We start from the raw sequence: 57,671 nt of genomic DNA, 5'->3' as shown, positions 1-57,671 counted from the left end.
GGTGATGTCACCGATCGAACCGTCGATGAGGTCGCCGGTCACGTCGCCGATGGCGCCGATGTCGGTGATGTCCCCGTCGACCAGGTCGCCGGTGAGGTTGCCGACGTTGGTGAAGTCGCCGCCGGTGATATCGCCGACTACACCGCCGATGTCACCTGTGTTGATGATGTCGCCGACCAAGCCACCGATATCGCCCGTGTTGGTGATGTCGCCGACCAAGCCACCGATATCGCCCGAATTGGTGACGTCACCGCTGAGGACGTCGCCGACCAGGTCGTTGTCGGTGATGTTGCTGAGGACGTCGCCGTCGACCAGGCTGCCCGCGACGCCGGTGATGTCGCCGGAGTTGTCGAACAGGTCGCTGGCGAGGCCGGCCAGGTCGAAGTTTCCGATGAGGTCGGCGTTACCGACATCGCCCGCGATGCCCGTGACCGCCGCGGCCAGGCCGGTGATCCCGATCAGGTTGGCCACGTCACCGTTGTTGGTCACGTTGCCGACATTGTCGACCAGGTCGCCGGTCACTTCGTTGTCGGTGATCCCACTGAGCACATCTCCGTTCACCACACCGCCGACGATGTCGTTGCCGGCGATGTCGCCGTTCACCACACTTCCTGCCGCACCGGTGATGTCGCTGAGCACGTCCCCGTTGACGATTCCGCCGGTGACCGCCGACAGATCATTGAGGAAGTCACCGGCGAGGACGTCGTTGTCGGTGACCTCACCCACGATGTCGCCGGTGAGAATTCCGCCCGCGACCCCGGTGAGGTCGTTGTCGACGAGGTCGCCGGTGATGTCGCCCGCGTCGACCAGATCGCCGGTGACGTCCCCGTTGACCAGCCCGCCCGCGACACCGGTGAGGTCGCTGATGTTGTTGACGATGTCGCCGTTGACCAGGCCACCGGTGATGTCACCGTCGACCAGGTCGCCCGTGACATCGCCGATGGAACCGACGTCGGTGATGTCCCCGACGGTGTCGCCGTTGAGGATCCCGCCGGTCACCCCGGCGAGGTCACCGTTGGTGATGTCGCCGACCATGTCACCATTGACCAGTCCACCCGCGACGCCGGTGATGTCGTTGTCGGTGATCGAACCGACCAGTCCGCCGATGTCGCCGGAGTTGTCGAGCAAGTCACCTGTGATGTCACCGTTCACCAGGCCCGCGGTGAGATCGCCTGCCACGCCGGTCAAGTCACCGTTGACGAGGCCGCCGGCCACGCCGGTCAGATCGCCGGAGTTGTCGAACAGGTCACCCGTGATACCACCGTTCACCAGGCCACCCGCGATGCCGGTCAGATCGCCATCGACCAGGTCACCCGTGATGTCGCCGTTGACCAGTCCTGCGGTGAGATCAGCTGCGACGCCGGTCAGGTCACCGGTGCCGGTGAGGTCACCGACCGAACCGGTCAAGCCGCCGATGTCACCGGTGTTGTCGATGAGATCGCTTGCCACACCAGTGAAGTCGCCATTTACCAGGTCGCCGGTGATGTCACCGTTGACGAGCCCGCCGGTCACGTCACCGTTGTTGGTGATGTCGCCGACCACGCCCCCGATCGCACCTGAGTTGTCGAGCAGGTCACCGGTGATGTCGCCGTTGTTGGTGACATCGCCGACCACGCCCCCAAGGTCGCCTGTGTTGTTCACCAAGCCGCCGGCAACGCCGGTCAGATCGCCTTCCACGCCGGTCACATCGCCCGCACCCGTGATGTCACCGACGGAACCGATCAGCCCGCCGACATCACCGGAGTTGTCGATGAGGTCACCGGTGAGATCGCCCGCCACACCGGTGAGATCGCCGTTGACCAGCCCCGCGGTGAGATCACCGCCGATACCGGTGAGATCGCCGTCAACCAAATTCGCAGTCAGGTCACCCGCGACACCGTTGAGGTCTCCATTGGCCAAATCACCTGCAATACCGTGGACGTCGCCGTTGTTGGTGATGTCGTTGAGGACACCGCCGACATCGCCCGAATTGTCGACCAGGTCGCCGGCGATACCGGTCAGGTCGCCGCTGTTGCCGGTGATATCGCCGACCACACCGCCGACGTCGCCCGAATTGTCGACCAGGTCGCCGACCACGGTTCCCGAATTGTCGACCAGATCGCCTGCGACGCCGGTGATATCGCCGTTCACCAAACCGCCTGCGATACCGGTCACGTCGCCACCGTTGCCGGTGACATCACTGACGAAGTCTCCGCTGTTGTTCACGAGTCCTCCTGCTACACCGGCGATGTCACCGTTGTTGGTGATGTCGCCTACCGAGCCGATCAGGCCGGCGATGTCGCCCGTGTTGGTGATGTCACCCACCACGCCACCGATATCGCCCGTGTTGTCCAGCAGGTCACCCGTCAGGTCGCCGCTGTTGCCGGTGATGTCACCGACCGAACCGATCAGGTCACCGATGTCACCGGTGTTGGTGACGTCGCCGAGCACGTCCCCGTTGACCACGCCACCGACCAGATCACCGTCGACGAGGTCGCCGTTGTTGGTGACGTCGCCGACGGAGCCGACCACGTCGCCGGCCACCCCGGTGATGTCGCCGGAGTTACCGGTGATGTCGCTGAGCAGGTCACCGTTGAGGAGCCCGCCCGCGACCCCGGTGACGTCGCCGGTCACGTCGATCAAGTCGCCGGTCACGTCGCCGACATTGCCGATGTTCGTGAGGTCACCGACTGTCCCGTCGACGAGGTCGCCCGTCACGTCACCGTTGACGAGCCCACCTGCCACGCCGGTCACGTCGCCTGCCACGCCGGTCACGTCACCTGCCACGCCGCTGACATCGCCGTTGAGCAGCCCGCCCGCGATGCCGGTGAGGTCGCCCGAATTCCCGGTCAGATCGCCTGCGACACCGGTGAGGTCGCCGACCATGCCGGTAATGCCACCGGAGTTGTCGATGAGATCACCCGCGACTCCCGTGAGGTCACCACTGTTACCGATGTCGCCCACCGAACCGACGAGGTCACCCGCGACACCAGTGATATCGCCGGAGTTGTTCACCAGACCGTCGGTGACACCGGTGATCGTGCCCGTGTTGTCGATCAAGTCGCCGGTCACGTCACTGTCGACCAGGTCGCCCGCCACCGCGGTGAGGTCACCGGCGACACCGCTGATGTCACCGCTGTTGCCGATGTCGCCGACCACGTCGCCTGCGACACCGGTGAGGTCGCCGGTGTTGCCGGTCAGGTCCCCCGCCACACCGCTGACATTGCTCAAGAGGTCACCGCCGACACCTGTGAGGTCACCGCCAACACCTGTGAGGTCGCCGTTCACCAATCCGCCTGCTACACCGGTGATGTCCCCGACGATGCTCTGGTCGCCAACGATCCCGGTCAGATCCCCGGCCACCCCGGTCACATCGCCCGCCATCCCGGTGAGATCACCCGTGTTACCGGTGACGTCGCCCACCGAACCAATGAGGTCGCCGGCGATGCCGGTGAAGTCGCCCGAATTGCTGAGCACGTCACCCGCCACACCACTGACATCACCAACCGAGTTGGCCAGGTCGCCCGAGTTGCCGGTCAGATCCCCGGTTACGCCCGTCACTTCGCCGATGAAGTCGCCGCCGACCCCGGTCACATCACCGATGCCGCTCAGGTCACCGGCCACACCGGTCAGGTCGCCCGCGACGCCCGTGAGATCGCCCGAATTGCTGAGCAGGTCACCCGCCACACCACTGACATCACCAACCGAGTTGGTCACATCGCCGGTGTTGTCGACGAGACTGCCGGCAATCCCGGTGAGATCGCCGGAGTTACCGGTCAGGTCGCTGAGCAGATCACCGCCGACCCCGGTCACATCACCGATCGAGCCGACGGTCCCGGTCAGATCCCCGGCCACCCCGGTCACATCGCCCGCCATCCCGGTGAGATCACCTGCATTGCCGGTCAGATCCCCCGCCACGCCGGTGAGGGCGCCTGTGTTGCCGGTGATGTCGCTGAGCAGATCGCCGCCGACCCCGGTCACGTCCCCGACGGAGCCGACGGTTTGGGTCACATCGCCTGCGACACCCGTCACGTCGCTGACCGAACCGACCGTGTTGGTCAAGTCCCCAGCCACACCCGTCACGTCGCTGACCGAACCGACCGTGTTGGTCAAGTCGCCCGCCACACCGGTCACTTCCCCGACGGTGTTGGTCACGTCGCCGACAGAGTTCGTCCAATCCCCCACGGAACCAACGGACCCGGTGACGTCGCCGACCGAACCGAGCACGTCCCCCGCTACACCGGTCACGTCACCGGCTCCGACCGTGTTGGACAGATCGCCGGCCACCCCGGTCAAGTCACCGACGGTGTTGGTCACGTCGCCGACAGAGCCGACGGTTTGGGTGAGATCACCAGCCACACCGCTGACATCCCCAGCCACACCGGTGAGATCACCGACGTTCTGCGTCAGATCACCCGCGACACCTACGACGTCACCGACCGAACCGACCGTATTCGTCAGGTCACCGGCCACACCCGACACATCTCCGACCGACTGCGTGAGATCGCCGACCGTGTTGGTGAAGTCGCCCGCAACCCCGGTCACATCGCCTACCGAGCCGACCGTGTTCGTCAAATCACCGCCCACGCTGCCGATATCGCCGACGTTGTTGGTGAGGTCGCCCGCCACGCCGCTCACGTCACCGATCGAGCCCACCAGGTCACCCGCGACGCCAGTTGTGTCACCGATAGTGTTGGTCGTGTCGCCGATCGAACCCACTGTGTTCGTGAGGTCACCTGTGTTGCCGGTCAGGTCACCAGCGAATCCCGTGACGTCGCCGACTGTGTTGGTCCAATCACCCACGGATCCCGCTGTGTTCGTCAGGTCTCCGGCGATTCCGGTTACATCACCCACCGAGTTGGTGAGGTCGCCCGCGACGCCCGACACGTCACCGGCTACACCGCTGACGTCGCCGACAGTCTGGGTGAGGTCGCCGGCCACACCACTAACGTCCCCAGCAACACCGCTGACATCGCCGACAGTCTGCGTGAGGTCGCCCGCAACACCACTGACATCGCCAACGGTCTGCGTGAGGTCGCCCGCCACACCACTGACGTCACCGATGGTCTGCGTGAGGTCGCCCGCGACGCCCGAGATATCGCCGATCGACTGCGTGAGGTCCCCTGCGACACCGGTCACGTCGCCGACAGAACCGACCGTTCCTGTCACGTCACCGACAAGATCGCCGCCGACACCGGTGACATCACCGAGGGTGCTGGTCCAATCCCCGACGGAGCCGACAGTATTGGTCAGGTCGCCCGCGACACCGGAGATATCGCCTGTCGTTCCGGTGAGGTCGCCGACCGTGTTGGTGACCTCGCTGATGGAGCCGACAGTGCCGAGGAGGTCACCGCCGACACCGGTGACATCGCCGGCTATACCGGCGATGTCACCCACGGACCCGACGGTATTGCTGAGATCACCTGCAACGCCGGTGATATCGCTGATCGTTCCGACATCGGTGATGTCACCGACTGAGCCCACGGTGTTGGTGAGATCGCCGGCTACCCCGGTCAGGTCGCCGATGGAGCCGACATCGGTGACGTCTCCGGCAATTCCGGTCACGTCACCGATGGTGCTCACGTCACCGATGGTGCTCACGGCGCCGAGTACGTCACCGGTGACTCCGGTGAAGTCGCCTGCCACACCGGTGAGGTCACCTACCGAGCCGACCGTATTCGTCAGATCGCCACCCACGCTGCCGATATCGCCGACATTGCCGGTGAGGTCGCCCGCCACGCCGGTCACGTCACCGGCGATGCCGGAAATGTCACCGACAGAACCGATCACATCGCCGGTGCCGGACACATCGCCTACCGAACCGAGCACGTCGCCGGCCACACCTGCCACGTCACCCGCAACACCCGACACGTCACCCGCGACACCTGTCACGTCACCCGTCACGTCACCCGCGACACCCGACACGTCGCCCGCGACACCCGACACGTCACCGACAGAACCGACCAGGTCGCCTGCCACACCGGTGACGTCGCCGACCGAGGCAATGGTGTTGTCGATGTCGCCGAAGGTGTTGGACAGGTCGCCTGCCACACCGGTCACTTCGCTGATCAAACCGAGGTCGCCGCCTACCGCGGTGAGGTCACCGATGGTGTTGTTGAGGTCGCCTGCCACTCCGCTCACGTCACCGATCGAGCCGAGATCACCGCCCACCGCAGTGAGATCACCGGCTACTCCGGTGAGGTCGCCCGCTACTCCGGTCACTTCACCGACCGGGCCGACCGACTGGGTCACGTCGCCTACGGTCCCGATTCCGCCGTCGAGCACATCGCCGACCGAACCGATGTCGCCGACCGAACCGAGCACATCGCCGCCGACCACATCGCCGGCGACGTTGCTGATGTCGCCGACCGAGCCGACATCCCCACCGACGCTGCCGATTCCGGAAAGCACATCGCCCACCGAGCCGCCGATTCCGGTCAGGTCGCCCACCGAGCCGACGTTCGTCACGTCGCCTACAGTCCCGATTCCGCCGTCGAACACGTCGCCGACCACATTGCTCATGTCGCCGATGGAGCCGACGTCGCCGACGATCGAGCCGACGGTGTTGTCTACATCCCCCGTGCTACCCGCACCGTTGAGCACGTCACCGACTGTGTTGCTCACATCGCCCACCGCGTCGGCCTCGTTGAGCACCCCGCCCACGTTCCCGACGACATTGTTCACATCGCCTACCGAACCCACATCGGTGATGTCGCCGACCGAACCGGTGCCGGAAAGTACGTCGCCGACGGTATTGGTCATGTCGCTGACCGACCCTGCGCCGTTGAGGACCTCGGTTACCGAGCCGATGTTCGTGACATCTCCGACGGAGCCCACGTCGCTCACCACATCGGTGAGGTTGCCGCTGTTGCTGAGCACGTCGCCGACGGTCGACCCGTTCAGCACATCGGTGACATCGCCGATCGAAGCGCCTTCGAGCACATCGCCGACGGAGCCGGCGCCGTTGAGCACACCGCCCACGACGTCGACATCGGTTATCTCACCGATGGAGCCGATGTTCGTGACCGCGCCGAGAACATCACCCACGGAACCGATTCCGTTGATGTCTCCGGCGGAACCGATCACGTCGCCCACCGTCCCCACGTTGTTGAGCGCGGTGAGAAAGTCGCCGAAGGCCAGCTCCTCGAGCACATGCCCGACATCGCCGATGTCGCTGAAGTCGTTGAGGACATTGCTGATCGGGCTGATCCCGTTGAGCACACCACTCACGCCACCGAGAGATCCGGACACCACCGAGACGGGGGCGTTGAGGTTGCCGAGCAGGACGTCGCCGGTTCGGACGGCGTCGGCGAAGGCGTTGGACATGTCGGCGGCGATCTGCGCGGCCTGGTTGAAGGCGTTGATGCCGGTGACGTCGCCGAGGGTGCTGCCGTTCGCGATGCCGCCGAGGTCGGCCCCGCTGATCAGGTTGGTCACGTCGCCGACCGTGGTGTCGCCGCCGAGCACGTCGCCGATGTTCGCGCCGCTCATCAGGTTGGTCACGTCGCCGACGGTGTTGGCGCCGCCGATGCCGGTGATGTCGCCCAGGGTGTTGGTCAGATTTCCGGTGTCGCCGACGACATCGGTCAGGTTGCCGACGTCTCCGAGGTTGCCGACCGTGTTGGTGACCTCGTTCAGGTTCGCCACGTCACCGAGCGAAGTGGTCACCTCGCCGACATTGCCCAGGGTGTTCGTCAGATTGGCGAAGTCACCGGTCCCGGTGATGTCACCGACCGTGTCGGTCAGGTTGCCGACGTTGTTCAGGGTGTCGCCGACGCTGCCGATATCGGTCAAGGTGTCGCCGACATTGCCGATGTCTACGAGGTCTTTCAAGGTGTCGCCGACATTGCCGGTTTCCACGAGATTGTTGAGGGTGTCGCCGACTGCGGTGACGTCACCGAGATCGCCGATGTCGCCGAGGTTCACGCCGCCGACGTCGGTGCCGTTGAGCAGGTTGCTGACGGGGCTGCCGTTCAGGAAGTCGCTGAGAGTGTCACCGGTGAGGATGTCGGGGCTGAAGTTGTCTCCGTTGCCCTGGTTGTTCGTGGTGTTACCACTGTTGGTGTTCGTGGTGTTGCCGCTGTTGTTGTTGGTGGTGTCACCGCCGCCGCCGGGTCCTCCCGGCCCCCCGGGTCCACCCGGCCCCCCGGGTCCACCCGGCCCGCCGGGCCCACCATTGCCGCCACCACCATTGCCGCCGCCACCGTTTCCGCCACCACCACCGGGCCCGCCATTGCCACCGCCACCACCGGGCCCACCACCCCCGCCGGGCCCACCGTGCCCACCACCACTCGAGCCACCGCTACCTCCGCCCCCACCGGGACCACCTGAGCCACCGGCACCACCTGGCCCGAACCTCCCGCCCGGCCCGAAGAACGTCGCAGGCCCCCCACCGAAGTACCCGCCCTCACCGCCGTGGAAAGCCGCCTGCCGTCCACCACCGGCACCCACGATCCCCCGCAACGGCGCGCCGGCGCCTTCACAGATCGACCGTGCCACCATCGGCGCACAAGCGGCCACGTATTCCGGTGTCACGCAGAGTTTCGCCTCCTCGATGACCTTTTCCGGCGCGTTGCAGTAGGCGGCCGCGGCTTTCGGGTCGCGCAGCAGATCGAGAATGAACTGCAGGATCGCGTTCTCCAAGGGTGTGGTCATCGAAATCAGCTCCTCCGGGAATCGGCAAGATGCTTCGAAGCTATGACTCGGGGGCGGCCGCTCGTAACGGGGCGAATCCCTATTCGTGGGGTGGGGCGCGCGTTAGGGGATCGGGGCGCGTTAGGGGATCAGCCCCGTCATCGGCGCGGGTGCCGTAACAGCACATCGTCAGCTACCGACAGTTGAGATAACTCGCTCGATGATGTCCGTAGCTCACGCATCTGCAAGAGGTTCCCCATGACAGACCGTCTCGCGCTCGGCGTCACCGTCGGAGCATCACGTTCGGTGGCCGTTGCGATGGCGGACGAGGGCGGTGAACCGGTGGCGGTGATCCAGCGTCCCACCGCCGTCGAGTTGTCGGACCAGGTGGTGGTCGAAGGATTCCTGGCTCGCGTGGGTGACCCGGTGGGGATGCTCGCCGAGGACGGTTCCAGCCATGACGCCGCCGACCTGGTCGCCGCGGCGATCACCCGGTTGATCACCGATACCGCGACCGAACCGCACACAGTGGTGACGTGTCATCCGGGTTGGTGGCCCGAGGATCGGGTGCGCGCCGTACGCACCGCCTTGGACGAGGTGGGCGCCGACGCGGTGGTGCTCGTGCCGGAACCGCTGGCAGCGGTACGCCGCTACGAAGTCGAGCACGGTGACCTCGACGACGGCGCGATCATCGTCTACGACCTGGGTGCGAGCGGGCTGACGGTGTCGGTGGTCCGCACCGGCGAGCCGTGCGGACTGCTCGGTGTCCCGGCACACGATCCGGGCGTCGCCGGCTCCGAATTCGATTTGCTGACGATGCGCTATGTGCTCGCACACGCGCTCGGTGACCGGGAATTCGACCCGTTCGATCCGGCCGTGGAAAACGAGCTGGCCGCGCTGCGCGAACGCTGCCGGACGGCGAAGGAGGAACTCTCCTTCGACACCGCGACGGTGGTGTCGGTGGGCGAACTCGGCGACGGTGCCACCGTACGCATCGTGCGCAACGAGCTCGAGGACCTGATCCGCTGCGACGTGCACGATTCGCTCGACCTGGTCCGTGCGGCGGTCGGCCGGGCCGGTATCGAGTTCGGTGACGTCTCCGAGGTGTTGCTGACCGGTGGTGGCGTGGCGATTCCGCTGGTCGCCGAGCTGGTGTCGGCCGAGTTCGGGTTGCCGGTGCGCAGGTGCGCGGACCCGAGCACAGCCAGTGCGGCGGGCGCGGCGGTGCTGGCCGCTGAACTGCCGGCAGCCGAACCGGCCGTCCCGGTGACCCCGGCTGCGCCTGAGACGGCGGAACTCGAGCCCGTGCGGCTGGACAAGACCGCGCTCGCCGGCATCGCCGCCGAACCCCCGCAACGGCGCACGCTCACCAGGAAACGCCTGGCCGTGGTGGGCGCGGCCGCCGCTGTCTTCGCCGCGCTGACCGTGGGAACCGTCACCGTGGCGCCGCAGTTCGCGTCGCCCAGTTCGCCTTCCACCTCGACGACGGCCGACGCGGCACCAACGGAACGCCCAGCCATCGGACCGGCCGGACTCACCAACGCGCCCATCGCGACGGTCGACGTGGACGGCAAACCGGTGGTGGGCACTCCGACACTCGATGCGAGCGGTCGCCCGGTTCCCGGCGCCCCGCTGCTCGATCCGACCGGAAAGCCGATTCCCGGCACCGTCACCCCCGCCACCACACAAGCCGGGAACCGCACACAGAGCGGTTCCCAACCGGCCGGGGCTCCCCAGTCCCCCGCGCAGCAGCAATCCCAGCCCGGCAACGGCGCCCCGGCGGCCCCTGGAAACGCACCCGCCCCGGAACCTGCGCCCCAACAACCCGCCCCAGCGCCAGCACCTGCTCCCGCACCGGCGCCAGCACCCGCTCCGGCACCATCACCTGCCCCCGCTCCCGCCCCCCAGCAGACCCCGAATATCAGCAATCTCCCAGGCCAGATCATCGACGGCGCAGGCAACACCGTCGACGGCACCGTCGACGGCGTCACCGGCCTCCCCGGCGCTCTGCTCGGAGGCGGAAATTGAGCCCGATCGCTCTCGACACCGTGCCCTACGCCCGTGAAGTCCTGCGCGCGGTCGACGCCGCCCCACAGCAACCGGTGGTCCTGCTGCTCACCGGTCGTTCCGGCACCGGCAAGTCGGTCCTGCTGGATGCGGTCCGCCGGCGACTGTCCGCTCGCGGCCTCACCTTCGGTGCCGCGCCGCACTCCGACGGCGCCTTCGTGATCGCCGACAATCTGCACACCCTCACTCCCGAGCAACTCGACATCCTGCGCGTCGAGGTGGAGACGGGTGCGCGCTCGTTCGTCTGCGCGATGCAGCCGCGCCCCCATCAGCCCGCGCTGCGAGCGCTGTGCGAGGCGATGACCCGCCACGGTCGCACCATCGAAATGCGGGCGCTCGGGTGCGGCGATATCGGTTCGTTCGCCCGTGAACTCGGGGTGACGGTGCCGCGCCCGTTGGTCAACCACATCCACACGCACACCGGCGGCATCCACGGCGGCGTGGTGGCCGCGTTGCTGGCGGCGGGTGCGGCTCGGCTCGACGCGGGGGTGCCCGCGGTCGACGCGGCCCTCGCGACTTGGACCAGATCTCAGCTGATCGAGGCCGACCCGGCCCTGCTCGACACCCTCGTGGTCGCGGCGTCGGGCACCGGTCTGGACGCCGGCGAGCTGGCCGAGGTGCTCGGTGTGGAGCTGTCGCTGGCCAACGACCTGCTGGCCCGGGCGCGGGCGAGTGCCCTGGTCACCGATGCCGACCTGCTGCTCAGTGCCGCGGTCCCGCAGTTGCGGGCGATCCTGGGCGACCGGCGTTTCCTTGCGGTGCAGCGTCGGCTGCTCCACACCCGGCTCGACGCGGGATTGCTGCGCGACCACACCGGCCTGTTGCTCGCCGAGGCCGGCGTGCGCGATGAACGTCTCGCCGAGTTCCTGTGCCGCACGGCCGAGCGGAGTCGCACCGAAGCCGCCCGCTACTACGCCGCCGCGGTGACGGCCGGACTCGATCCACGCCGGATCACCCTCGCGTGGGCGGATGCCGCGGCAGCGGCGGGCGACGACGACACCGCTCTGCGCCTGGCCGAATCACTGCTCGACAGCACCGACAGCAGCGAACTGGCCTGCGCTGTGCGCGTCTGCGCGAGCGTGCTCACCCGCCGCGGTCTGGTGAATCGCGCCGCGGCCCTGTATCGCTGGCTCGGTGCGCGCCGGGTCGGTGCGGACTGGGCGGTCGCGGCGACCGTGCTCGTGTTGGCCGGTGACAGTGCCGCGGCTGCCGAGGTGTCCGCCGATGCCGAACACTGGCCGCCCACTCAGGCCACCGCGAGCGCGCGCCTGATCGCGCGCGCCCTGCTCACCTCCCTCGACCCGCACGGCGCTGCCAGCCCCGCCGCCATCTCCGCGCTGGTCCAGGCCGCGCACACCGACACGACCTCGACGGCCCCGTGCAGTGCGGTGACGGCGGCGGCGCTGCTGAGCCTGAGCGCGGGCGAACCCCGCCGCGCCGGCGACGCCATCCGTGCCGCCGACGGCCACGGTGAGCAGCTGCCGGTGCTCACCGCCTGGACCGCCCTGCGGGTCGGCGACGAATGCCTGGCGGCCGACACCATGGCCGACCTCGACATCGCCGCCCTGGCTCCCCGAGACCGGTTGCTCGCCCACGCGCTGGCCGTTGGCTTGGCTCGGCGCAGCGGCGACGCCCAAGCCCTGCACAACGCCTGGACCGCCGCCTTCCCGCTGTTCGACAAGGTCGAGGTCGACCTGTTGAGCCTGCTGCCGGTGGGTGAACTGTGGCTGGCGGGCATCCAGTTGCGCGACGAGGCCCGCATCCAACCGCTGGTCGAGGCGGCCACCGCGCTGCTGCGCCGGCTCGGCCGCGCGCCCGCCTGGACCAACGCCTTCCACTGGTACGGCGTGCAGGCCGGGATCGCCAAGGAGTCGCCGCAGCAGTTGTTGCCGCACGCGCACGCGTTGAAGAACGCCGCCGCCGACGGCGACCCGCACGCCGCGGTGCTGGCCGACGCGGGCCGCAACTGGCTGCTGGTGCTGCGCGGCCAGGTCGACCTGGCCGCCGTCCAGGCCGCGGTGTTGGCGCTGGCCGCGCAGGGCCACACCTTCGACGGCGCCCGCTTGGCCGGTGACACCGCCCGCGTGATCGACGACCCCACCGCCGCCACCGCTCTGCTGAAGCTGGCCCGCTCGGTGCGCATCCCCGCCCGCCCCGACCAGGCCCGCGGCACCGGCGGCGACCCGCAACCCGGCCCGCAGGTGCTCGAACAGCGCCCGCTCAGCGATCGGGAACGCGAAGTGGTCGAGCTGGTTCTGCTCGGTTTGACCTACCGGGAGATAGGCGCACGGCTGTACATTTCGGCGAAGACGGTGGAACATCACGTCGCGCGAATCCGACGCCGGATAGGCGCGGGCTCGCGCTCGGAATTATTGTCAATGCTGCGCGCGATGGGACACGGTTCACTGCTGGTGTGACTCGTCCCGGGTATTCGACGCGGACGATCAGAACGCCGAAGCGAGGTTAACCGGATGGCCACTGGGGTCGGCCTGCGTATCGCCGACGACGAGTGCGTCGCCGCGGTGGTCACCGACGACGGCGCGACGCGCTTCGTCGAACGCACCTGCGTGCTGCACATGTCCGATGACGGCGACGCCGCCCTCGGTGGCCCCGCCCCCACCGGCCACGCGCATTCGATCGACGGCTTCGTGCGCGCGATCGGCGACCCGGCCGGTGTCGACGTCGACGGCGGTGAGGCGTACCGCGCCGAAGACCTGCTGGCCACCGCCATGTTCTGCCTGATCGACCTGACCACCGAGCTACTCAGCGGGCCCGCGGAGTTCTATGCCACGCATCCGGCGCAGTGGACGCCGGAGGTGGTGCGCGGGGTGCGTGAGGCGCTGGATTATCTGGGCCTGAAGTCGGTGGCGCTGCTCGGTGAGGACGAACTGCCTCCCCCGGCGGAGGGCGCTGACCCCGGCAAAACGTTCGCGACCTCGGCCGCCGAGGCCGCGCTCGTCGCGGTGCTGGCTACTCCGGCGGGCACCACTCCGCCCGATCCGACCGTCACCGAGACCGCGCAGGCCGAGACCGATGTGATGCCCGCGCTGGCCTCGCCTGTGGTGACCGCGCAGGCGTATTCGGCCGCGCTGCCGGTGGCTCAGCAGTTTCCGACCAAGGCGATGGCCGAAGTCGGGCCGGTCGCCGCCGCGGTGCCCGCACCGGCGTCGCCGCGCAATCGCACCCCGCTGTTGATCGCCGCGGCGGCCGTCATCGGCTTGCTGCTCGGCGGGGTCGCGGTGTCGGTGGCGCTGCGTGACGCCGAACCGACCGCTCCGCCGTCGATCACCGACGCGCAACCGGAGACGAGCCACCACCCCACTTCGACGCCCGCGCTGCCCCCGCCGCCCCCGGTCGAGCCGACCACCGAAGCTCCGGCGGCGCCCCCGGCCGCCGAGCCGGCGCCCGAGCCGACGCCTGACCCCACGACGACCGAAGCTCCGCCGTCGACCACGCCGGAACCGACCACCACCGCCCCGCCGACGTCGCCGAGCCGCAGCACCACCCGGCCGTTGCTGCCGTTCCGGACTCGCCCGCCGGGTGAACTCCCCCCGCCGATGACGATCCCGGGATGGCGCGGATCCGATACCGGCGCACCGTAACCGCGCCTGCCGAACCGGCGTGCCTTAGAGTGATGCGCTGACCGACATGATCGCCGCCAACGGTGGTCTCGGTCACTCGTGCAGACGAAGGGATTTCATGCGCAAGTTGGTGGCGCGTCGCGCCGCGGTCAAGGCAGCCTCCGCCGGGTTCGCCGCGACTGTTCTCCTCGCTCCCCTGCTCGGCTCCGGTGTCGCAACGGCTGAACCCGCTGCGCCGCATCAACTTTCGGTTGACGCGTTGCCCGCCGAACTGGTGACCGCCCTCTCGCGTGACCTGGGGATGACGCCCACCGAATACCTCGATCGAGCCGCGCGCGCCCAGCAATTGCGCGACTACGCCACCGATTTCCGGGCCGAGCACCCCGACACCTTCGCCGGTGCCTGGCTCACGCCCGAAGGCAAGGCCGTCGTCGCCGTCACCGACACCGGCACCGGTGAGGTCGCCGCGGCCGACGGCTACCAGACCCATCTGGCCCCGATCTCGGCGAACGGCCTCGAGGGCGCGCTGATCCAGCTGAGCCAGTGGATCGCGCACCTGCCGCGCGAGATCTCCGCGCCGATCAGCTCGGTCGCCATCGACGTGCTCAACAGCCAACTGGTGCTCAACGTCGCCAACACCGGCACCGGTCACCTGCTGAACCTGCCGACCCTGATCGCCACCATCAAGGTGGTGCTGTCTCCCGGCGGCGGTGGCGCGGTGGAGAACCGGCCGATGGGCGGCGACACCTACATCACCGCGGCCAAGGACCTGCACGACGCCACCCTGCGCGGCGTGGACGTGTGCTCGTTCGGTTTCAACAGCACCGACGCCGCCGGCAACGCGCTCAACATCTCCGCGGGCCACTGCAACCCGAACGTCGAAGGCAACGGCCCGGCCGGTGTCTACCTGCCCAACGTGCGCGATCTGCCCAACAGCATCGAGGTGGGCACCTTCGCCAAGTCGGTGCTCGGCGGGCCCGCCGCCCTGGACTACTCGGTGATCGCGCTGAACGAGCGCGCGGTCAACGGCGGCATGGACCAGCCGCGGGTGCGTGGCGCCAACGGCACGTCACTGCCCATCACCGGCACCGCCGAACCGGTCACCGGCGCGCCGGTCTGCAAGACCGGCCAGTCCTCGACCTTCACCTGCGGTTTCGTGTCCGCCGACCGGGTCGAGACGCAGCTGTTCACCGCCGAGGGCATCAGCAAGACCATCCGCGGCTTCGCCACCAGCGCCTGCACCCTGGGCGGCGACAGCGGCGGCGCGATCGTGTCGGGCACCCTCGCACTGGGCATCACCAGCGGCTCCAACGCCGCCGAGGCGCCCAACTGCACCGAGGCCAACACCAAGCTCGCCCCATACGGCGGCACCGCCACCCTGGGTATCCCGATCCGGTCGATCCTGGCCGATATCGACGCCACCTCGGGCGGCGGAGTGGGCAGCGGAATCATGGTGCGTACCAAGTCCACCGCTGGCTGACACCGCCGAATCACCGAGCGGACCGGGTGAGCGAAATCTCTTACCCGGTCCGAGTAGGCATAACCGGCTCGAGCCCATATAGTTCGATCATGCTCCTGCCACGTATGGGTCGCACCCCCTTCGCGCGAAGCTCGCGCCGAGCTCGTAAGTCCGTGATCGCCGCTTCGGCGGCGATTCTGCTGTTCGGCCCCACGATGGCAGTCGCCGAAGCAGAACCCGGCGCGGAACTACCCGCCCAGCTGATCGAAGCGGTCACCCGCGACCTGCAGATCTCGCCGGCCGAGTACCTGCGCCGCGCCGATGTGGCCCAGCAGGTGGCCGGGTTCTCCACCACCGCGCAGCGCCAGTTCCCGCAGGTCTTCGGCGGTGCGTGGCTGAGCGATCAGGGCAACGCCGTCGTCGCGCTGGCCCAGGGCCCCGGCGCCGAAGAGGCCCGGGCCGCCGCCGAATCGGCCGGTTTCGAGGTGCGCAACGTCGCCAAGAGCGAGTCGACACTGCGCGGTGAGAAGACCGCGTTCGAGAACTGGCTCGACGCCGCCCCGCCGGAGATCTCCAACCTGGTGCGCGGCGTGGTCATCGACACCGTGAACAACACGATCGCGGTGCGCGTCGACCAGGCCGGCCTGCCGCTGCCGAGCTTCATCGACCCCGCCCGCGTGATCGTCACCGCCCCGCCCGTGGCGGGCGAACGGATCGACCTGTCGGCCGCCCCCGTCGCCGGTGACGGTGACGGCGCGCTGGCCGGCGGCGACGGTTACGCCTCGGTCGCGGGCGACTCGTCGCTGCGCTGCTCGCTGGGCTTCAACGGCACCGACCGCTCGGGCAACGTCATCAACATCTCCGCCGGACACTGCAACCCCGACCTCGACACGGCGGGCACCGCCACCGCCGCCGCCGTCTACGAGATGAACGGCGACGACGCAGGCGCTCAGCTCGGCACCTTCGCGAAGTCGGTGCTCGGCGAGCAGGACTACTCGATCATCCGGGTCAACGACAACGCCCGCCCGCGTTTCGAGAACAACCTGGTGCGGGTGCCCGGCGCCGCCCCGATCGCCGTCGACGGTGTGGGCATCCCGGTCGTCGGCGCGCCGGTCTGCAAGTCGGGCTCGCGCACCGGCTTCAGCTGCGGCGTGGTGAACGGTGTCGACCAGACCGTGCAGGTCGGCGACCGTCAGCTCACCCAGAGCTTCTCGGCCAACATCTGTGCCCTGCCCGGCGATTCGGGTGGCGCGATCATCACCGGCCGGCTGGCGCTCGGTATCTCCAGCGCGTCGTCGGTGGCCGACTTCCCGATCTGCGAGATCCCGAACATCATCGGCGCCATCACCGGCGACACCCCGCAGCTGTTCGCGCAGCCGCTGAGTGTGGTGCTCTCGGACAACCCGGGCCTGGCGGTTCGCACGAACTGATCCTGGCACCGAGCATGCCTCGCAAAGGCCGGTAGCGTCCGCTACCGGCCTTTGCCATGTCCGGGGCGGGTCCTCGGCTGCAAGTCCGGTGGCGCAGGCCCCGCTGCTGTTCCCCGGCCCTGTATCGGTCCGGTGGTTCGGCGTAATCGTGCAATCGGCCTGGTGTCAGTCAGTTTCTGATCGGGACTCGGTGGGTTGCACGAATTCGCCGACACTGCGGGGTCTTTCGCGAGACATCCACGGCCGGTCGCGCCCGGTGCATGTGAAGACGCCTCCCAAGGGGGGATTTGCCAGGAGCGCGTGAGTTCGGGGCGCTGCGTGGCGTCCAGGGGGCTGCAATCCCCGTCCAGGTACGCCAAAGGCCCCGTTCCTGATCGGAACGGGGCCTTTGTGAAAGGTGATCGGGCGTCAGCCCTCTCAACTCTCGGTTGCGTCTACTTCTTCGGCTTGTCAGCCCACGCGGTCGTGCCGTCCGGCGCCTGCAGGACGTTCAGCAGTTCGACGCCCGCGACCATCATGGTGGGGCCACCGATCGCGATCATGCCGATGACGCCGCCGATGGCCGCACCACCGACGATCCCGCCCAGGCACAGCGGCAGCGAAAATACGCCGACGCCCGCGATGCCGCCCGCGACACAGCCGATGATCGCACCGATGGCGGATCCGACGAAGGTGCCGATAGCAGTGCCGATGCTGAACTTCGAGGAGAAGTCGTTGATCGCCCGCTGGTTTTCCTGCACCGAGGCGATCGACTCCGCCTGCAGCACCGGCTTCACACCGACCTGGTGGGCAGTGACGTCCACGCCTTCAGGCTTCTCCGGGGTCAGCGCGAGAACGGTGGAGTCCTCGACGACCTCGGCCTTGGTCGGGATCTCGGTGCCGTTGATCGTGAAGGCGATCGGCAGCGCGACAACCACGTCACCGCTGGTGTCCTTGATCTCGGCGACCTGGGTCTTGGGCGCTTCGGGGGTCTCCCCGTCCTGCTCGACGATCGCGAAAGAGCCGTTCTTGACCGTGGCGACGACTGTCTTGTCGACCAGCTTCACCGAGTACTTGATGTCCTGCGGCGCCTCTTCGGCGTGGGCGGTGCCCATGGCAACGGTCATTGCCCCGATAACCATTGCGGCAGCCGCAGCGGTCCTACGGAAGTTCATTCAGGTTCCAATCCATCAGGTGTGATGCGCGTGCGATCCGCGACACGCGAGACTCGTCAAGTAGGCATCTCCTAATGAGACGTCGCCTACTTCTCCCCGAGCAGTGTGAAGACCGGCACAGCATGCAGAACAGTAGGAGCGTAATGGACGCAGACCGTAGAAGTCACATGAAATCGTTACCGAACGGGTAAGCCTGTCCTTAGCTGCCGCGCAGATCACTCACGGTTTACGGTGTTCACCGGTGAACACCGGAGCTTTCGGGCAAATATTTGTGTGACATTGCCCACAGGGCAGAATCCGGGACGAACCGCAGCGAACAAGGTCAGAGCGCAAATGTCGATCCTACGGTGGACAGCGGTAGTTACTGGCCGGTAACTTAGTGCCGGTTACGATACGAGCCAACCGGGTGAGTCCGTCTCACCCCGGACCCTCGTGTTGCCTCTAAAGAAAGGTCGCGACATGAATGCCCTGACAATCACGTTGGGCACGATTGGAGCTGTGCTCAGCCTGTTCTGTTGGGCGTCGTTCCTCGGCGGCGCATGGAACATCGGCAAAGCCGTGACGATCGGCCAGTCCGCACCGGACCGGTGGCGACCGTTCTTCCCGCGGTTCAAGACCATGGTCGTCGAGTTCCTCGCCCACACCAGGATGAACAAGTTCCGCACGGTGGGCTGGGCGCACTGGCTGGTCATGATCGGGTTCATGGGCGGTGCGATCCTCTGGTTCGAGGCCTACGGCCAGACCTTCGACGGTTCGTTCCACTGGCCGATCTTCGGCGACTGGGCGATCTACCACCTGTGGGACGAGATCCTCGGCATCGGCACCGTCCTCGGTATCACCGTGCTGATCATCATCCGCCAGCTCAACCACCCGCGGATCCCGGCGGGGCTGTCGCGTTTCAGCGGCTCGAAGTTCCTGCCCGCCTATGTGATCGAGGCGATCGTCCTCATCGAGGGCCTCGGCATGATCTTCGTCAAGGCGGGCAAGCTCGCCACCTACGGCGGTGCGCACGCCTCCACCGACTTCTTCACCATGCAGATCGCGAAGCTGCTGCCCGCGAGCCCGACCATGGTCTCGCTCTTCGCCTTCGTCAAGCTGATGTCGGGCATGGCCTTCCTGTACCTGGTCGGTCGCAACATCACCTGGGGCGTGGCCTGGCACCGCTTCTCCGCGTTCCCCAACATCTACTTCAAGCGTGAGGCCGACGGCGGCGTCGCCCTGGGCGCGGTCAAGCCGATGATCTCCAACGGCAAGGTCCTCGACATGGAGAACGTCGACCCCGAGGTCGACACCCTCGGCGCCGGCCACATGGAGGACTTCTCCTGGAAGGGCTGGCTGGACTTCACCACCTGCACCGAGTGTGGCCGCTGCCAGTCGCAGTGCCCCGCCTGGAACACCGGCAAGCCGCTCTCGCCGAAGCTGCTGATCATGTCGCTGCGCGACCACGGTTACGCCGCTGCCCCGTACCTGCTGGCCGGTGGCCGCAAGGACGCGGCGGGCGACGAGATCGGCCTGGTCGACGCCGACGGCAACCCCGACGAGGCCGCCCTGGCCAAGATCCCCGAGGCCGCCCGCGCCGAGGCCGAGCGGCCCATGATCGGCGGCCCGGAGGTCAACGGCGTGATCGACCCCGAGGTGCTGTGGAGCTGCACCACCTGTGGTGCCTGCGTGGAGCAGTGCCCGGTCGACATCGAGCACGTGGACCACATCATCGACATGCGCCGCTACCAGGTGCTGATCGAGTCGGAGTTCCCCTCCGAGCTGGCCGGTCTGTTCAAGAACCTGGAGAACAAGGGCAACCCGTGGGGCCAGAACTCCAAGGACCGCCTCAACTGGATCAACGAGATCGACTTCGACGTCCCGGTATTCGGTAAGGACGCCGACAGCTTCGATGGCTACGAGTACCTGTTCTGGGTCGGTTGCGCCGGTGCCTACGAGGACCGTGCCAAGAAGACCACCAAGGCCGTCGCCGAACTCCTCGCCACCGCGGGCACCAAGTTCATGGTGCTCGGCGCCGAGGAGACCTGCACCGGTGACTCGGCTCGCCGCGCGGGCAACGAGTTCCTCTTCCAGCAGCTGGCCATGCAGAACATCGAGGTCATCAACTCGGTGTTCGATGGTGTGGAGCAGTCCAGGAAGAAGATCGTCGTCACCTGCGCGCACTGCTTCAACGCGCTCAACAACGAGTACCCGCAGATCGGTGGCAACTACGAGGTCGTGCACCACACCCAGCTGCTCAACCGCCTGGTGCGCCAGAAGCAGCTGGTTCCGGTGTCGCCGGTCTCGCAGAACATCACCTACCACGACCCCTGCTACCTGGGCCGGCACAACAAGATCTACAACGCCCCGCGTGAGCTGATGGAAGCTTCGGGCTCGACCCTGGTCGAGATGCCGCGCCACGGCGAACGGTCCATGTGCTGTGGTGCCGGTGGCGCCCGGATGTGGATGGAGGAAACGCTCGGTAAGCGCATCAACGTCGACCGGGTGGACGAGGCACTGTCCACCAACCCGACCAAGATCGCGACCGGCTGCCCGTTCTGCCGCGTGATGCTCAATGACGGCGTCACCGCCCGTCAGGAGGACGGTCAGGGCGAGGGCGTCGAGGTCGTGGACGTGTCGCAGCTGATGCTGGACTCGATCACGCGCATCGATGCCGCCGAACTGTCGGCGAACCTGGTGGTCGTCCAGGAGCCGAAGGCCGAACCCGTACCCGTACCCGAGCCTGAACCGGCCCCCGTGGCCGCAACCGCAACCGCGACCGAAGAAGCCGCCCCGAAGGCTGCCCCCGCCGGTGGCGGCCTGGGTATGAAGGGCGGCGGCAAGGCGCCCGGCGGCGGGCTCGGCATGAAGGGTGGCGCCAAGGCACCCGGCGCGAAGGACGACGCCCCCACCGAACCCGCTCCCGCAAAGGGGCTGGGCATGAAGGGTGGCGGCAAGGCACCCGGCGGTGGACTCGGCATGAAGGGTGCCGCCAAGGCACCCGGCGCGAAGGCTCCGGCCGCCGAAACCTCCGAAGCGGCTCCCGCACCCGCTGCCCCGCCCGTCAAGGGGCTCGGTATGAAGGGTGGCGGCAAGGCACCCGGCGGTGGACTCGGCATGAAGGGTGGTGCGAAGGCTCCGGGTGCGAAGGCTCCGGCTTCCGATGCTCCCGCCGCCGAAGCCCCCGCTTCCGAGGCTCCGGCCACCGAAGCTCCGGCACCGGCCGCCCCGCCGGTCAAGGGCCTCGGTATGAAGGGCAAGGCCAAGGCTCCGGGAGCGAAGGCCCCTGGCTCTGCGTCCGCCGCACCGGCGGCACCGGCAGCTTCGGAGACGTCGGCAGCAGCGGCACCTTCGGAGGCTCCGGCCGCCGAACCCGCCGCTCCCACCGAAACCAAGCCCACGGTCGCCGCCAAGGGCCTGGCCATGAAGTCCGGCTTCAAGCGCCCCGGCCCCAAGGCTCCCGGCGCGCCGAAGCCGGCTGCCACGGAACCCGCGGCAGCCCCGGCTGAATCGGCAGCCCCGGCTGAATCGGCAGCCCCGGCTGAATCGGCAGCTCCCGCTGCACCGGCGGAACCCGAAGCTCAGGCAGACCCGGCCCCCGAGGCCGACTCCGCCGACAGCAGCGGCACCCCACCGGTGGCCCCGCCGACCGCCAAGCCCGGCGGCCTCGGCTTCAAGTCCGGCGCGAAGGCCCCCGGCCGCAAGAGCTGACAATTCGACACCGAACACCCGGTGAGGCGCGGATTCCCCGGAATCCGCGCCTCACTGCTGTCCGGCCGCCCTGCCCCACAGCCGAACCGACAGCATCACTGTCGGTCAGCACTGGCTGGGTTCGTCCTTCTTCACCACCGAAAGCACCGCTTCCCCTTCGCCGATCGGCGTACCCGGCACGGGTTCCTGGGCGACCACGGTCCAGTTGCGGTCCATCACCTGCGCCCGGCCTTTTCCGCTCGCGTCCTCGGAGCGGGAGAAGAACACTCCCGCCGCCTGGATGGCATTCTGCGCTTCCTGCAGGTTCATGCAGATCACCGTGGGCATGATCGCGGCCGGCGCGGGCTCGGGCGTGGAGGTAGGCGCGACGGCTTCGGTGGTGGGTGCGCCCGGGATGAGTTCGGACGCACTGGTCGTTGCGGCGGCCGGGGTGGTCGTAGGCAGCAACTCCGATGTCGCGCCGTCCTGGGCCGCGCACCCGGCGGCGCCCGCCAGCACCGCCATCGCGAAAACTACCGTCGGCACTCGACGCATCGACGAAACTACATTTCTCACAGAATGATTCATCGCGACAGTCCTTGTTCACAGGAACACCGGCGGTCGACTGACCGCTGTGGGCGACTCCCCCCGACAGGAGTGCGGGGCGAGCCTACATCCGCGATCACACCGGCCCGGTCGATACCGGCGAACCGGGTGCCGCTCAGCAGTCGGCGAACCAGGCCTTCACGTAACCCGCCGATTGGTAGGCGTAATCCCATGCCCAGCGCACCGGCGAGAGGTGGGGCCGGGGGTCTACGAAGAGGAGTTCACCGTCCCAGCACTTGCCGATGATGTATCGGGCGCGGGAGATGTGCGGGGTGAAGGTGACCACGATGACCCGGTCCCAGTCGGCGCCGAACCGGGCCAGCGCGCGCCCTTCCCCGAGGGTGGTGCGCGGGTCCGGGTCGAAGCAGATGACCTCGAAGCTGTAGCCGCCGTGGCAGATCCGGTTCACCATCGGACTGTGTTCGTAGGGGTTGGAGACCAGTACGCGCGGTGCGTATCCTTCGGCGGCCAGGCGCAGGCCGAGTTCTTCGCGTCCGTCGTGGGCTCCGCCGAGAACCAGGATCGCATCGGCGACTTGCGCCGCGTCGGTACGCGGTCGCACGTAGACCGGCCACAGCGCGATGACGGCGACCAGGGCCACGAGCAGTAGGGCGCCTGTGGTCGGGAGGATCCGGCGCATGCGTTCAGGGTAGCGAGACGTTTGGATGATCGGCGCACCATCACGACGGGTCGCGCACACACCGAGCACCAGCCCGCAGCGCGGCCGAGGAACCGAACCGTTGCATCACCCCGAACCGCATCACCGCAGGTAGAAGGCTCGCACATCAACCACCCCGCCGCCCGTTCCCACCTGTACACCAGATGTTGCGCCCGCCCTTGCCTCGCTGACGCGGCGTAGCCACGCGGGCCGCTTACCAACAGAACTATGCGATGCACAGTCTTCGGAACGGGGTACCTGGGGGCCACGCACGCGGCGTGTATGGCCGAGCTGGGTCACGATGTGGTCGGGGTGGACGTGGACCCCGGCAAGGTGGCCAAACTGGCCGACGGGGTGGTGCCGTTCTACGAGCCGGGCCTCGAGGAGGTGCTGCAACGCAACCTCGCCGCCGGCCGCCTGCGGTTCACCACCGACTACGCGGACGCCGCGGCCCATGCCGATGTGCATTTCCTGGGTGTCGGCACCCCGCAGAAGAAGGGCGAATACGGCGCGGACCTGAAATACGTGCACGCCGTGGTGGATACGCTCGCCCCGATGCTGGAACGCCCGACGATGATCGTCGGCAAATCGACCGTGCCGGTGGGCACCGCTGCCGCTCTGGGAATTCGGGCGAGGAAACAGGCCGGGGTCGAGGTGGAGGTCGCGTGGAATCCCGAGTTCCTGCGCGAGGGTTACGCGGTGCACGACACTCTGCGCCCGGATCGTCTCGTGCTCGGGCTCGACCGTGAGCGCGAGCTCGCCGAATGGGTGGAACAGCACATCTGTGAGATCTACGCCGACCTGATCGCCGCCGAAATCCCTTTCCTGCGTACCGATCTGGCCACCGCCGAATTGGTAAAAGTTTCGGCGAATGCCTTTCTGGCCACGAAGATTTCGTTTATCAACGCGGTTTCCGAGGTGTGTGAGGCCACTGGCGCCGATGTCACCATGCTGGCCGACGCGCTGGGTTACGACGCCCGGATCGGCCGCCGGTTCCTCAATGCCGGACTGGGTTTCGGCGGCGGCTGCCTACCCAAGGACATCCGCGCGTTCATGGCCCGCTCCGGCGAGCTCGGCGCTGATCACGCCGTGGCCTTCCTGCGTGAGGTGGACAACATCAACATGCGCCGCCGCACCAAGGTGGTCGACATGGCGGCCCGCGCCTGCGGTGGGTCCCTGCTCGGGGCGAACGTGGCGGTCCTGGGGGCGGCGTTCAAACCGGAGTCCGATGATGTGCGGGACTCGCCCGCGTTGAATGTGGCGGGCATGATCCAGCTGCACGGCGCTGTCGTGACGGTGTACGACCCGAAGGCAGTGGAGAATTCACGCCGGGTGTTTCCCACGTTGAATTACGCCACTACGGTGACCGAGGCGTGCGATCGAGCCGACGTGGTCCTCGTCCTCACCGAATGGAATGAATTCACCGCATTGACTCCCGCCGATCTCGACTCGGTGGTGCGTACCCGCTCGATCATCGACGGTCGCAATTGTCTGGATCGTGCCAGTTGGCGCGATGCCGGGTGGGTGTACGCGGGGCTCGGCACCCCGTAGAGTGACGACCCAAGCGGGGGCTACCGGTCGATTGTCCGGGTATGCAGGCTCCGCATGTCGTGCAACGAGATGGGCAGCTGATGAGTGCGGTTTTGGGAGTTTCGGTGGGGGCCGCCGCGGTGCGCCTCGCGCGCCCGCAGCACGGCGGAGCCCAAGGCGGCCACGACGGCGCCCATGGCCATACGGCACCGTATTCCTTCGCGCTGCAGTCGATGTCGATGCCCGAGCAGCACGCCGAGGAAGCCGCGGCCGACGCGATCGCCGCGACGCTGGCCGCCGCACCCGAGATCGCCGCCACCACCATCACCTTCCGCAGCGAACCGCAGGCCAGGGCGATCCGGGCCGCGATGGCACGCAGGCAGCTCACCAATTACCAGCTCGTCCCCGAAGCCGTTGCCGCCGTGCACTTCGCGCACGCGAGTGCCGATCTGCGTGAGGTTTCCACGCTGGCGGTCTACGACCTGGGCAGTTCGGGACTCACGGTGAGCGTGGTCGATGCCCGTACCAGCGATGTGCACCAGTGCGAGCGGATCAGCGACATCAGCGGCGACTACCTGGATTCGCTGATCAGGGAGCAGCAGATCGCGTCGGGCCGGATCGCGCATCCGGCCGATCCGGCGGGCCTGGCGGCGCTGGACGGTCTGTGCCGGGCGGCCAAGGAGCAGTTGTCGCACAGCAACGCGGTGGCGTTGCCCAGCGAGCAGGGGCTGGTGCTGCTCACGCAGGAGAATTTCGAAGCGCTGATGATGCTGGCGATCGAGTCGTCGGCGCGGATGACCCGCGATGTGATCATCCGCGCGCAGCATCCGGTGCAGGCGGTGCTGGTGCTCGGCGGCGGCGCCCGGATCCCGTTGATCGCGCGGGTACTCGAGCGCACGATCGGGGTGCCGGTGATCGTGCCCGCCGAGCCGGAGACGGCGCTGGCGCGCGGCGCCGCCCTGCTGGCCCGGCCCGCCCAGGTCACCCAGGCGCCGTCCGCGGCGACCGCCGTGGCGCTCGACGACATCGACGACGCCACCCCCGCCTGGCTCACCGCGCCGGCGCGTGGCCGGCGCCCGCTCAGCGCGCTCACCAACCGCGGCGGCCATCCCCGCCGCGAGCTGAACGCGGCGGTGCTCACGGTGAGTTCGCTGGTGGTGGTCGCGGCCATCGGGATCGGCCTCGGTTACGGCCCGCAGGTGCTCGAACGTGGTTCCTCCAGTGAGGATTCGCAGGCGGTGCCCGCCACCACCGTGCCGCGGCCGAGCGTGACCGCCCCGTCTCCACGCTCGGCGCCGACCACCGAGGCCGTGCACGGCACCGTCGCCGCGCCCCCGGCTCAGCAGGTCGTCGACAGCGAGCCGGCCACCACCGACGCCCCCACGCCGGGCCCCAACACCTTCACCGTGGTGCCGGGGCTCCCGCCGATCGTCGTGCCGACCATTCCGCCGATGGTGCTGCCCGGCTTCCCGCCGAGCCAGTAGTTCAGTGTCTGGCGTGGCGGGCGCGCTTGGGCGCCACGGCCACCTGCGTGGCGCCGAATGGCCGGGCGAGCAGCACCGCGATGGCGGTGGTCAACGGCACCGACAGGGCCAGGGCGATGCCACCGACCGCGGAGCGGGCGATCTCGATGGCCACCGCGTCACCGGTGAGCACGTCGGTGAAGGCCCGCCCGGCGACGCTGAACAGCAGCAGCAGCGGCAGGGCACCACCGGCGTAGGCGAGCACCAGGGTGTAGACGGTGCTGGCGATGTGGTCGCGGCCCACCCGCATCGCGGCGGTGAAGATCTCGCGCCGGGAAGCGCCTTCGTCGAGGGCGGCGAGTTCGAAGGCGGCCGAGGCCTGGGTGATGGTGACGTCGTTGAGCACACCGAGCGAGCCGATGATGAACCCGGCCAGCAGCAGGCCGGTGATACTGACGTGTTCCAGGTAGGTGGCCACGTTGGTGTTCTGTTCTTCGGACAGGCCGGTGAGGTTGGTGACTTCCAGCGTCAGCCAGGACAGCACCGCGGCCACCAGCATCGAGGCCAGTGTTCCGAGCAGGGCCGAACTGGTGCGCAGGTTCACCCCGTGTGCGAGGTAGAGCACCACGTAGAGGATCAGCGCACCCGAGACCAGCGCGACGGGTATGGCCGGTTTGCCGTCGAGCAAGGCCGGCAGGAGGAACATCACCACCACGGCGAAGGCGAAGCCCAGCCCGACGATCGCCCGGAATCCGCGCCAGCGCGCGACGATGCAGATGACGATGACGAAGGCGAGCACGATCACGGTGAGCGACATGCCACGTGAGTAGTCGTCGAAGCCGTACATGGTGATTCCGGCGGGGTCGGCCGCGCGCACCACCCGGATCTCGTCCCCGGCCCGCAGGTCTGGTTGTCCGGGCCCCGGCGCGATTTCGAACAGTGTCCGCTTGCCCTCGTCCGGCCCGGATTCGATCTCGATGATGCTGCGCTGACACGTGTAGGCCGCCACTCGCGGCGCCACCGGCTCCCCCGCGAACACCTTCCCGTTCGAAGGGCTGCCGCACGGCCCGATGTCCTGGCGGACCACGGTCGCGGACTCGGTCTGGAACGCTTCACCGGTCACCGTCTGCATGGGCAGCGGAATCTCGACATGCTGCGCACTGGGCCACAACATCACGGTCGCGACCAGCACCACCGCCCCGATGATCCCCAGCAGCCCCACAACTACCTTGGCCGCGGTAGCCCCGATGGCGATGGGACCCGAATGATCATGATGGTGGTGATGATGCTCGCTCACGCGAAAGAGCTTAAGGGTTCCCGTTTTCAAGAACGCGCACACACGCCCCGCGCTACACCCCCATCGAACCCACTCAACCTGGTCGCGGCACCCGCCAGCACCCACGCAACCGACCCTGGCAAAAGTTGCGAAGCGACCTCACGGGGAACGGGCTCACCCGCCACGAACGCGAAGCTTGCCGCCTCCCATAGTCTCCCCGCACTCGGGTCTGGCCAGAAGTCGCGAAGCAGCAGGCGAGCACATGGGTAACTCGCCGGGAACGAACCAACTCACCCCGCCGCCAACAGTCGGCCGCCAACGCAAAACTCCCCGCGCCCAGGACTGGCCTGAATTCACGGAGAGGCGGAACAGTACAGGGCGGCGGAGAGCAGGGGGATGTCTCCGCCGCCCGTTGGCAGGCGCCCAGGGGGGTAGGCGCGCGTACCGTAGGGCTCTCGGTTGTCCAGGGGGGGTAGACAACCGGGCCGGGCGCCGAAGCGCCGAGGACTACTGTACACAAAAGCTGGAGTTTTGCGCTAGTGACTCATCAAAACTTGCGAAATTCCGAACCCCGAGTCTGTTTCAGTGTGCCTATCAGGGCACCGGCCCTGCCACGCACCCAAAGAACTCACAGGTCAGCACTCCGGACAGTGAGCTCTCACTGCCGATAGCTGGCCAGGAAGTTGCCGAAACGCTCGATCGCCACCGCCAGATCCCGCGCCCACGGCAGCGTCACGATCCGCAGATGGTCGGTCGCCGGCCAGTTGAAACCGGTGCCCTGCACCATCAGGATCTTCTCCTGCAACAGCAGATCCAGCACCAGCTTCCCGTCGTCGTGGATCTCGTGCACGTTCGGATCCAGCCGGGGGAACGCGTACAGCGCGCCACGCGGCTTCACACACGACACCCCGGGAATCATGTTCAACCGTTCCCAGGCCACATCACGCTGCTCGAGCAACCGCCCGCCGGGCAGGATCAGGTCGCCGATGCTCTGGTGACCGCCGAGGGCCACCTGAATGGCGTGCTGGGCGGGCACGTTCGGGCACAACCGCGACGATGCGAGCAGGTCGATGCCCTCGAGGAAACCCCTGGCATGATCCTTGGGGCCGGTGATCGCCAACCAGCCCGAGCGGTAACCCGCCACCCGGTAGGCCTTGGACAGGCCGTTGAACGTCAGGCACAGCAGGTCGGGGGCGAGCGAGGCCAGCGAGATGTGCTTGGCGTCGTCGTAAAGAATCTTGTCGTAGATCTCGTCGGCCAGCAGCAGCAGCCGGTGCTTGCGGGCCAGGTCGACGATCTGCTGCAACACCTCGGCCGAGTACACCGCACCGGTCGGGTTGTTCGGGTTGATCACCAGCAGGGCCTTGGTCTTGTCGGTGATCTTCGATTCGATGTCGGCGATGTCGGGCTGCCAGCCGTTGTCCTCGTCGCACAGGTAGTGCACCGGGGTGCCACCGGCCAGACTGGTCATGGCCGTCCACAGCGGGTAGTCCGGCGCCGGGATCAGCACTTCGTCGCCGTTGTCGAGCAGCGCCTGCATGGTGACGGTGATCAGCTCCGACACCCCGTTGCCCAGGTAGACGTCGTCCACGTCGAGCTCGGGGAAGCCGGGCACCAGCTCGTACCGGGTGACGATCGCGCGCCGGGCCGACAGGATGCCCTTGGACTCGGAATACCCCTGCGCGTACGGCAGGGCCGCGATGATGTCGCGCATGATCACATCGGGCGCCTCGAAGCCGAACGGCGCCGGGTTGCCGATGTTGAGCTTGAGGATGCGATGCCCCTCCGCCTCGAGGCGCGCTGCCTGCGCGTGTACCGGCCCACGGATCTCGTAGACCACGTTCTGCAGCTTCGTCGACTGCTCGAGGGCGCGCGGCGGCACGTGCGGCAATTGAGGACTCACCCGACCCATGGTAGGGATGCCCCGCCACCCGCTCACCCCCTCCCCGGCCGGCGCGGGCTCACGGTGGTGGCCGGCCGGCCAGGGCGGCGGTCTCCAGGCAGAATTCCTCGATGCGTTCGTCGAGGCCACGCGCCTCCACGGCGTCGCGGTAGGTGGGTGCGGCGATGCGGCGGCGCAGCCCGACGAGGCGTTCGCTCAGCTGGGCGATGCGGCGGTCCTCCGGTAGCCCGAGGACCGGGCGCAGGGCGTCGGCGGCGCCGTCGATGCTGCCGTTGATGAGATGGGCGGCCGCGTTGTCGACCCGGGCCAGTGATTCGGCGCCGTAGGACCGTTGCAGCGGCGGACCGCTGCTGTAGAGGCTGATGGCCAGTTCGGTGGCCACCAGCGCCTGTTCGGCGCGGCCGAGCTGAATGCAGGTGGCACCGGCGTAGTAGGCGGCCTTCGGCGCGGAGAAGCCGAACACCCCGCCGATCTCGTCGTGGAGTTCTTCGCGCCGGTCGCCGGTGGCCGCCTCGGCCGCGCGCAGGCAGCGGTCGGTCTCGGTGTCGCTGCCCAGCCGCGCCCACACCCTGGCCTCGATGTTGAGCAGCCGCACCCGCGCCAGCCCGGTGCCCGCGAACTCCTGCCCACTGCGAGCCAGCTGGATGGCGTTGCGCGGACGGTCGGACCAGTTCTCGATCAGCGCGTGCATCCCCCGGGTCCAGGCGCGCAACCCGTTGTGCCCGCTGAGTTCCGCGTACGCCCACGCCGCCCTGATCTGTTCACCCGCCGCGTCGAGATACCCGAGGTCGGTGCTCGCGTTGGCGAGCAGTCCGGACAGTGTGCCCGCCAGTAAGTACAGGTGGCTGGTGTCGGCAGGCTTCTGGTGCCCGTCGAGCAGGCGGTACACCCGCCGCCGCACCCGCAGCATCTCCACCATCATCGGGGCGGGTGCGGCGTGCACGTATTCGTTGGCGATGCGCCGCACGTCGGCGTCGAGCTGAGCCAGCGTGGTGGCGCCGACATTGGTGCTCTCCGCGGCGGCCGCGTGTTCGCTGGCCTCGTGCGCAGCCGCCATGATCAACTCCCTCTCCGACATCATCTCGGGCACAGTGCCTTTGCCTGCCCCCGCATCGACGAAGGCGAGCAGATCGGCGTCACCGGCCGGGGCGAGCAGGGCCGAGAAGCGGGCCCGGACCACCTCGTCGGAACGGGCCAGCGAAGTGTCGAGGGCGGCCTGGTTCACCGGGCGCGGGCGGACCCGCACCCCACCGGCCTCCCATTTCGACACCAGCCGCTCGTGCACGCCGAGATGAGCCGCGAACTCCCGGATGCTCATTCGTTTGGCATCGCGCAGAGCCCTGGCCTCTCTACCCGTCCACTCCCCGACCACGGCGTCACCTCATCCAATGGACAACATCCTCCAGAGTACGAGTGCGACAGTGAGACACACCACAAGTTCGCCGAATCGGTTGTCTGAGGCAGTGAAAGGGCGGTGCGGGGCAGTGGTCGCGCACGGCCGCGGCGGCGATCATGGAAGGGTGGAAGCCAGAACTGTCGATGACTGGGTGCGGTGCTACCAGTGCGAATTCGGGCTACCCGTGCGCGAGCGTGGTGGCTTTGTCATGTTGCCGATCACCGATCGGCTCTGCGTGGTGCACTTACCCACCACCCGCGCCGAGAAGACGTGGACAGCGCTGCGCGAGCTACACCGGGAAGGCCCGGTGCTGGCCCGCCAGATCCGCTGGAGCCTGCTGGCCCAACCCGATGCCCGCCCCACCGACGAGCTCGCGGCCACCCTGTCGGGCCTCGACATCGACATCCCCGGGCTCGGCAGCGCCGTCATGCTGCCGACCAGCCTGGGCCGGTGGAGCCGCGAGGGCTGCCATTGGGTGCGTCCGCCGTCACCCGGCGATGTGCTGCCACCGCTGTCGGAGCTGCTGCGGATCGCCCTGTCGGTGGGACCTCAGCGGGTCTCGACGGCGTTGAGCGAAATCGGCGACAACGGAAAATTGAGGTACGACCGCGACGGCGTCGGCCCCCGCTGACCCTGATACTTCGACCCGGCCGCCGCACTGCCGTAGGGGTGCTCGGCCGGGCTGCTCAACCGGATCAGGCACAGCTGCCCGATCTTCATCCCCGGCCACAGGGTGATCGGCAGATTCGCCACGTTCGACAGTTCCAGGGTGATGTGCCCACTGAACCCCGGGTCGATGAAGCCGGCCGTCGAATGAGTGAGCAGCCCCAACCGGCCCAGGCTCGACTTGCCCTCGAGCCGCCCGGCCAGGTCGTCGGGCAACGAGCACATCTCGAGCGTGGAGCCGAGCACGAACTCACCGGGATGCAGCACGAACGGCTCCCCCGGCTTCGGCTCGACCAGACTGGTCAGCTCGTCCTGCTGCTGCGCGGGATCGATATGGGTATAGCGACTGTTGTCGAACACCCGGAACAGCCCGTCGAGGCGCACGTCGATACTCGACGGCTGAACCATCGATTCGATCATCGGTTCGACCCCGAGCCGCCCAGCGGCGATCTCGGCGCGGATGTCACGATCGGAGAGCAGCACCGGGACAGTGTAGGCAGCTACGGTGCTGGTAGACCTGCCGCCCCCGCGGCCCCGCCCCGAGACTTGCATCGCCCGGCGCCGGATCTGATAGAGTCGCGAGCGCATCCAGCCGATGTAGTTCAATGGTAGAACTTCTGCTTCCCAAGCAGACAGCGCGGGTTCGATTCCCGTCATCGGCTCTGTACCGCCTCTCCGCGTATTCAGGCCAGACCTGGACGCGGAGAGGCTTTTTTGTGCGGCCGGCGGACGGGCCGATGGTTCAGTCAGCCCGTCCCCGGTGAGTTACCGATGTGCTCACCTGCCTCCCCGCGACTTCGGGCCAGACTCGGGTGCGTGGAGACCAGGGAGGCGGCAAGCTGCGCATTCGGGGGCGGGCCAGCCCGTTCCCGGCGAGTTACTCACCCGCCTCTCCGCGACTTCAGGCCAGACTCGAGTGCGCAGCGGCCAGAGGAGGCGGCAAGCCTCGCGTTCGGGGGCGGGTCAGCCCGTTCCCGGTGAGTTACCCATGTTCTCGCGAAATCAGGCGTTGCGAGGCCGGGGCCTTCAGCCGCCCAGCTTGACGCAGTCGGCGGCGATCTTCGATTGGGCGGCGCCGACTTTGGATACGTCTTCTTCGCTGAGTTGTTCGGCCTGTTCGCCCGCTTGGCCGTTGGCGACCATTACGCGCAGGCCGTCCTGCGACATTCCCGAGTCGAGGAACACCTGTGCCGCGCAGTCGGCGAGTTCGGGGTCACCCAGGCCCTTGTCCTGCAGTGACTTCGACAGTTCCGCCTGGGTTACCGCAGGCGCCTCGTCGCTACCTCCGCAGGCCGACAACACCGGCAGCGTGAGCAGCGCCGCGGCGATCAGACAGATCCGCACTCTGAGTCCTCTCGGTCAACGCGCATCGGCCGATGCGCGGCCGTCTGGCATCATGCCCGACCGCCGCCCGTCAGGCCACACCCAGCCAACTGACTCACGAGTAAGATAGGCGCATGGGAGAACACCTCACCGTGCGGTTCGACAGTGATCGCGCATACGTGGCCTTGAATCGTCCCGACAAGCACAACGGGCTCACGCTGGAAATGTTGCGCGATCTCGTGCGGGCCGCTCGAAAGGTGGCCGATCACAAGGAGACTCGCGCGGTATTCCTCACCGGAAACGGCCCGAGCTTCAGCAGCGGACTCGATATCGCGGCCGCCACTCGCGACCCACTGGCTATCGTCCGGGAATTCCTGCCGCGACCATGGCGCGGAACCAATACTTTCCAGGAAGCGTGCTGGGCTTGGCGGCGCCTGGACGTACCCGTGATCGCCGCGGTCCACGGTCGCTGCTTCGGTGGCGGACTTCAGCTCGCCCTGGCCGCCGACTTCCGAATCGCCACGCCCACAGCCGAATTCTCGGTCATGGAAACCGCTCACGGCCTCATTCCGGACATGACCGGCACCGCCTCGTTGGCCCAGCTCATCGGCATCGACCAGGCGAAGCTGTTGTCGATGACAGCCGATCGCGTCGATGCCGCGCACGCCGCCGAGCTCGGACTGATCACCGACATCGCCGAAGACCCACTGGCCGCGGCAGAGGCTCTCGCCGACCGCATCACCGCCCGTGATCACCGCGCGGTCGCCGCGGCCAAACATCTTTTCGACAACTCGTGGCAGCTCCGTTCCCGCGCCGGTTTCGCTGCCGAACGCGCGGCCCAATTGCCGCTGTTGCTGCACAAAGCGTTCGCCCGCAGCGACTGACAGGCAACCGGTTCGGACACATCATGCCGAAACACCTCTCCATGTGCCGCTGATCACCATTTCCGACTGTTAACATCACCGCGATTCGCCAACCAGTCGGAATGTGGTACGCACCACATACAGCTCGGAGCGTGCGTAGATTTCGGCATGACCCGGAGGCTGCGTCACGGTGTACAAGACCGGTTCGATCCTGTTGTCCGCCCTCACCGGGGCCACCGCGTTGCTGGTGAGCGCAGCGACTCCCGCCGTCGCGAACCCCAACGCCATCAACCCGATTCCGGTCCTCAACGGCACCCACGGACTCCCCGTGCTGCACGGGCGGACCCAGGCCGTGTTCCAGGTGACGGGGATGGCCAGCCCCAACAACACCCACAATTACAACGTCCTCGGCACCGACCTGGGCATCATGTGGGACAACGGCCACGGCGAGATGCTCACCGCGTTCGGCGACACCGCCGGCCTCGGGTTCCCCAATCTGCTCGCGGGCAGCACCTGGGCGTGGCGGTCCAACATCCTGGTCCGCAGCCACAGCAAGAACCCGGCCGAGGGCATCTACTTCGACAGTGTGGTGCGCGACGTGATCGGGCAGGCGCGCGAGCTCATTCCCAGCCCGAAGGTTCCGTTCCTGGAGATCAGCCGCATTCCCACCGCGGGGATCTCCGCCAACGGCGTGCAGTACATGTCGCTGATGTCGGTGAAGACCTGGGACGCGCCGGGCGAGTGGTCCACCAACCATTCGGGCCTGGCCGCATCCTCGGACAACGGCGAAACCTGGACCGACCTGGCTCACACCCGCCGCCCCGATGAAGGCGGCAATGCCAACTTCCAGATGAACGCCTTTCTGAAGGACGGCGGCTTCGTCTACGAGTACGGCACCCGCTCCGGCCGTGGCAACGACGCCTTCGTCGCCCGCGTGCCCGAAGGCCAGATCGAGGACCTCGCCGCCTACGAGTACTGGGACGGCGGTGGTTGGCGAGTCGGCGATGTGAACGCGGCGGCGCCGATCATGAGCGGCGTCGGCGAGCTGTCGGTGATGTACAACGAGCACCTCGGTCAGTTCGTGTCCCTCACCACCGACCCGTTCAACTCCGTCGTGATGCGCCGCGCGTCGTCCCCGGCCGGCCCGTGGAGCGCCCCGGAGGTGCTGATCGACGCCCGCGAGCTCCCGACCGCCTACGCACCGTCGATCTTCCCGTACCAAACCGGGTCTGACCTGTACTTCATGACGACGATCCACACCCAGTACAACGTCGTCCTGATGCGCACCAGGTTGTAGGAGAGCCCCAGTACGGCACGGCGTCCGGCACCTGGGACCTACACTCGAGTCATGGATGCGGCGGATTGGGATGCGCGTTATGCGCGCAGTGAATTGGTGTGGGGTGCACCGCCGAACAGCACTGTCGTCGAGCACGTCTACGGTCTCGACCGCCGGGTGCCGCTGCTCCCCGACGAATCCGGTGTCGCCCCGCCACTGCCCCGCGCCCTCGACCTGGCCTGCGGCGAAGGTCGCCACGCGCTGTGGCTGGCCACCCACGGCTGGGAGGTCACCGCCGTCGACTTCTCCCAGGTCGGCATCGACAAGGGCCGAACAGTCGCGGCCCGCCTGTCGCGTAGCGTCCGCTCCCGCGTGCACTGGCAAACAGCCGACATCACCGATCTCGAAGCCGCCGACATCACCGGCCCCTACGAGCTGATCCTGATGGTCTTCGTCCACCTCCCCGCTGACGAACGCCGCGAACTCCTGCACCAGCTCACCGCCATGCTCGCCCCAGGCGGCATGCTCCTGGTCCTGGGTCACGCCTCCCGAAACGTCACTGACGGCTACGGCGGCCCCCAAGAGCCCGAAATCCTCTTCACCCCCGACGACATCCGCGCCGACCTCCCCTCCAACGCCCTCACCATCAAGTTCGCCCAGGAAGTCTTCCGCCCCACCGAAGGCCCCGACGCCATCGACTCCCTGGTCGTAGCCGAACGCCCCCTCAGCTGACCAAGATCATCAGGCTCTCCTGGTTTTCCGCTCTCGGCCGATGGTTACAGGAAGCCTGGTGGTCAGCGGTCCAATCCCCAGCGGGTGAGCCAGGGGGTGACGGTGGCGGAGATGGTGTCGAAGCCGGTGCGGAAGGCGTGGGGCTGGTTGGGGATTGTTCGGAGTTCGGCGGTGTCGGTGGGGGCGGGGATGCCGAAGGGGTCTTTTGCTCCGTTGATGACGACGACTTCGATGGTGCCGGGGGACAGGAGTTCGTCTCGTCTGGTTTTCTCCGGTTTTCCGGGTGGGTGCAGGGGGAACGAGAGGGCTATCACGCCGCGGGCGCCGGCTGCGACGGCCGTTCGGCAGGCGACTCGGGCACCGTTGCTGCGGCCGCCCTGCACGATCGGTATGTCAGGGAAGCGGGTGCGCAACTCGGCCACGATCTCGAGCCAGGCCTGGTCCTGTTTGACCGCGTTGCCCGGCGCCCGGCGCCCGGCAACCCGGAACGGCTGCACGACGCGAGCCACGGCGCCGCCGACGGCCAAGGCCGAATCGCGCACAGTGAGAATGTCTTTCGCGTCCACGCCACCGCCGGCGCCGTGCGTGATCACCAGCAGGAACGGCGGATCGTCGACCTCGTCGAGTTCGATCTCGGCCGGTCCGGCAGTGGTCTCGATGCGCACACCTCACGGTAGCCCCGCGGCGGCGGCGAGCAACGCTTCCGCATGCGTGCGTGTTTTTCACATCACATTGCCGTCAGACTCTTTGCCGAAGGCCTTACCCACCGGTAATATGATCAATAAGTTACCCGCGAGTAGCATGCGGAAAACCGGCTAGCTACCCGGTGGACGTCACGACGGGCGGGAACGGCACACAACCGACCGCACCAGAACTCAACGGAGAGTGAGTACTCACATGGGCCACTACAAGGCAAACGTTCGCGACCTCGAGTTCAACCTCTTCGAGGTTCTCGGCATCGACAAGCTCCTCGACGCGGGCGCCTTCGGTGACCTCGACACCGACACCGTCAAGGAAATGCTCTCCGAGGTCCGCCGCCTGGCCGAGGGCCCGCTGGCCGAGTCCTTCGCCGACGCGGACCGCAATCCGCCCACCTTCGACCCGAACACCCACACCGTCACCCTGCCCGAGTCCTTCAAGAAGTCCTACAAGGCGCTCGAAGACGGCGAGTGGGCCAAGGTCGGCGTCGTCGAGGAACTGGGCGGCCTGGCTGCCCCCTCCGCCGTGACCTGGGCGCTGTCGGAGATGGTGCTCGGCGCCAACCCGCCGATTCAGATGTACGCCGCGGGCGCCGGCTTCGCCCAGGTGTTCTTCGACAACGGCACCGAAGAGCAGAAGAAGTGGGCGGCCAAGATCGCCGACCGCAACTGGGGCGCCACCATGGTGTTGACCGAGCCCGACGCGGGCTCCGACGTCGGCGCCGGCCGCACCAAGGCGATCAAGCAGGAAGACGGCACCTGGCACATCGAGGGCGTGAAGCGCTTCATCACCTCGGCCGACTCCGACGACATGTTCGAGAACATCATGCACCTGGTGCTGGCCCGCCCCGAGGGCGCCGGACCGGGCACCAAGGGTCTGTCGCTGTTCTACGTCCCGAAGACCCACTTCGACTTCGAGACCGAGACCTTCGGCGACCGCAACGGTGTGTTCGTCACCAACGTCGAGCACAAGATGGGCATCAAGGCCTCGGCCACCTGTGAGGTCACCTTCGGTGGCCACGGCATCCCCGCCAAGGGCTGGCTGGTCGGCGAGGTGCACAACGGCATCGCGCAGATGTTCGACGTGATCGAGAACGCCCGCATGATGGTCGGTACCAAGGCCATCGCCACCCTGTCGACCGGTTACCTGAACGCGCTCGAGTACGCCAAGACCCGCATCCAGGGCGCGGACCTGACCCAGATGACCGACAAGACCGCCCCGCGCGTGTCGATCACCCACCACCCGGACGTGCGTCGCGCGCTGGCCATGCAGAAGGCCTACGCCGAGGGCCTGCGTGCCATCTACCTCTACACCGCCGCCCACCAGAACGAAGAGATCGCCGCCGCGGTCTCGGGTGCGGACTCCGACGTCGCGTTCCGCGTGAACGACCTGCTGCTCCCGATCGTCAAGGGTGTCGGCTCCGAGCGCGCCTACCAGTACCTGACCGATTCGCTGCAGACCTTCGGTGGCTCGGGCTTCCTGCAGGACTACCCGATCGAGCAGTACATCCGCGACGCGAAGATCGACTCGCTGTACGAGGGCACCACCGCCATCCAGGCGCAGGACTTCTTCTTCCGCAAGATCGCCCGCGACCGCGGTGTGGCCCTGGCCCACGTGGCCGGCCAGATCCAGAAGTTCCTGGAGTCCGACACCGCCAACGAGCGCCTCAAGGGTGAGCGCAAACTGCTCGCCACCGCGCTCGAGGACGTGCAGGCCATGGCCGCCACCCTGACCGGCCACCTGATGGGCGCGCAGGAGCAGCCGTCGGAGCTGTACAAGGTCGGCCTGGGTTCGGTGCGTTTCCTGATGGCCGTCGGCGACCTGTTCATCGGCTGGATGCTGCTGAACCAGGCCGAGATCGCGCTCGGCGCCCTCGACAACGGTGCCACCGGCTCCGACGTGCCGTTCTACACCGGCAAGGTCACCTCGGCGCAGTTCTTCGCCCGCAACGTCCTGCCGGAGCTGACCGCCACCCGCGCGATCCTGGCCAACCTGGACAACGACATCATGGAACTCGACGAAGCCGCCTTCTGATCCGCCTCTCCGCGTATTTCGGCCAGGCTCAGGTGCTTGGTGAGATGCGTTGGCGGCCAGACGGAGGGCGTGGGTGAGGTAGCCGGTTCCCGGTGAGTCACCCATGTGCTTGCGAGATCTGGTGGACGGTCCGGAGCTTTCGCTCCGGACCGTTCGTCGTTTTTCGGTGATCTTTTCGGCGTACTCTGGGTTTCACCGTCGGTCGGGTGAGGCTCGGGGGTTGGGATGGGTCAAAGTACCGCGCTCAGTGTGTATCTGCGGGAGCGGCGGATGGCGGCTGGGTTGGCGCGGGCCGAGTTGGCGATGCGCGCCCAGTTGGCGCCGTTGCTGGTCACGCAGATCGAGGCCGGCACGCTGGTGCCGAATCCGCCCATGCTGCAACGCCTTTTCGACAGCCTCGACGTGCCACTGTGGTACCGCAAGCACATCCTGGTGTTCGGCCTGCCCGCCGTGGAGACCGGCGCCGCCCCGGCGAACCCCACCGCCGAGGACTTGGCCGACCTCGCCAGCCTCACCCATCCCGCCTGCTACCAGCGTTTCCCCACCATGGACATCCTCGCCGCGAACACCGAGTACCAGCGCATGTTCCCCGGCTCGGGCGCCGGCGTGAACCTGCTCGAGTGGATGTTCCTCAACCCGGCGGCGAAGAAGGCCTACATCGACTGGACCACCGAAGCCCAGCTCCTGGTCCACGCGTTCAGAATGCTCGCCCCCTTCGCGCCGGCGCAACGCGTCAACGCCATCACCGCGGCCTGTGCCGTCTCAGCGGACTGGGATGCGGTGTGGGCCAGTGAGATCCGCTCCGAAGACATCGCCCGCAGACAGGTCCGGGTTCGCGAACGCAGCACCGGCCTGGAACGCCGCATGCTCCTGCGCGTCTACGACCCCGCCTTCCCCACCCGCCCCTGGTGGCTGTACCGCCTCGTCCCCACACGATGAACGGCACCCGCCGCCACGACGGGTGCCGAACTACCGATTCAGGACGCCGACCCGGTTCCCAACATCCGGATCAGCGACGTCATTCCCCACAGCATCGTGGTGGCAGACCCGGTAGGCCACTGCTCCGCAGAACCCAAATCCATTGTCGAAACCCCTTGCCTCTCATGCGCTCGTCGGTATGTCGCCTCGAATCCTAGGCACTCACCCGATCCGAAAGCGGTTGCGGTACTCCGCCGGTGTCGTGTCGAGCTTGCGACGAAACGCGCGTGCGAGGGTGTCGACGGTGTTGAAACCACAAGCGGCGGCGATCCTTTGCAGCGTGTCGTCGGAGGTTTCCAGCCGGTGCCGCGCCACTTCCACCCGCGCCGCTTCCAGATAGGCCGCCGGTGTCATCCCGAGCTCGGCACGGAAGATCCGGGTGAGCTGACGTTCGCTGACATGAGCGTGTTCGGCCAGGTCCGCGACGGTGAGCGGGCTCCCGATCCGGCTGGTGATGTAGTGGCGCAGCTCGTCGATCCGCCGGGTGGTGGACACCGGTTCGAGTGAAACACTGAACTGGCTCTGCCCACTCGGGCGCTTCAGATACATCACCAGCTGCCGGGCCACCCGCAGCGCCAGCTCGTCCCCGAAGTCGTCGGCGACCAACGCCAGCGTGAGATCCAGGCACGCCGTGAGGCCCGCACCGGTCCACACGTTCGCGTCGCGAATATAGATCGGATCGGCATCGACTTCGATCGCCGGATATTCGGCCGCCAGCTGGTGCGCTGTCGACCAGTGGGTGGTGGCCCGCTTCCCGTCCAGCAACCCCGCGGCGGCGAGCACGTGCGCGCCGACGCACACCGAAGCCACCCGGCGAGCCCCGTCGGCGAGCACCCGCACCGCACCGACCACATCGGGATCGGCCAGCGCGCGCACCCGGCGATGCTCGTCGGTCTCGACAGCACCGGGCACCACCACCGTATCGATCCGCCGCCCGGACAACTCACCGAAAGTGACATCGGGCAGGATGCGCACCCCCGCCGATGTGGTGACCGGATCCAGCGACTCGGCCGCCAGCACCACCTGATACCCGGTCGGCTCCGTCATCTCCCGCTGCAACAGCGAGAACACCTCGGGCGGCCCGGTCACATCGAGCAGGTCCACCTGATCGAACAACACGATCACCACAAGCCGATCCGCCATCACAACCTCCATGTCCGAAACTGCAGGTTACATGACATTGCCGACACCCCCGGTCGCCCATACCGTGGAACCCATGACCTCGACAACCCTGCGTGAACTCAACGGATTCGACGAAACCCCCGCCACCCTCGCCGACTCCACCCTGATCCTGGTCGACTACCAGAACACCTATACCCAGGGCGTCATGGAACTCACCGACTGGCAGCCCGCCTTGGCAGCAGCCGCTGAACTACTCGCCATGGCAAGGCAATCCGGCGCTACCGTCATCCACGTCATCAACGACGGCGGCCCGGGAACCCCCTACGACATCAACGCCGAAATCGGCCGCATCCACCCCACCGTAGCCCCCACCCCCGACGAAAAAGTCGTCGTCAAAACCGCCCCGAACTCCTTCGTCGGCACCGACCTCGGCGACCTGGTCGACGCGGCCGGCAACAACTCCCTCGTCATCGCCGGCTTCATGACCCACATGTGCGTCACCTTCACCACCGAAGGCGCTTTCCTCCGCGGCAACAAACCCACCGTCGTAGCCAACGCCTGCGCCACCCGCCCCCTCGGCGAAGTCCCCGCCGCCCAGCTCGACGCCAGCGCCCTGGCCACCATCACCGACCTCTACGCCACCGCCGTACCCACCCCAGCCGACCTCGGCTGACCGGTACGACAAAAGGCCCTCTGGGCGTCTGAATCTTCGTCGCCGGACAGCTATCGATTCAACATGTCGTTCAACGACAAAAAGGCCCGATCCTGGGATCGGGCCTTCTCATCGTTATTCATGAGCAACTCACTCACAGTTGTGACCAGCGACGGTCAGGTCTCGTTCCCGACTGCTGACAGATCAGGCTTGGTTCGGCGGGTAGCCGCTCCCGTACTGGAACAGATCACGATAGACCCAGAAGAATTCCGAGTCATCGGCGAAGAGCGTGGTGGCGCCCGGCAAGCCGGACTCACTCAGCGCGTCGTGCGGCGGCTCATCAGGACTACCGGGTGCCGGGTCGGGCAAGATGCCGCGCCGAACCAGGTAGGTCTCCTCGCCGGCGAGTGCGTTGCTCGGCACCTCCCAGTAAGTGTTGTAGGCATCGGCCGACGAGCTGATCTCACCACCGAGCGCGGTGCGGCGCGCGCCGACCGGCCGAGCTTGCCGGGGCACCTGGATAGTGGTCCACTCGGGGTTGGAATTCACTGGGATACGTACCAGTTCTGACATAGTATGCCGTTCCTTTTCTCTAGAATTGCGTCGGCATTCAGGCCGCGTCCACCGTCAGATACGTTTCCGGGCCGGTTTGCACGATGGCGTCGCGGCTGTAAGGCAGTGAGGTTGTGTTCGTCATCTGCACCCAGATCCGATCACCCTCGCCCAGATCCACCGGGACGTCGGCGAAAGTCAGCAATGCGGTGTTGTTCCCGAAAGATTTGGTCGCCAGCGCCGTACCATTTCGCACGAGGCTCGCCTGTAGGCTGCCCGAGGGTGGATTCCACGTACTCACCAAGGCAATTTGGCAGCGGACGTTAGCTGTCATGGCGTCGGCCAGCACCAGCTCATCGGCGATGATATTCGATTCCTCGTACCCAGCTCGGATGGTCCAACCGGTGACCTTCACATTACTGGCGCCGGCGCTGATCGTCTGAGTACCGCTCTTCTCCATCCCGGCGGGGACGGCCGCCGTGGGCGCGATGATCAGCAGCTGCATCAGACGGTCATCCCTTTCAAGCTCGCCTGGAGTCCGCGACCGGCGGGGTTGTCCGCGGTGGTGACCTGGACTGTCAGCCGGTCACCCATGGCGAACGTCCACGGACCACCGGTCGAGACCACGGTGTCGGTTCCGTGCGAGGAAGCCGGAATCGTCGCCGCGCTGCCGGATAGCACAGCCCCGTTCTTGCGCAGCTCTACAACCAGGTTGCCGGTGCCTGCGGTTTCACCTCGGTAGGTGATCGAGGAAATGCTGATCGCTCGTTCGATCCGCAGACCTTCGGGCATCACGTTCCCGGCACCGACTTTTCGGGTCCCGGTGTGGGATTTGAAGGCGATGTCGTAGACCTGTCCGGCGGCTGTGGGTGTGCGAGCATCCGCCAGTCGCGGGTCCGACGCCGAAGCCGCCGAAATGGCGGTGCGAGCCTCGATTTCGGTGGTCGAGCCCAGCAGCGCATCGGCGATCTGGGTGAGGCCGGTGATCTCGCCTACGGGGTGCGTGTGGGATGTGGGAGTGCGGGCGTCACTCAGGCGCGGATCGTCACCCGCGACGGCAGTGGTGGCACTCGAGCCGATCGTGGGTGGGAAAGTGACGGGCTTTCCACTGATACCCGTCCACTGTGTGGTCCCCGCCGGTCCGCGCACGACCACGCCCGCACCGTCGGGTGTCCAGCCGCTGATCTCATCGAAGCGATAGAGCAACCCATCGGACTTGACGATGTACTGACTCCCGTCGACCGGGCTGGTGGGCAGTTCGGCATAGGTCGCCGCCTGGCCATCGATCTGGATCCCGCGACCACGCTCACCACGAACCACCGCGTTGCCGTTGCCGGCCGGAACCGGCGAGGCGAGGGTGAGGTCGACCAGTCCGGTCGATCCGGTGTCCGGGTTATCCGGGTCCGGGCCGGGCTGGTATTCGCCCACCGTGAAGCTGAACGGCTCCAGCGGAACCCGGTCACCGTCGTAGCTGAGATCGAACGACACCTTCCAGGTCCAGTCACTGGGGTTGGTGGCGTCGTCGGGCGCGACCAAGCGGATTCCGCGCATCCCTCGCCAGGTGAGATAGCCGAATTCGTCGAGCTGGCATTCGTAGTGCTTGGGCAGCTGGACGTAGGTGGCCGGTGCTGGTTCACCGTCGGCCACCAATACTTTCGGCGCGTCAGCGGTGAACATGACCCGGCCGGTCAGCGGCGGGAATTCGGGCAGGTCGCCGATATCGGGTCCGTCGGCGACGTTCGCAAGGAACCGCCCGACGACCTTGCCGTACTTCAGTGGGGATAGGTCAGCCATGAGGTACTGCCTTTCGCAGAGTGAGGATTTCGATCAGACCGGGCGGGCGTAGACGATGATCTGGGCGCCGTGCGGGTTGACGTTGTAGCGACCGCTGCCGTAGGCACGGCGAACGCTGACGTAGAGGGTGATCGTCCGGTTCGCGGGGACAACGCCCAGCGGATTGCCGGGAGCAGTCGGGTGTTCATAGGAGGGCGTAACCATCGCAACGCCGAAACTGGGCGACGGGGAGCCGACTCCCAGACCGACCAGTTCGCCCTCTTTCGGGTCACCGATTCGAACCTCGATGTAACAACCCGTGGTCTGATTCGTCGACTGACTGACAACGCCGACGAGCCCTTCGACCACCGGCTGCCAAGCCATCGGTTGCGCCGGGATGGTGATCGCGGCCAGCATCCGGTGGTCGTCGTCGAGGTTGCTGCCACCGTTGAACTGACCCTGACCGATCCCCCAGGGGCCCATCAGCCGAGGACTGGGGATCGGCGTGAACTTCTGCAGATTCTCGTCCCAGGCCAGCACAAAGTTCTGGCCGAGATTGTGATCGGCGTCGATCAGCACATCAGCCGCGTCCTGAATCCGGCCGGCCTCGCCGGGGTCGCCGGGGTCGCCGACTTCTCCGCGCGGGAAGGTGACCGCGAGATGCTGTTCGGGTGCGTCACCGACGAGTTGCGCGGCTGCTACAGACCCGGTGGGGCCGGCGTCGGCCGACCCGCTCATCCGGCTCGGTGCGCCGCGCGATCCGGACTTGCTGAAAGCGTTGCCGAAGGCGATGAACTCCATGCCGGTCCAGAAGTACACGGCGTTGTCGGCCACTACTCGCCAGGCCTTGTGCGCATCAGCAGTGGTCAAGCCGAGCGCGCGCAGCGCATCGACATCTGCGATATCGCCCTGCCAGTCCCACGGCCAGGCCCGCGGCCCATCCGGTCCCGGCGGACCCGCAGGCCCTTCACGCACCTCGATGACCGCTTCGCGATCGACGAGTTCGACAGGATTGACGGTGTACGGCAGTCCCACCGAGTCCACCACTCCGCGCATCGTGATCATGATGTCGTCGTCGAACACGGGATTCTCGGTCATGTCACAACTCCGTGGGGGCGAGAGACTGCGGTGCTTCGGGAGCCTGGGTGGCGACCGGCTGGGCCCAGCAGATGAGCTGGGCGCGGCCGTGGGAGTAGAGGTAGTCGGCCGAACCCAGGTTTCGGCGCAAGACCACATGTAGTTGCACAGGTTCGCCTGCGGGCACCACACCCACGGAACTGCCCGGGGTGATCGCCGTTCCGAAGAAGCTGTGGATCCGGCTGTAAGCGCCGGCGCCGGCGGTAACGCCCGAGCCGAGTGCCACGATCTGTCCGGTCGCCGACCCCAACCGGACCTCGGTGTCCACTCGGTGCTCGAATGAGGTGTTGAGTGGCCGGGTGAATACCCCGCCGGTAACGAGCGGGCGCCAATCGGCGTCCTGAGCTGGAACGTTCAGCGTTGCGATCGCATAGGAAGAGCTCGAGATCTGTGAAACGGAACTGGCGAAGCCGGCTGTCCCGTCCCATGATCTGGACTCGATTACCGACCAGGGTCCGCGCAGCCCCGGGTACGGGGTCGGCACCCATCGATCGGTGCCTGTGTCCCAAGTGGGCACAGCGCCATCGACGTGGCTGCCGTCCGCGTAGTCAGGAGCGTTCCGCAGCGGCCCCGGACCGCCGGATTCACCTTGCTGCCCTTTGATGCCACGGGGAACCGTGAGGTTCAGCGTGAGGTTCGGGGCAGTGCCGACGATCGTGGCCTGCAGTTGCGAGCCCGGCTCGCCCGTTTCGACGACGCCGAGCGCGATCGTGCACGGGTCGCCGTCCTGGCCGCGGGCGCCGAAAGCTTCAGCGAAGGAATCGAATCCCGCCCCGTTCCAATACATGAGTGTGTCGTTGGACAACACACGCCAGGCCTTTCCCGCCTGTGCCGGCCCGAGGCGGGTCGCGAGGCTCGTCAGCGCGGCCGGGTCGGCGATATCGCCTTCCCAGCGGAATGGCCGACAGCTTTCGCCGACCGGTCCGGCCGGGCCCGCGGGGCCTGTCATCAATTCCAGTGTGCCGTCACTCGGGGTGGCGTGCATCGATTGCACGACACCGCGGTGGCCGAGGCCTTCATCGATTCCACGAATCCTGGCCGATTCGAAATATTCGTTGATGGTGGACATGTCACCTCCTTCAGATCGGGCGCGCGTAGACGACCAGCGACGATCGGCTGTTGTTGAAAATGATCGAACCGGAACCGTTTTGGCTGCGTTCGACCGAAACCACCAGGCTCGCCGGCTGTCCCGCCGCGACGGTGGCATAGGTGGAGGTCGGCGACATGTTCCGCGTCGCCTTCTCCTCGCTGTAGTTCGGCACCAGCGGAAGATAAATCGTTCGTGGGCCGGCAACATGCAAGGTTTCAGCCAGCACCTGCCCCTGTGCGTTGTGCAGGCGCACGATTCCCTGGGCGTAGTTCGAAGCGGTCGCCGCCGCACCGACATACAGGTGGCCGTAGACGATGGGGCGCCAATCGAACGGTTGCGCCGGGATCGTGAACGTCCCGACAGTGAGCCGACCCGCCGTGACCTCTGTCGTTTCGATGAAATCGGATTCGTACCATCCCCACGGGCCGGTGCCCAATGGCGCAGGCACGGCATGAAACTTGCCGCTCGCCCGGTTGTACACGAAAACACCGCCATGTCCGGGCCCAGAAGACTCATCGAAATCCGGAGCGGCGTTGATCGGCCCGGACGCGCCGGGAGGCCCCTTCGGGCCGCGCGGCCCGGCCGGTGCGGTGACAGTGATCCGCTGTTCAGCATCGACCGACTCGATCTGCACTGCCGGAGTCGTGAGATTCTTCTCGTGCCGAGTGGGCATTACCGCCATTGATGTGGTTTCCGCGACCGGCCCCTTTAGACCCACCGCAGCCGGCGAGTGCTGCCACGAGCCACCGGTCCACACATCCATACCGTCATCGTCGAGCCGATGCCACCATTTGCCCCGGTCCTCGGGCCCGAGTCCGGCCGGTCGGCCCGCCGCGCCGGAAAGTTCCCCCATCTTGCGAAATGTGGTCCCCGGACGGCCCGGCCTGCCTTGTTCCCCGGCTGGACCGGAAGGCAGTTCGAGCGCGGCGACATCGTCGGACACAGTGATCTCGGCATCGAGAATCGGGAGTCCGTCGATATCGCTCTCGCGGGCCACGGTGATATGGGCGGGAAAGCTGATGTCCGCCATGAATTCCTCCGTGTATCAGATAATGAGCAGGTCGAGATCGGCGCCGACGTCGGTCGACAGGTCTTTCAGTGCGGAGGAGACACGGCCGAGGCGCTGCCACGCCTTGACCACGGAGTCCTCTTCGTCGGATCCGTCGCCGACGGTGATCTGCCACATCGCCGCGGTTTCGCGGTCATCGGTGAATGTGAGCTCTGTGACGAAATCAGTGAAGACCTTCTCGCCCATGGCGAAGCCGATCTGGTCACCCAGCCCGAAATCGCGGCCGATCAGGTACGGCGCATTGTCTTGGATCGTCACTTTGTGACTGGTGTAACCGCGGGTGAGATGCAGGCCCTGCCGAGCGGCGACGAAGCCGTCGAGAGTGAAGGCCTTGTCGCTACCGGTGATGTAGAGCTCGCGGAAGGCGTACGGACCGGCCTCGCGCACTCGCTCCATGTCCCGGTAAACCATCCAAGCCAGGAAAACATCGTCGAGCTGGCCTCGGTACAGCCAGTCCATCCCGATCAACGACAGCACGGCCTTGATCGCCATCTCGATGCCCGCGTTGACCCAGCCGGGCGAGCGACCGCCGACGATGATGTCGGTGGCGGTCGGCTTGTGCAGCGCCACCTCCGAAGCGCCGATCCCGGAGTATTCGCCTTCGAAGTACCACACCCACGGCAGATTCCGCATGGTGCCGAACTTGCCCGGCGTCCCGTACACCGCTTCGTACTCGGTGGTCGAGTCGAACTTCGGGTACCGCATCGGGGTGGTGCCGTCATCGGCGAATTCCTCGAACCACGAGATGATCCCGTCCAGCAACGAACCGGTCGGCCCGGTGACACCCGACTTGTCCACGGTCTCGAGAACGACGGTCGGTTTGTCGAGGTAGAACCACTCGGGTGCGGGCTGCTCGTCCTCATCGGGCAGGAAGAACCGCGCCGTCAGCATGACGCCCGAATCCTCGAGCATCGGCTGGAAAAGCTTGTCTGCCATGTCGAACCGCGCTGACGCAGCACTCCACCGGCTGGTGTCGGTTCGTGGATCGACCGGCACGACCGCGATCGGGAACGTCGTATTCCCCTGCAACCGCATCAGGTTCATCGTGAGATAAGTCGTCACCAATGTCCGGACCGGGCCGAACAGGATGTGGTGGCGCGGAAACTGGGCCAGCACCGGCGCGAACGGGCTCGCCCAGCAGCAAATGGTCGAGACATGGTTCCAGGCGTGGATCGCCTCGATGTCCACCGTCTCGACACCGTTGTCGTCGCGAACGATCGAGGCCTTGGTGATGTACCCGTCCCACCGAAAACCCCTGGTGTTCACAGTGATCGGCAACGTCGTATCCGCATGACTGCCGAACAGGTGGTCGAAGTGCACCATGTCGCGCGGGCAGATCATCTTCAGCCCGCCGGCGGCGTTGCGCGGAAAGCTCACCTGCAACGACAGGTAACTCCGCTCCTCCCCCACCTCCTGCATGTCCTTGTCCCAGTACCGGACCAGAACCTCTTGATCCCGAGCATCGTCCTGCTCCACCCGAAACATCTCATCCATCCGCCGCGATTCCGCGTGCGGGTCCCAATCACCCATCCTCCACCACCTTTCACTTGATTTTGGGTACAAAAAACCCAACCCAACCCGAATCGGGTTGGGTTGGGTTCACTGGACTGCGAGTAATCAGATCCCCACAGTCAACACATCACCAGAAGCAGCAGTCAATTCGGATAGAAGTCGTGACATTCGAATCCCGTCATGCCGAGTTCGCCGAACGGTCGAATAATTCTGGACAAATACCAGCTAAAGTCGGTGAATTCCGTGGACTCGATCGTCGCACGATCATTCGGCAGTATAAAATACACTACCGTCGAATCTCCTGGGATGAGGAGCGCTCCGCCGAACGACGAGCCGTCGAAATATATGTCGACTCCTACTGTATTCCCAGCTTCGGCGCGCATCTGGAGAGCACTGACGACCTCATCAATGTCACTCGCGGGTCGAGTTTCCCAGTCGAAATCATCGGTCAAATGAAACCTGATAGAATCATTCGCGACGAGCGACGCCCCAGACTTCAGGAGAGACTGGACCAATTCAACCGCGACTACGGTGCTCCCAAAATGCAGGTCCATGTCGATCATTCGTCCCATAGTTTTGCCTTCATTTCGATAGATTCCTTACTCGACACCGACGCCCTCCTCGTAACGGATGTCCTTCTTGTCCAACCAATTCTTTACTTCCGCCGGGATTGGACGTTCCGAGATTACCCTGAACTCTACGCCCGCGTCTAGCGCAATCTTTCGCTGCTCCCCAACTTGGTTCTTAAATTTTACTATATGCGCCGGACGTTCCCAGAACGCACCTGCTTTTGCTTCATACCAAACCTCCACGCCGCTATCGTCAACGAAACGTCCGTCGAATGTTCGCTTACCTACCTTGAATTCTCCAGTACCGCCGAGTGCGCCTACAATTCTTTGTTCATAGATGAACCCTGAGTCAGACCGGTCGGTTCGGCCGACCGATTTCGGATGATCAGGCTGCGGAGTCCCGCCCTCGGCAGAAGGAGCCCTAGGCACAGTTGGACCGATCGGTCCTCGGGGCGGACTCGGGATAGTGCCTTCAGATCGACCTCCAGGTTCAGATCCGCGAGAATCGCTGTAGGCACCATCGTGAGATGCCCGCGGGTTGATCTGGCCCGCCGGAATGCGATCCCCTGCTGCAGCAGCGCCACGTCCGTCGATTCCAGCCATGGCTGTCGCCGGCAGCCTCGCTTCGAGCATGACGAACTGTTCGACGTCAGCGACGAAGTTCTTCGCCTCGTGGGCGATCATGCTCTCGTTGGCGAGGATCTGATTCAGTGGCAACGCGACGCCGTTGACCGCGGCAGGCGTTGGGATGAAGTCGTCAGCCACCTGCATTGGCCGACGTACCGCAGCCTCGGGGAGACCTTGAACTGTCGTATAGAGTCCTGGTGCTCTCGCCTGTCCAGGCGCCGCAGCGCTTGATAAGGGGGCTGAAGCTTTATCGCCAGCATTAACACCCGGGGATGGCGCCAGACTGCGATCGAGCACAAACTTCTGGCGGTAGTCGAGCGCAGAGTTCACGACACGGGCGTCTTGGAGCGCTTGCCCCGCCCGGACAGCGTCGACCACATTATCTGTCGTGGTCAGCACATTCCAGAATTCGGGAGAAAGTCGGCGGATAGTTCCTTTCGCTGCTATACCGGTCAGGGGGCCGACGCCCGGAACGATGCCAACGACATTCATCCCGAGTTCCGCAGCGGCCCAAGCAATATCGGCGCCACTGTGGTCACCTCGGTCATGTGCTGCCTCCCACAACACAAGAGCGGGACCATAGGTAATCGCGGCAAGAAGGTCGTTGGTACCTTGCCTGATGTCATTAGCGGTGATGTCGACCCGGTTGGCTTCGATCTGTTGTTGGCGGAGCTCGCCGGAGCTGAACAGCGGCGGTGCCTGATATCGGGCCGGACTCGTCGGGTCAGTAGCGATAGCGACGTCGAGTTTGTTGTCGACCCATGCCTGGATCCGCGGATCGGACCAAGGAATCCCAGCTTCGTTCAAACGGGCTCGTGCGTCGAACTGGTCTCGTCCTTCTACCTCGGTGCGCGGTTCGTGGTGAGCCCACTGGAGGTCGTTGAACTGCTCGATCGGGGTATACATCGCCGAGTTCAGGCGGGTCCTCGCCACAACATATGCGAGACCGGCTTCCGCGCTGCTCAGTCCGGTCTCACCTGCGGCGACCGTTTCCAAGTCCGATCTGAGTTGTTCGGCTGTGTAGCCGCGGCCTGTCCGGAAGATGGTGTCGGGAGTAGTGATTGAGCTGGGCAGTGGTGACGCATCGGGAACTTGCAGCGGAACTGAGCAGGTGCCTGCTACCTCGAGTTCGAGTGGGGTGCCGATAACCGATGTCCCCACAACAGTCGGCCCACCTGGGACGTCAATTTGTGTGGCGGTAATGGCGACGCCGTTTGTTTCTTGCGACACCTGACGGATGCCGGATCCCTGGGGAAGGGTTAGTGCTGCGACGACGGCAAGAGAAGTACTCGGAGCGGTAACCAGCCGGGACGGCATTTCCGCGTGGGATTTCCCACCTGGCAGCAGACCCAAGTCTTGCAGCGGAATGCTCGACGGGTCGTCGTCGGTTTGGGCGGGTGAGTCGGGCATCGGGCCCGATGACGCCGGGGCAGCCGTTGGGGCAGGTGAATGTGTCGAAGGCGGGGGTGTAGGGGTCGGGGCAGCGCCCGGCGGAACATCGGCGGGTGCTTCCTGCGCAGCGGCTGGAAGAGGAGTTGTGCCGGATGGTGCAGGTTCATCCAGCAGATCCGTTGGAATGCCCGTGCCCGGCGAGAGGATGGCATAGTTCCCCGATATGCCCGGGAGCGTCGGGAGATCCGGGTCATTCAGTTGATCGTTGATTACCTGAGCTGCCGGAATCCGGCCTCGTCCGCTGCCTTGTAGCTCACGTGAACGAAGTATTCGGTCGTACGCCCGAGCAGCCGAAGCGCCCGTCAATCCGCTCCGATTGTGCACGCGAGAGGCTCGGGACGCTTCTGGCTCAGACGCGGCACCCCTCGGAGTCAACGAGGCCATCCACTGCTGAAATCCATCGGGGCCGTGCGTAATTGATGGTGTCGGTACCACCACGGCGATACCTCCTTCGGAACGAGAGAGAGCCCAACCCCCGCACAGGGGTTGGGCTCTCTCTCTCTCGATTGATGTTCAGTTGACGGGCAAGATCAGAACGGCCGCGATGACCTCGGTGTCAGCGCGCCGATAATGCTCGACTCGGTGGTCCCGTCATCGACCTTCACCACAATGTCGGTGCTGGTCCACGGATCCAGCGAAGCCAACCAGCGGCGGCCGGCCAGCTGACCCCACACATTGACGCCCTCGGAGTCGTTGTCGGAGTACAACCAGGCGGTGCGGTGCCGTGGATGGGTGTCGATGCGTAGGGTCTGGCCTTCGCTCAAGCGCGGGGTCTGCACCATTCGGGGCAGTTCGCCGCCGACCGGATCGAGGATCGACCATCGCCCCGGGCCGTTCATGGTGTAGCGCGGCCAGGCCGGCTGGTCAGCGGCGTTGCGCAGACGCAGCGTGCCTTCACCTGCACCGGAATTGTTCGTCCACACCATCGTTTCGTCGAAGTGACGCTCGAGCGGGTCCATCGCTGTCGCCGAGATCTTGTACATGGCGAAGCCATTGCGTGCCGGGTCGATGTCGCCCGAGGGTTCCGGGGCGCCGTCGAGCTGGAACTGCTGGAACCGCCAACCTTGGTGCCGGGTGAAGTAGCCGACCGTCACCGGTTTGTCGGTGGACCAGCCGCGGAACCAGGCGTCGTGCACGGCAAGGAATTCGCGGACCTGGTTGGTTTCGCGGGCGCCGTTTGCGGTGGAGATGATGGCGAGGAAGTCCCACTCCTTCTTCCACCGGACCGACCGAGTGAAAGTGGCACCGTCCTGGCGGGCGCCCTCGGTGGTGAGCAACTGCACCGGCGCGAACATGAATCCTGTTTGGGCCGAGAGCCTTACGCCTTCCCGACCCGCGTTCGCGCCCGCCAGGTGCCAGACCCGGCCGTTGACGTCCCACACCACGATCTTGGTGTCTTGACTGTTGAGCAACTGACTGGTCATCGCCCGAGCCCTCCTCCGCGTTGTTGCGCAAACGATTGACGGCGTTGGACGCGGGCGATGGACATCGCGACGCTCTTGGGGTCCATGCCGTTGAAGTTGAAGATGTCGCCGCGGGCGGTGTGCCCGCCGACGCCCTCGGCCAGGTCGGTGAGTCCGAACCCGGTGCCGACGAGCTCCTTGGCGGTACTGGCCACCCATTCGACGGGTTTGGCGATCAGGTCGACAGCTTTGCCACCGACCACTGATCCCGCGAGGGAGCCGAGCACGCTACCGACCGCCGCCCCGGCTGGGCCCGCGATCGCGGTCCCCAGGCTGGCGCCGAGGAAACCACCGACTTGGCCGGCCGCATCCTGGGCCAAGCTCTTCGCCGCCCCGGTAACGCCCTTGACCAGGCCACCGGATGAGGAGCCGGACAGGAATCCTTGGATGCCCGCCGTGATGTTCGACTGTTCGCTGAAGTCGAAGGCCTGCTGCTGTTCGAAGGGAACGAAGTAGTTTCCGTCGACGTCGATCCCGAGCTGCTCAACGAGCGGACTGTCGACCCCGAGAGCCTCGTTGACCGACGGCAAGCCCAACGCACCCGCCAGAGCACCGACCTGTGAGCCGACATCGCGGATCGCCGGGATGCCGGTCACGCCGAGCGATTCGGCGAAGTCGACCGCCATGCGGCCGCCGACGATAGATCCCCGATCGATGTAGTCGGCGCCACGGTAGGTGGTCAGCCAGTTCTTCTCCGCCAGGTTCTTGGCGGTCGGGGTCTCACTGTGGCTGGGTGTGCGCGGCGTGGTGGCCGGATTGAGCTCCTGTGCGGAAGTTCCACCGCCGGTCGGGTACCTGACGGCCGTGCCGCCGCCGGATGGTCCACCGGTGACCGTCACATTGTTGGTCCCGCCGGATGATCCACCGTCACCCCAGTTGGTCACCGATGTCGGTGACTCGCTGCCGCGGGTGAACGGACCGCCTGTGCCGGCGCGAACGCCGCCTTCCGACAGTTCCGAGGTTCCCGGGGACGTCGGCGCGACCTTGGTCTTCAACGACATCGACGCCGCGAACCCACCACCGAACCGTGATCCGATCGACTCACCGAGCGACTCGCCGATCTCCGGCGCCAGCTGCCCGGCCGGTCCCAGTGCCGGCGCGATCGCCTGACCCAGCGCCAGACCCACCCGTCCGCCGGCTTCCGTCGCCGAGGACATGATCCCCGCCGTGAGCGCCTCCGACAGCGACGCCAACGGTGGGGCCGAACCAGTGCCCGCTGGCGTGGGCTGCTCCGCGTAGGCCGGCGCCACATTCATGACGCCCTGCGGTTGTACATTCAGTTCCGCCGACAGCGGCGGCGCGGCGCTGATTCCCGGCGTGTCCCGTTGGCTCAGATCGACTTTCATCGGGTCCGTAGTGCGCCGGGAGACGGATCCACCCTGCCCGAACACTGGCGCCAACGCGCCGCCGAGCGCGGCACCGACAGCACCCGCAGCGTCGAGCGCGGCACCGCCCACGCCGCCGAGCACATCAGCGATCAGGCCGGTTCCGAGCAGATCACGCCAACGCTGCGGATCGCTCATCGAGTTGTCACCGACCAGCCCGCCCGCGGCGAACCCCGGCAACATTCCCGCCAGGTAACCGGCCGAGGGGACCCAACCGGCATTGATCGCTTCGAGTAGCGGTAGCGAGTTGGAGGTCGCGGCCGCGTTCACCACGAACTCACCGTTCGACAACCGCGCCAGCACCGAGTCACTGCTGCCGGTGCCGGGGCCTCGAACGGAGCCGCCGCCGGCATAACCCACAGGGCTGTCCACGTTTTCGAGCGTGACGTTGTCTACGCCGGATCCGGCTTTCGCCGGGTTGAGCAGCGTTGTCTTCGAGGAGAATTTGATCAGACGAGTCTTGGTGTCGGTCTCGTCGCCGTCGGGACAGAGCAGATCCACGGCCTGCCCCGCCACCCGTTCGGCGATGGCGCCCGGCTGTGTGCCGAGCACATCGGAGAGCACACTGTCGAGCACACCGAGCACACCGGTACCGATCAGGGCGTTCGGCGGCACGCGGCCGTCCTCGCCCAGCACGACCGGGGCATCGTCAGCCAGGGTGATCGTCGCAGTACCCGAACCGGAGCCGCCCTCCCAGACGGCTCCGCTCGGCAGAGTGATCCGCTTTCCCGGAGCCGGTTGGCCGCTGGTGGTCATCGCAAGAACGTCCGGCAATGTCATCGCCGTTGGGCGCTTCTTCTTCACAATTGGTATCCACTTTCTGCGTTCGACCGCTCCGGCGCTGCTCACCACCTACTCGTGCCAGCCGAGGAACTCGTTCATCTGATCGAGTTGCGTTGCGGTTCCGACACGTTCGCGATCGGACTTCAGACCGGGCCGGGCGATCGGCTCCGGGCGATTACGCCCGCGGCGACCGTCGTCGGTGCGTGCCCACATCAACCAGTGCAGGCTGTCGGCAACATCTGCCAGCAGGTGTTCAGCCGTTTGCCATCGACTGGCTTCCGGATACATCACCCGCAGCAATGCCGACTCCATCGGCAGGTGCTTCACGATGGCACGCAGATCGGTCCACCCGAGGGCATCGGTACCGAGCATCCGCAGCCGGAGGCCGAGGGCTATCAGGTCGTATTCGATTGCCTCGCCATGCTCCTCGAGAAGAGCATCGAGGCCTAGGATTCCCCCAGGCTCAGCCCCGAATGCGCGCGCCACGCCTCGAGCAGCTGGTGATAGGAGTCGGGGTCCATCTCGTCGAGGACCGCGAGCGCCTCGGGCGCCAAGCTCAGCTCGAGCAGGGTGTACATCGCGTCGACATCGCCGAGGCGACGGATTCGGCGAACGAGACCGGGCTTGAGGTAGGACAGCGAGGGCAGCACGATGGCGACGCCGTCGACGGTGTAGGTGAAGTCGTCCTTGACGGTGCGCGGCTGCGCGAGCTTGGTGGTGGCAGCAGGAGAAGTCATGGGTAGCAGACCCTTTCGTATTCGTTCGAATGATTTGGGCGATAGGAAGGGCCCAACGGCGGCGGGCGGGCCTGCGCATAGGTGTATTACCCGCCGCCGTTGGGGGCTTTAATCAGGCAGTCTTGAGACCGTCATCGAGGTAGCGGTACGCCTTGATGCCCGAATCATCCTTGAATGCCTCGACATTGATCGTGAAGCCGGCCAGTTCGTTGGACACGAACTTCTTCTCGGTGATCGAGGAGATCTTGGCGTTGGGCAGCACGATGCGGAGCTTCTTGTCCTCGGTCTTCATGTCGAAGACCCACGAACGACGCGGCAGAACCATGCCGGTTTCGCGGACCTCGATCAGCTTGCCCGAAGAAGAGGTGGCCGCAGTGGCGGTCACATTGTTCTCACCGAAGATCTCGGCGAGCACGTCCTGGTCCCACACCGCGTACAGGGTGAGGCCGAAGCGCACCGAGTGCTCGGTCTGGAGCTGGGCGATGATGTCGGCGTTCCAGTCCTTGACCGTCTCGACCTTGCGCTCACCGAGCGACTCGATGCCGTCCTCGGAGACATAGCCCAGCGCCTTGAACGCGGGATCGATGGTGCCGGCCGCGGTGGTCGGCAGCGTGGTGGTGAGCGGCGCCACCAGGACACCGCCGGAAACGGCCAGATCCGGGGTGCCGGCGCCGATGAAATTACTGGAAGGCAGAGCCATTGTTGTTATCTCCCTTGGGATTGTTGCGCAGGCCCTCGGGATTGGTACTTCGGTTCGACTCCGGGGTTCGGAGTCAGGCGAGGACGGTGCCCCGCACAATCAGGTCGGTGACAATCGTGTACCGCGGGGCGGCAGTCACCGGATCGGTGTCGTTCTCCATACCGGCATCCTCGACCTGGTCGCACCACACGGTGCCCAGGTAACCGGGAGCGGCTGCACTCAGGATCGAACGCACGAGCGCGGCGAGTGTTGCCGCCGCGCCGGCGTCATCGGTGCATTCGAGAACTACGCGAGGACGGTCGATGATCAGCTGAGCGCTACGGCGCTTCTCCTGGCCATCGACATCAACTCGGGCTCTTCGGTCGTCTCTGGTTACTCGCACCATGCGGGTCGGTCGCGGGTCGGGGACCATCGTGACCACAGTTGCGGTATCGGAGACTGCGGCGAGTTGCACCGCTAGATATTCGACCAAAGTTTGTTCGATATCAGGGAACAGTATCTTTTCATTCATGTCAAGTCCTTGCACAGAATATTGTTGCGACCAACATTTGGGCATGAAAAATCCCGACTGGCCAACCAGTCGGGACAGCGTTGCGTCGACGGTATATACCTTGGCCACAACTTCTTGTCGCCTACGGGAAAAGGCTAGGCAACTCTGAGGCGGTTAGAACCCGTATGCAATTAGCCACTCCGTCTGGAACTGCTCCGGCGTGTCCTACCCATTCCCGCACCTATCAACTGCGCGTCGAAATACACGGCAGTCCATGTTGACGGCACCCTAAGAGCCAAATGCGGTGTCAGGGTTGGGGCGAATACGAAGAGTAGGATCGGTTGCTACTTCTGCCGATGGCGCCGAGGAGAGTTCACCAGTCTCCTTACTGACCAGTGTCACATCGCCAGCGATAGCATAGCCGAAGTCACCATCCACAAGATATTCGCGAGCACCCACGTTGACAACATAGAACATATCGTTCGCGACAATGTTTCTGTCATCAATCATAAACGTCCCAAGCTTCAAATTTGACTTGAGTGCATCACGAGCGATCAAAACCGCCTTTTCGAAACCTATCACCACATCCATACCCTTGCTGCATGCCGCTTCCTCCGGATTGTCAAACTGATCGCGCGCTAGGTGTTGTGGGTCTTGACGTTGGTGACGCCGGGCATGGGGTGAGCTGAAGGGGCGGTTCTTTCGGCGGCAGGATGTGAAGCGCCAACTCACACATCCGCCACGCGACCGAAAGAACCGCCGTGCCTCACCGTAATGCCCCTTTGACCCTCGAGGGCCGTCACCGGCTCGTTGCCCGCTGCCGGACCCGCCCGATCGCCCACGTCGCCGCCGAGATGGGCGTCTCCCGCCAATGTGCGTCGAAGTGGGTCAACCGATTCCGCCAACACGGCGAGCTCGGCTCCTCGACCGGTGGCAGCGCCCCGCATCAGTCACCGTCAGCCACGCCAGTACAGGTCATCACCCGCATCGAACTGTGGCGCCGGACCAAGAAGTGGTCTGCTCGCCGGATTTCACTCGAGCTGGCAGCCGAAGGCACCCGGATCTCGGCGCGGACAGCGGGCCGGCACCTGGTCCGGCTCGGGCTGAACCGGCGCCGGTTCCTGGACCCCAACGGTGAACCCAACCGCACCCCGCGCCGGATCATCGCTCGCCGACCAGGAC

General features: G+C 66.4%; 43 protein-coding genes and 1 tRNA gene (1 of these 44 cut by a window edge). 17 read left to right on the top strand and 27 right to left on the bottom strand.

Annotated elements, in window-relative coordinates:
* Nucleotides 1–8,634, bottom strand: the 5' portion of a protein-coding gene (locus tag ACFO5K_RS08395; RefSeq protein ID WP_378558393.1) for a hypothetical protein. It extends 5,259 nt beyond the left edge of the window; 8,634 of the gene's 13,893 nt are visible here — the first part of the coding sequence; it begins with the start codon at nt 8,632–8,634; its stop codon lies off the left edge, out of view.
* Nucleotides 8,635–8,871: 237 nt separating this feature from the next.
* Here ACFO5K_RS08395 and ACFO5K_RS08390 point away from each other — a divergent pair, with 237 nt between their 5' ends.
* The 5 genes from ACFO5K_RS08390 (at nt 8,872) to ACFO5K_RS08370 (ending at nt 17,150) form a co-directional block, all read left to right on the top strand.
* Nucleotides 8,872–10,641 carry an Hsp70 family protein gene (locus tag ACFO5K_RS08390; RefSeq protein ID WP_378558391.1) on the top strand — a complete coding sequence of 590 codons (1,770 nt, stop codon included), beginning with the start codon at nt 8,872–8,874 and terminating at the stop codon, nt 10,639–10,641.
* Nucleotides 10,638–13,097: a LuxR C-terminal-related transcriptional regulator gene (locus ACFO5K_RS08385; RefSeq protein WP_378558388.1), complete on the top strand. Its 2,460-nt coding sequence runs from the start codon at nt 10,638–10,640 to the stop codon at nt 13,095–13,097. The genes ACFO5K_RS08390 and ACFO5K_RS08385 overlap by 4 nt, the downstream gene beginning before the upstream one ends.
* A gap of 54 nt (nt 13,098–13,151) precedes the next feature.
* On the top strand, nt 13,152–14,282 hold the full coding sequence (locus ACFO5K_RS08380) for a hypothetical protein (RefSeq protein WP_378558385.1): 1,131 nt from the start codon (nt 13,152–13,154) through the stop codon (nt 14,280–14,282).
* Between the two features lie 97 nt (nt 14,283–14,379).
* The gene (locus ACFO5K_RS08375; protein ID WP_378558382.1) at nt 14,380–15,741 is read left to right on the top strand and encodes a S1 family peptidase; all 1,362 of its coding nucleotides are present in this window, start codon (nt 14,380–14,382) and stop codon (nt 15,739–15,741) included.
* A gap of 89 nt (nt 15,742–15,830) precedes the next feature.
* Nucleotides 15,831–17,150 (top strand): S1 family peptidase, encoded by a 1,320-nt coding sequence (locus ACFO5K_RS08370; RefSeq protein WP_378558379.1) that lies wholly within the window; start codon nt 15,831–15,833, stop codon nt 17,148–17,150.
* Between the two features lie 434 nt (nt 17,151–17,584).
* Here ACFO5K_RS08370 and ACFO5K_RS08365 read toward each other — a convergent pair whose 3' ends face one another.
* The gene (locus tag ACFO5K_RS08365; RefSeq protein ID WP_378558376.1) at nt 17,585–18,256 is read right to left on the bottom strand and encodes a hypothetical protein; all 672 of its coding nucleotides are present in this window, start codon (nt 18,254–18,256) and stop codon (nt 17,585–17,587) included.
* Between the two features lie 507 nt (nt 18,257–18,763).
* Between ACFO5K_RS08365 and ACFO5K_RS08360 the strand changes: the two genes are divergently transcribed.
* On the top strand, nt 18,764–21,994 hold the full coding sequence (locus ACFO5K_RS08360; RefSeq protein WP_378558373.1) for a (Fe-S)-binding protein: 3,231 nt from the start codon (nt 18,764–18,766) through the stop codon (nt 21,992–21,994).
* Nucleotides 21,995–22,099: 105 nt separating this feature from the next.
* On the opposite strand, the gene ACFO5K_RS08355 is transcribed toward ACFO5K_RS08360, so the two are convergent.
* Both ACFO5K_RS08355 and ACFO5K_RS08350 read right to left on the bottom strand, forming a co-directional pair.
* Nucleotides 22,100–22,519, bottom strand: coding sequence for a PASTA domain-containing protein (locus tag ACFO5K_RS08355; RefSeq protein ID WP_378558370.1), 420 nt, complete (start codon nt 22,517–22,519; stop codon nt 22,100–22,102).
* A 175-nt stretch (nt 22,520–22,694) separates the two neighbouring features.
* Complete coding sequence (locus ACFO5K_RS08350) at nt 22,695–23,219, bottom strand: YdcF family protein (RefSeq protein ID WP_378558367.1); 525 nt, start codon at nt 23,217–23,219, stop codon at nt 22,695–22,697.
* A 246-nt stretch (nt 23,220–23,465) separates the two neighbouring features.
* Between ACFO5K_RS08350 and ACFO5K_RS08345 the strand changes: the two genes are divergently transcribed.
* Both ACFO5K_RS08345 and ACFO5K_RS08340 read left to right on the top strand, forming a co-directional pair.
* On the top strand, nt 23,466–24,788 hold the full coding sequence (locus ACFO5K_RS08345; protein ID WP_378558364.1) for a UDP-glucose dehydrogenase family protein: 1,323 nt from the start codon (nt 23,466–23,468) through the stop codon (nt 24,786–24,788).
* Between the two features lie 80 nt (nt 24,789–24,868).
* A complete protein-coding gene (locus ACFO5K_RS08340) occupies nt 24,869–26,251 on the top strand; it encodes an Hsp70 family protein (RefSeq protein ID WP_378558361.1) in 1,383 nt (460 codons plus the stop codon).
* A gap of 1 nt (nt 26,252) precedes the next feature.
* On the opposite strand, the gene ACFO5K_RS08335 is transcribed toward ACFO5K_RS08340, so the two are convergent.
* The 3 genes from ACFO5K_RS08335 to ACFO5K_RS08325 form a co-directional block, all read right to left on the bottom strand.
* Nucleotides 26,253–27,527, bottom strand: a complete 1,275-nt coding sequence (locus ACFO5K_RS08335) for a YibE/F family protein (protein WP_378558359.1) — start codon at nt 27,525–27,527, stop codon at nt 26,253–26,255.
* Between the two features lie 637 nt (nt 27,528–28,164).
* The gene (locus ACFO5K_RS08330) at nt 28,165–29,418 is read right to left on the bottom strand and encodes a pyridoxal phosphate-dependent aminotransferase (protein ID WP_378558357.1); all 1,254 of its coding nucleotides are present in this window, start codon (nt 29,416–29,418) and stop codon (nt 28,165–28,167) included.
* Between the two features lie 49 nt (nt 29,419–29,467).
* Nucleotides 29,468–30,727 (bottom strand): helix-turn-helix domain-containing protein, encoded by a 1,260-nt coding sequence (locus ACFO5K_RS08325; protein ID WP_378558355.1) that lies wholly within the window; start codon nt 30,725–30,727, stop codon nt 29,468–29,470.
* A gap of 202 nt (nt 30,728–30,929) precedes the next feature.
* On the opposite strand from ACFO5K_RS08325, the gene ACFO5K_RS08320 reads away from it, so the two are divergent.
* Nucleotides 30,930–31,436, top strand: a complete 507-nt coding sequence (locus ACFO5K_RS08320; protein ID WP_378558353.1) for a hypothetical protein — start codon at nt 30,930–30,932, stop codon at nt 31,434–31,436.
* Here the strand turns inward: ACFO5K_RS08320 and dcd are convergent.
* Nucleotides 31,355–31,954, bottom strand: a complete 600-nt coding sequence (gene dcd, locus ACFO5K_RS08315; RefSeq protein WP_378558351.1) for a dCTP deaminase — start codon at nt 31,952–31,954, stop codon at nt 31,355–31,357. The two genes, ACFO5K_RS08320 and dcd, sit on opposite strands and share 82 nt — an antisense overlap.
* Nucleotides 31,955–32,062: 108 nt before the next feature.
* Between dcd and ACFO5K_RS08310 the strand changes: the two genes are divergently transcribed.
* Nucleotides 32,063–32,133, top strand: a tRNA-Gly gene (locus ACFO5K_RS08310).
* 364 nt (nt 32,134–32,497) lie between these two features.
* On the opposite strand, the gene ACFO5K_RS08305 is transcribed toward ACFO5K_RS08310, so the two are convergent.
* Entirely contained in the window at nt 32,498–32,815 is a 318-nt protein-coding gene (locus ACFO5K_RS08305) for a hypothetical protein (RefSeq protein WP_378558348.1), read from the bottom strand.
* A gap of 113 nt (nt 32,816–32,928) precedes the next feature.
* Here ACFO5K_RS08305 and ACFO5K_RS08300 point away from each other — a divergent pair, with 113 nt between their 5' ends.
* The 3 genes from ACFO5K_RS08300 to ACFO5K_RS08290 all read left to right on the top strand — a co-directional run bounded on the left by ACFO5K_RS08300 (nt 32,929) and on the right by ACFO5K_RS08290 (nt 35,665).
* Nucleotides 32,929–33,678, top strand: coding sequence for a crotonase/enoyl-CoA hydratase family protein (locus ACFO5K_RS08300; RefSeq protein ID WP_378558345.1), 750 nt, complete (start codon nt 32,929–32,931; stop codon nt 33,676–33,678).
* A gap of 169 nt (nt 33,679–33,847) precedes the next feature.
* The gene (locus ACFO5K_RS08295; RefSeq protein WP_378558342.1) at nt 33,848–34,954 is read left to right on the top strand and encodes a DUF4185 domain-containing protein; all 1,107 of its coding nucleotides are present in this window, start codon (nt 33,848–33,850) and stop codon (nt 34,952–34,954) included.
* Between the two features lie 51 nt (nt 34,955–35,005).
* On the top strand, nt 35,006–35,665 hold the full coding sequence (locus ACFO5K_RS08290; RefSeq protein WP_378558339.1) for a class I SAM-dependent methyltransferase: 660 nt from the start codon (nt 35,006–35,008) through the stop codon (nt 35,663–35,665).
* Between the two features lie 62 nt (nt 35,666–35,727).
* On the opposite strand, the gene ACFO5K_RS08285 is transcribed toward ACFO5K_RS08290, so the two are convergent.
* Complete coding sequence (locus tag ACFO5K_RS08285; protein ID WP_378558335.1) at nt 35,728–36,330, bottom strand: alpha/beta hydrolase family protein; 603 nt, start codon at nt 36,328–36,330, stop codon at nt 35,728–35,730.
* A gap of 232 nt (nt 36,331–36,562) precedes the next feature.
* On the opposite strand from ACFO5K_RS08285, the gene ACFO5K_RS08280 reads away from it, so the two are divergent.
* Together ACFO5K_RS08280 and ACFO5K_RS08275 are read left to right on the top strand one after the other, a co-directional pair.
* Nucleotides 36,563–38,398, top strand: coding sequence for an acyl-CoA dehydrogenase (locus tag ACFO5K_RS08280; protein ID WP_378558332.1), 1,836 nt, complete (start codon nt 36,563–36,565; stop codon nt 38,396–38,398).
* A 225-nt stretch (nt 38,399–38,623) separates the two neighbouring features.
* Nucleotides 38,624–39,337, top strand: coding sequence for a helix-turn-helix domain-containing protein (locus ACFO5K_RS08275; RefSeq protein WP_378558330.1), 714 nt, complete (start codon nt 38,624–38,626; stop codon nt 39,335–39,337).
* Between the two features lie 201 nt (nt 39,338–39,538).
* Here ACFO5K_RS08275 and ACFO5K_RS08270 read toward each other — a convergent pair whose 3' ends face one another.
* A complete protein-coding gene (locus ACFO5K_RS08270; protein ID WP_378558327.1) occupies nt 39,539–40,519 on the bottom strand; it encodes a GlxA family transcriptional regulator in 981 nt (326 codons plus the stop codon).
* 73 nt (nt 40,520–40,592) lie between these two features.
* Here ACFO5K_RS08270 and ACFO5K_RS08265 point away from each other — a divergent pair, with 73 nt between their 5' ends.
* Nucleotides 40,593–41,171, top strand: a complete 579-nt coding sequence (locus ACFO5K_RS08265; protein ID WP_378558324.1) for an isochorismatase family protein — start codon at nt 40,593–40,595, stop codon at nt 41,169–41,171.
* 183 nt (nt 41,172–41,354) lie between these two features.
* On the opposite strand, the gene ACFO5K_RS08260 is transcribed toward ACFO5K_RS08265, so the two are convergent.
* The 16 genes from ACFO5K_RS08260 to ACFO5K_RS08185 form a co-directional block, all read right to left on the bottom strand.
* Nucleotides 41,355–41,723, bottom strand: a complete 369-nt coding sequence (locus ACFO5K_RS08260; RefSeq protein ID WP_378558321.1) for a hypothetical protein — start codon at nt 41,721–41,723, stop codon at nt 41,355–41,357.
* A 37-nt stretch (nt 41,724–41,760) separates the two neighbouring features.
* Nucleotides 41,761–42,207: a hypothetical protein gene (locus ACFO5K_RS08255; protein ID WP_378558318.1), complete on the bottom strand. Its 447-nt coding sequence runs from the start codon at nt 42,205–42,207 to the stop codon at nt 41,761–41,763.
* Nucleotides 42,207–43,496, bottom strand: a complete 1,290-nt coding sequence (locus ACFO5K_RS08250) for a hypothetical protein (protein WP_378558315.1) — start codon at nt 43,494–43,496, stop codon at nt 42,207–42,209. The genes ACFO5K_RS08255 and ACFO5K_RS08250 overlap by 1 nt, the downstream gene beginning before the upstream one ends.
* Nucleotides 43,497–43,529: 33 nt before the next feature.
* The gene (locus ACFO5K_RS08245) at nt 43,530–44,573 is read right to left on the bottom strand and encodes a hypothetical protein (RefSeq protein ID WP_378558312.1); all 1,044 of its coding nucleotides are present in this window, start codon (nt 44,571–44,573) and stop codon (nt 43,530–43,532) included.
* Nucleotide 44,574: 1 nt separating this feature from the next.
* The gene (locus ACFO5K_RS08240; RefSeq protein WP_378558309.1) at nt 44,575–45,681 is read right to left on the bottom strand and encodes a hypothetical protein; all 1,107 of its coding nucleotides are present in this window, start codon (nt 45,679–45,681) and stop codon (nt 44,575–44,577) included.
* Between the two features lie 10 nt (nt 45,682–45,691).
* Entirely contained in the window at nt 45,692–46,732 is a 1,041-nt protein-coding gene (locus ACFO5K_RS08235; RefSeq protein WP_378558306.1) for a hypothetical protein, read from the bottom strand.
* A 15-nt stretch (nt 46,733–46,747) separates the two neighbouring features.
* Complete coding sequence (locus tag ACFO5K_RS08230; RefSeq protein WP_378558303.1) at nt 46,748–48,301, bottom strand: Gp37-like protein; 1,554 nt, start codon at nt 48,299–48,301, stop codon at nt 46,748–46,750.
* A 125-nt stretch (nt 48,302–48,426) separates the two neighbouring features.
* Nucleotides 48,427–48,846: a hypothetical protein gene (locus ACFO5K_RS08225; RefSeq protein WP_378558300.1), complete on the bottom strand. Its 420-nt coding sequence runs from the start codon at nt 48,844–48,846 to the stop codon at nt 48,427–48,429.
* Between the two features lie 36 nt (nt 48,847–48,882).
* On the bottom strand, nt 48,883–50,889 hold the full coding sequence (locus ACFO5K_RS08220) for a hypothetical protein (RefSeq protein WP_378558297.1): 2,007 nt from the start codon (nt 50,887–50,889) through the stop codon (nt 48,883–48,885).
* 572 nt (nt 50,890–51,461) lie between these two features.
* Complete coding sequence (locus tag ACFO5K_RS08215) at nt 51,462–52,355, bottom strand: phage tail protein (protein WP_378558294.1); 894 nt, start codon at nt 52,353–52,355, stop codon at nt 51,462–51,464.
* Complete coding sequence (locus ACFO5K_RS08210; RefSeq protein ID WP_378558291.1) at nt 52,352–54,535, bottom strand: hypothetical protein; 2,184 nt, start codon at nt 54,533–54,535, stop codon at nt 52,352–52,354. Before ACFO5K_RS08210 ends, ACFO5K_RS08215 begins: the two co-directional genes overlap by 4 nt.
* Nucleotides 54,536–54,631: 96 nt before the next feature.
* Nucleotides 54,632–55,048: a DUF5361 domain-containing protein gene (locus ACFO5K_RS08205; protein WP_378558288.1), complete on the bottom strand. Its 417-nt coding sequence runs from the start codon at nt 55,046–55,048 to the stop codon at nt 54,632–54,634.
* Nucleotides 55,009–55,299 (bottom strand): hypothetical protein, encoded by a 291-nt coding sequence (locus tag ACFO5K_RS08200; RefSeq protein ID WP_378558285.1) that lies wholly within the window; start codon nt 55,297–55,299, stop codon nt 55,009–55,011. Before ACFO5K_RS08200 ends, ACFO5K_RS08205 begins: the two co-directional genes overlap by 40 nt.
* 112 nt (nt 55,300–55,411) lie before the next feature.
* Entirely contained in the window at nt 55,412–55,999 is a 588-nt protein-coding gene (locus ACFO5K_RS08195) for a phage tail tube protein (protein ID WP_378558282.1), read from the bottom strand.
* Nucleotides 56,000–56,072: 73 nt separating this feature from the next.
* Nucleotides 56,073–56,618 carry a hypothetical protein gene (locus ACFO5K_RS08190; protein WP_378558279.1) on the bottom strand — a complete coding sequence of 182 codons (546 nt, stop codon included), beginning with the start codon at nt 56,616–56,618 and terminating at the stop codon, nt 56,073–56,075.
* Between the two features lie 159 nt (nt 56,619–56,777).
* Complete coding sequence (locus ACFO5K_RS08185) at nt 56,778–57,080, bottom strand: hypothetical protein (protein WP_378558276.1); 303 nt, start codon at nt 57,078–57,080, stop codon at nt 56,778–56,780.
* Between the two features lie 170 nt (nt 57,081–57,250).
* On the opposite strand from ACFO5K_RS08185, the gene ACFO5K_RS08180 reads away from it, so the two are divergent.
* Nucleotides 57,251–57,671, top strand: a 421-nt coding sequence (locus ACFO5K_RS08180; RefSeq protein ID WP_378558273.1) for a helix-turn-helix domain-containing protein, incomplete at its 3' end; no start/stop codon positions are given.

Origin of the sequence: Nocardia halotolerans (genome assembly GCF_042650145.1) — a bacterium.
Taxonomy (GTDB): Bacteria; Actinomycetota; Actinomycetes; order Mycobacteriales; family Mycobacteriaceae; genus Nocardia; species Nocardia halotolerans.
Note: the sequence above shows the minus strand (reverse complement) of the source record. Positions and strands in the feature narration are given on the sequence as shown.

Bases quoted from the DNA above. Each gene is read 5' to 3' on its own strand.
- ACFO5K_RS08255 (WP_378558318.1), bottom strand. From the start codon at position 42,207: ATGCAGCTGCTGATCATCGCGCCCACGGCGGCCGTCCCCGCCGGGATG.
- ACFO5K_RS08240 (WP_378558309.1), bottom strand. From the start codon at position 45,681: ATGTCCACCATCAACGAATATTTCGAATCGGCCAGGATTCGTGGAATC.
- ACFO5K_RS08225 (WP_378558300.1), bottom strand. From the start codon at position 48,846: ATGATCGACATGGACCTGCATTTTGGGAGCACCGTAGTCGCGGTTGAA.
- ACFO5K_RS08350 (WP_378558367.1), bottom strand. From the start codon at position 23,219: ATGCGCCGGATCCTCCCGACCACAGGCGCCCTACTGCTCGTGGCCCTG.
- ACFO5K_RS08360 (WP_378558373.1), top strand. From the start codon at position 18,764: ATGAATGCCCTGACAATCACGTTGGGCACGATTGGAGCTGTGCTCAGC.
- ACFO5K_RS08215 (WP_378558294.1), bottom strand. From the start codon at position 52,355: ATGACCAGTCAGTTGCTCAACAGTCAAGACACCAAGATCGTGGTGTGG.
- ACFO5K_RS08345 (WP_378558364.1), top strand. From the start codon at position 23,466: ATGCGATGCACAGTCTTCGGAACGGGGTACCTGGGGGCCACGCACGCG.
- ACFO5K_RS08325 (WP_378558355.1), bottom strand. From the start codon at position 30,727: ATGAGCATCCGGGAGTTCGCGGCTCATCTCGGCGTGCACGAGCGGCTG.
- ACFO5K_RS08340 (WP_378558361.1), top strand. From the start codon at position 24,869: ATGAGTGCGGTTTTGGGAGTTTCGGTGGGGGCCGCCGCGGTGCGCCTC.
- ACFO5K_RS08185 (WP_378558276.1), bottom strand. From the start codon at position 57,080: ATGGATGTGGTGATAGGTTTCGAAAAGGCGGTTTTGATCGCTCGTGAT.
- ACFO5K_RS08280 (WP_378558332.1), top strand. From the start codon at position 36,563: ATGGGCCACTACAAGGCAAACGTTCGCGACCTCGAGTTCAACCTCTTC.
- ACFO5K_RS08390 (WP_378558391.1), top strand. From the start codon at position 8,872: ATGACAGACCGTCTCGCGCTCGGCGTCACCGTCGGAGCATCACGTTCG.
- ACFO5K_RS08275 (WP_378558330.1), top strand. From the start codon at position 38,624: ATGGGTCAAAGTACCGCGCTCAGTGTGTATCTGCGGGAGCGGCGGATG.
- ACFO5K_RS08200 (WP_378558285.1), bottom strand. From the start codon at position 55,299: ATGACTTCTCCTGCTGCCACCACCAAGCTCGCGCAGCCGCGCACCGTC.
- ACFO5K_RS08270 (WP_378558327.1), bottom strand. From the start codon at position 40,519: ATGGCGGATCGGCTTGTGGTGATCGTGTTGTTCGATCAGGTGGACCTG.
- ACFO5K_RS08365 (WP_378558376.1), bottom strand. From the start codon at position 18,256: ATGACCGTTGCCATGGGCACCGCCCACGCCGAAGAGGCGCCGCAGGAC.
- ACFO5K_RS08375 (WP_378558382.1), top strand. From the start codon at position 14,380: ATGCGCAAGTTGGTGGCGCGTCGCGCCGCGGTCAAGGCAGCCTCCGCC.
- ACFO5K_RS08370 (WP_378558379.1), top strand. From the start codon at position 15,831: ATGCTCCTGCCACGTATGGGTCGCACCCCCTTCGCGCGAAGCTCGCGC.
- ACFO5K_RS08245 (WP_378558312.1), bottom strand. From the start codon at position 44,573: ATGACCGAGAATCCCGTGTTCGACGACGACATCATGATCACGATGCGC.
- ACFO5K_RS08250 (WP_378558315.1), bottom strand. From the start codon at position 43,496: ATGGCTGACCTATCCCCACTGAAGTACGGCAAGGTCGTCGGGCGGTTC.
- ACFO5K_RS08290 (WP_378558339.1), top strand. From the start codon at position 35,006: ATGGATGCGGCGGATTGGGATGCGCGTTATGCGCGCAGTGAATTGGTG.
- ACFO5K_RS08220 (WP_378558297.1), bottom strand. From the start codon at position 50,889: ATGCCCGACTCACCCGCCCAAACCGACGACGACCCGTCGAGCATTCCG.
- ACFO5K_RS08195 (WP_378558282.1), bottom strand. From the start codon at position 55,999: ATGGCTCTGCCTTCCAGTAATTTCATCGGCGCCGGCACCCCGGATCTG.
- ACFO5K_RS08380 (WP_378558385.1), top strand. From the start codon at position 13,152: ATGGCCACTGGGGTCGGCCTGCGTATCGCCGACGACGAGTGCGTCGCC.
- ACFO5K_RS08210 (WP_378558291.1), bottom strand. From the start codon at position 54,535: ATGACCACCAGCGGCCAACCGGCTCCGGGAAAGCGGATCACTCTGCCG.
- ACFO5K_RS08330 (WP_378558357.1), bottom strand. From the start codon at position 29,418: ATGGGTCGGGTGAGTCCTCAATTGCCGCACGTGCCGCCGCGCGCCCTC.
- ACFO5K_RS08230 (WP_378558303.1), bottom strand. From the start codon at position 48,301: ATGGGTGATTGGGACCCGCACGCGGAATCGCGGCGGATGGATGAGATG.
- ACFO5K_RS08235 (WP_378558306.1), bottom strand. From the start codon at position 46,732: ATGGCGGACATCAGCTTTCCCGCCCATATCACCGTGGCCCGCGAGAGC.
- ACFO5K_RS08300 (WP_378558345.1), top strand. From the start codon at position 32,929: ATGGGAGAACACCTCACCGTGCGGTTCGACAGTGATCGCGCATACGTG.
- ACFO5K_RS08260 (WP_378558321.1), bottom strand. From the start codon at position 41,723: ATGTCAGAACTGGTACGTATCCCAGTGAATTCCAACCCCGAGTGGACC.
- ACFO5K_RS08265 (WP_378558324.1), top strand. From the start codon at position 40,593: ATGACCTCGACAACCCTGCGTGAACTCAACGGATTCGACGAAACCCCC.